This window comes from Vibrio sp. YT-19(2023), from assembly GCF_033337395.1.
In genome coordinates, this window is record NZ_JAWOQN010000009.1 from 115,344 (window position 1) to 173,014 (window position 57,671).

Consider the following 57,671-nt stretch of genomic DNA (forward strand, 5'->3'; position numbering starts at 1 on the left):
ACTGGTGGATGAGCGCATCATCTTGTCCCATGGCAGAGTGAAAGCCACAGGCCTGAATATACAAAGGTTGAGAAGAGCGAATAGGCATATTGTTATTCTAAATTGTTCTTAATTAATCTGATGTTGCAGTGTTTGAATAGAAATTGAAAACTGATGTTTGAGGTGATGAAAATCAATCTTACCCTCTAACTTGTTAGAAGAGCTGTATTGAATCTCAATGATCTTTTCACCGTCGCTATCAAAGATGGCGCGAGAATTATTTTTATCAATAATTCGCCACCTTACCTCATTTAACGATCCTTCCCAAGCGGAACTCGGCCAGAGCGTGATCATCAGGTTAAATAATACCTGTTCTGGCTGCGGTAGCGAACCTTGTAAACCGTTGAGCACTTCGGTTTGAATTTGTTCTCCATCGTAAGACAGTGAGAGTACTCTTGTCCCCCAGGATGAAAAGCCTGCCAACACCACTTCGTTGTTGGTCACTTGCAGTTGTACCGGAAGTTGCTCAGATTTGGTTTTACCATCTATTGCCCAAGAAGCCGTAATTAACTGACTGGCAGACAACTGATAGCCCAAGCTTGCGGGAGTGGGCAAGCTAACTTGGGTGTGCTCGTCAATGTCGACCTGAGGCGTCGATTGGTGAGGGACCAAGCTGCATGCACTTAAAAACAGGCTCAGTGTGATGAACGTCGCGTAGCGAAAGGCGTGATTGAAAATCATGACGTCGTTTCCTCTGTTTTAATTGCAATCGGAGAGAGCAACCAAGCGACAAAAATACCACTTAACACCGTAATGCCGAAACTGTGAATCGCGTGAGTTTGGCTGAGTGACAGCAACCCAAATGACAGCACAGTGGTTATTGCCGAAAGGGTGATCGCCAATAGTGTGCTCACACTGCGCGCTTTCTCGGCAAAGAACAGAGTGTAATCGATCCCTATACCAAGAATGAGCACCAAGCCAAGCAAGTTGAACAGGTTTAATGTTGTTCCCATCGCGACAGCAGTTGCCAGACCACACGCGCAAGCAATCAATGATGGCAGTAAAACTCGCCAACTGTGTTGCAGACCGTACCGCTTGATTAATACCAGAAAGATCACAGCACTGGCGGCTACCAATAGCTCCATGATTTTGATTCGGTATTCACCAAATAGGGCGGATATTTCTTCAGCTTTGTTTAGGTAAACAACATCAGACTGTGATTTGGCAAATGCCTTAACAACAGCGGAGTCTTGCAATTGGTTTAACACCACAACCGTTGCCGATCTTCCTTTAATTTTACCCAAATGAAGAAAACGTACAGGCGCTGATACCGGGTTTTGCAAGTACTGTTCAACCGTAACAGGGATAAAGTCGGCGTCCATTTTCGGCTTTTTATTTAAGCGCAGTCCGGATGCAAGTGGGCTGGATTGTGTTGCGTAAAGATCGCGAATCAATTGATAGTCTTGTTGCTGACGCTCCACTGAGCTCAAGTAGCGACTCAGACTCTGATAGCTTTCGATGGTGCTGTCCGCTTTCCACGCTTCTAATGTTGGCGTCAAAGACTCCAGCTTTTTCATTAGGTTTTCGTCATCGTCGGCGGTAACGACCAACATTTGCTGTGAAGATTGCATGCCACTAAGCGTCGTAATCAAGGTTTCTTGCTGCTTGAGATCGTTCGGCATCGTTTGCAGTAGACGAATGTCGTCATCGTAGTTCAATTGCAGCAAGAAAAAGCCACTCACAACCACACATAACATCGGCAATCCGACTTTAATTCGAGGTTGATTCCAAAGCGTTAGCCATTTCACCAACAATGATTGTCCTGGTAAGTTCGAAATGGATCGCGATGGGTTACGAGCTAGTATCGGATACCAAGCCACCACGGTGATGTAAGCGGCAATCAGACCAATGGATGAAAACAGCGCAAGCTGCTGCAAACCAGGAAACGGTGCCACCAACATGCCCAAATAGCCGATCAAACTGGTGATTAAGCCCAGTGTGATAGCTATGAAAATATGCTTTAACCCTTGCTCGCTATCCCATTCATTTCCCGCCGCAAGACGTTCCGTTAGGTAGTGGAATGCGTAGTCGATAGACACACCGATTAAACTTGCGCCAAACACTAAGCTGAACAGATGGACTTTTCCAAAAATCCACGTCGTAACGGACAACGCAACGAGCAAACCAATGGTGATGGAAAGCAGTGCCAGAGACAGTGGCATCACACTACGAAAGACCAATACGAACAATGCAATGATACCGAGTAGAGAGAATACACCGATGGTGCTGATCTCCGATTTTGCACTTTGCGTACCAAAGTCGGCGTAAAATAGAACGCCAGTATGTGCGACTTCAGCGCCATATTTCTGCACGACGTTTTGTTCTAGTGCTTGAATATCAGGGACTGCAAGCTGCCCAGTTAGGCTATACGGTGAGTCTTTTAGTTCGGCAGTAATAAGCAAGTATTGAGCACCGTCTTTTTCGACGGATAGATAGCCGTTATCCAATCGGAAAGAGGAAGATTGCTGGGTAACTTGGCTTAAATAATCACGAAATAGCAAGAAAGGGTCATTTTGTAACTCTTGCCCGGTCACTCCGGAAAACGGGTTGTACAGAGACTGAATCACATGCTGAACTTGCTGTTCTGGATTTTGGCTTAAACGCTCTCGTTGTTCAGGCGTCAGCAATTGGAAGCGGTGCTTAAAGTAGTAACTCGCCCAAGCTTGCTGCTCTTGAGGTGAGATTTTTCCCACCACATCGCGAAAATGATTACTTTGGCGTAACTCCTTATCAAACTCTGCAGCCGCTGCAAAAAGGGCGTTTTTGTCCGGCGCTGTGATCACGAAAATGACTTTGTCGCTCATACTTGCCGAGACCGACTCAAAGGCTTGCTCAGCCACCGGGTTTTGTTGGTTCTTAGGCAGCAGTTTTAAAATGTTGGTCTCAATCGGAGATTCTGCACTCCAAACCCATTGTTTGAGTAGCAACGCGCCCGCTAAAACAACGAGATTGAGCCAAACCAGAGCAAAGGTATGAGTGCCGAGACTGAGTTTAGAAACGGAATTGAGCGACTTCGGCATCCGTGAGTTCCTGAGGTAGAGAGGTCTGGTTCGTAAATGTAATTTCGGTTTTATCGCCACGCAGCTCTTGTAGGGTTAGGCGATCAATGTGCGTTTTACCTGAAAGGGTGATGGCTTTAAACACTGCATTTAATGGCGACTGTTTTGGCTCTAAAATGAGCTGCCACTGATTGTTCTCAACTGAAAAATCGAGTGTGAATTGTTCTTGCAGTGCAGAAGTATCCCCGTGGAACACGGATAAAAACACATGGCTAAAGTAGAACGCCATTGGGTTTTCTTCTGCAGAGATCGTTTTCGGAGCTTGGTCGGCAAAAGTCTGACGAAGTTTGTTTTCCGTCAATACCAAATTGACTGCGAAAGGTTCTGCTTGTTGCCACAACAAGCCATGTGTTTTGCTCAGTGTGAACTGACCTTTAGAGGTTAAAGGTTGACTGAACATTTCCAGATGACGCTGCTGCGTAAAATCTCCGCGCACGATTTCATGCTGAGACAACTGCTGCTGAAGCGATGCCAAATCCGTTACGTTTGCTGCCGGTGTGGCCAGTGCTGAAACAGACAATATCAGCAAAAAAGAGAGTAACCACTTTTGCATTAGTTCAGGCTCCCATGGTGATGCCATTGCTCTACTTTATCTAAAAAGATTGCTGGAGAAACAAAGCACATCTCTTGCTTTTCAATGGATACGGCGACTTGGGTCGTGTGCGCTTTGCACATACGTTGATTCGTTTCGGCGTCGTAAATCACGTAATCCACACGTAAGCGGTTTTCCCACTCAGTGAGTTGCGCGGTAATACGAATGGTGTGATTAAACGGAATCGCCTTCACGTATTTAACGCGCGTGTCGATGATCGGCCACATATACCCAGAGTCTTGCATATCGCGATAGCTGTATTGGATCTTCTCCATCAGCACACGACGCGCTTCTTCAAAATACCGAAAGAAGTTGCCGTGATAAATCACACCCATCGGGTCAGCATCTTGGAATGAGGTGACCATAGTCACCTCCGCTTCTAATGGGTAGAGAACCTGCTCTTGCATTATACCTCCGCGTAGAGTGGCCAATGACGTTGCTGAATGCGTTCAATGAAATGACGCAAATCTTGTTCCAATGGGCGATCTTCAATCACAAACTCAAACTCGCTCAGCACGGCGTCACGAATTACTCGCAAACTCTGACTCATGTGGTGTTCGTCCAATTCGTTATGACGGCGACGAATCTCAACCGCTTGAACGCTTGCTAGGAGTGAAGCCGCAGCAACTTGCTCTGTTAACTCAAGTACGCGTAAGCAATCACGAGCCGCAATGGTGCCCATGCTCACTTTGTCTTGGTTGTGACATTCGGTTGAGCGAGAAAAAACGCTCGCTGGCATGGTGTTTTTCAACGCTTCTGCCGTCCAAGCTGAGATACCAATCTGAACCGCTTTAAAGCCGTGGTTGATCGGTTTACGCTCGCCTTCTGCACCGGTTAAGTTAAACGGCAGGCCGTTATTGAACTTGTAATCCATCAGTTGCGCCATCTGACGGTCCAGCAAATCAGCTAAGTTGGCAATGTTCACTTTCAACGTATCCATCGCCATTGCGATATGACCACCGTAGAAGTGACCGCCGTGCAGAACGCGCTCGTTGTCGCCATCGATAATTGGATTGTCGTTGGCACTATTTAGTTCATTCTCAATCAATTGACGTAGCCAAGGCAGTGAGTCTTGCACCATGCCAATTACGTGTGGCGCACAACGCAGCGAGTAGCGATCTTGCAGTCGGTCGCTATTGCGTGGCGGACGCTCAGCATTGAGATCATCACGCAGCCAAGCCGCAACTTGCTGTTGACCAGGGTGAGGCTTTACCGCAAACAACGCTTCATCAAAGTGGAAGTCATTACCTTGCATACCCACAGAGACCATCGCGGTAATCTTGGTGCAAAGCTGAGCTAGGTATTCTGCGCGTTTGTAGGCAAGACAGGCGAGGGCAGTCATCACGGATGTACCGTTCATTAACGCCAAACCTTCTTTTGGTTTTAGGCGAATTGGCTCAATGCCCAGCTCTGCAAACACTTCTTGTGTTGGTCGCACATCGCCTTTGTAAAGCACTTCACGCTCGCCAATTAAGGTCGCCGCTAGGTAAGACAGAGGCGTTAAATCGCCACTTGCGCCCACCGAGCCTTCTTGTGGAATACGCGGCGCAATGTCGTGGTTGATAAGCGTAACGATTTGGTTCAACAGATCGTGAGACACGCCAGATACGCCTTGCGACAATGAACACAAACGGGTTGCCAGCACCGCGCGAGCTTGCTCATGAGAAAGGATTTGACCTAAGCCACAACCATGGAAGCGTGTAAGGTGCAACGGAAGTTCATCCACAAGAGCGGGTGGAATCGCCACAGTACATGAATCGCCGTAACCGGTAGTCACGCCGTAAATAACGCCTTCTTCTTTCAGTAATCGTTCCAGAAACGCCACGCCACGATCAATTTTCGCGGTAAATTCTGGCGAGGTGTTCATGTTTGCCTTTGCACCTTGAGCAATGGCAACGACATCTTCGATGGTTAAAGATTGGGCACCAAAAGTGATGTTGTGATTATTGTTGTTTGTCATGTGGCTGATTACTTAAAGTCCAGAAGTTAAAAAAGTTGTACCACTGTAACGGCGCTTGCAGTGTGTGGTGTTCTAATCTGTGGGCGTACTGTTGAACAACGTGTTCTAGTGCCTGCTGACGCTCCTTGCGCGGTAGCGTGATTTGGTCACTAAAGTGTTCAAAGTACACATTAAAATGCGGAGTGTTTGCTTCATCGTCGCGTAGGCCGAAGAGTAGATAAACCGGCGCTTTTAATACCGAGGCCAGCATGAATGGGCCTTGCGGAAATGGCGCTGGTTTACCAAGAAAATCTGCCCAAACGACACGATTTTCTTTGCTGGTAGAAGTGCGATCGCCAACGATCACCACCCATTCGCCTTGCTCGATTTTTTGTTGAAGCAGAATCGCGGTGTCTGGTCCCATTGAGCTGACTTGAATCAAATTCAGTTCCGAGTTTGGGTTTACCGCCTTCATTACCGCATTAAATTGTTCAGCGTGTTGGGTAAATACCAAGGCGTTGATTTTGACATGAGAGTGTCGACGACCAAGCGCGCGGCAGAGTTCGATATTGCCAAGGTGCGAGCCTAAAATGAGCACGCCTTGTTTTTTCTGCGCCATCTCTTCGAAATGATGCTGGCCGTGAATGGTTAGGTTATCGACGTTAAAGTCACCTTGCCAGGCAGCCAGTTTGTCGAGCATGGTACGCCCAAAAGAAAGCAGATGATGATAGCTGTCCAACTGTTTTGGCAGTGCGATGTTCTGCTGCGCTGCGTAGCGCTGCAAGTTTTGCAGGTAAATCTCAGACGCTTCACGGGCAGATTTACCCGTGAAGTGGTAGTAGCGCATGACTAGTTTTAAAATCAGGTCAAACGCTTTTCTGCCGAACAAGCGGTAAACCGCGAGCAAGGTTTTGATGCCTAAAATCGTGCCTTGTTCTTTTCGTTTCGACCAGTGGGCATTGCTGTCGTCTGTGTGACTGCGCTTTCTGGCGAGTAGCGAAGGAATGCGCGGCAACATGCCAAAAAATAGGCGAGTGTGCATCCAGCTTATCTTGATGTTGTCCCACAATGCGTCGAAGTGGGAAATGCCACCTTCAGGGTAGATCACGCGCGTTGGAACAAAATCAATGTCGACGCCTTCCCAATACATTCGCACTAGAATTTCGATATCAAAATCCATGCGTTTGCCGATGCTGTACTTGTTCAACACGGCGACCGTTTTCGCCACTGGGTAGGCGCGAAAACCGCACATGCTATCTTTGATAGACAGTGACAAGGTTTCTATCCACACCCAAACGTGTGTAGCGTAGCGACCATACAAACGGGATTTGGGTACGCTCTCGTCGTATATCGGTTGGCCCGAAATCAGGTTATCTGGTTTTGTTTCGCTGGCGCTGAGCAATTTCGGCAATGCTTCTAGGTCGTGCTGACCATCTGCGTCGATTTGAATGGTGTGCGTAAAACCAAGTTGGTGAGCTTGATGTAGGCCTGCCATCACCGCGCCACCTTTGCCTTGGTTTTCACTCAAACTAATCAGTTTTATCAGCCCTTGCTCACTCAACGCTGAAAGTGCTTGTTTGGTGTCTTCATTGCTGCCGTCGTCCACGACAAGCACTGGCAAATCGAAAGAGGATAACGACGCAACCACGTCTGCAATTGTGCTGCCGTGATTGTAGCAAGGAATTAAAAAGCAGGGACGGTAATCACTCACGTGACTCACCCAGTTTCATTTTGCCTGAAGAGTGAGTCACCAAGGTTTCACCGTTTTTCGATGTGTACTTAAAGGTCAATTTCTCGCGCTCATTGTCCCAAGATAGTGAGAGGCAAACGTCGGCGTTTGGCAGAATCGGCTCTTGAAATTTGATGACTTCCATTCCTTTAAATACCTTGGGAGTATTCAAATATTGAACGGCGTAGAACAGCGCCCAATCAATTTGAGTGACGCCGGGTAAAAGAGGGAAGTGATTGAAATGACCTTGGAAATCTAAGATGTCAGCATCCACTCGCAGCGACAGCTCCGCGGTATGGTCACTCACTTCAATATTCTGAATAGTTGGTTTTCTTTTTTCCATGTTACTAGCTTTATTGGAATAGTTTTTCAATTTCAGCAACTTGGCGTTTGCCTTGGCTGTTCAATGGAATTTCGTCGACCACTCGGAATTTTCTCGGGATAGCGATCGGTTCTAGCCAATTGCGCAGTGCCTTGCGAAGCTCAAGCCAAAATTTGCCTTTACCAAGTTCATTGAGCACATCGCTGCCTTGATCGTTAAGTACGATGATCGAGACTAACGTGAGGCGACCAGATTCTTCCATTGGGATCACCACGCTTTCTTGAACCCACGGCAATTGCTCTAAACGTTTTTCCACTTCGACAAGGGAAATACGCTTTTCTTCGACTTTGACGATTCGGTCAGTGCGTCCACGCAATTCAAAAGAAATACTATCATGGAAATAGCATTCATCCGCAGTTTGGTACCAAGTGTTTTCACCAATGTGTGGCGAGCGGAGCTTTAAACAATTTTCATGGTTAAGCTCGGCTTCAACACCAGGGAATAACGTCCAGGGAGTGCTAGCTACGTGCTGCTGACGGTAAGCGATGCCGCCGGTTTCTGTGCTGCCAAACACTTCAATAGGAAGTGACCCAAACAACTCCTGGCTGTGCTGCGCCGCTTGGTTTGGCAAGGGGCCACCAGAAGAAAATACACACCGAATCGCAACCGGATCGTGCTCTTCACTGAGTCGTTTTAGTAACGCAGGGCTGCTTACTAGCGTGGTGTCAGCATCAGCGTGATGGACAATTTGCTCTGGGAACTCAAGGTTGTGTGCTGAAAATGGACGTGCGGAGCACAAAGGCCACAATACGCGGAACAGCAAGCCGTAAATGTGTTGATGAGAAACGGTGCTTTCAACGCGTGTGCTGGCAACCGTGTCGCCCCATAGGTTATCTAGAATAGAAACTTCGATATCGAGCTGTTTCAGCGTTTTTGCAATGGCTTTTGGTGTGCCGCTTGAACCCGAAGTAAATAGCGTTACTGGTATTTCTGCCAGGTTTAATTCACGCCAAAAATAAGGTTGTTTGGCCTCTGGCTCGTTAATCACGGTGGTTTCTAGCAATGATTGAGCTTCGATCAAAAGCGAGCTCACCAATTCTGGAACCGAGACATCGGCATCATGCAGCAACAAATTGTAGTGCTCACTGAGTTCTTTGAGTGCTTCTAGTTGGTAATTACCAGGTAATACAATGGATTTTCCTGCATAACAACAAGCAAAAAAGCCAACGGCAAACAGGTAGCTGTTGCCAAAACACAACGCAATGTTTTGCGTTGGTTGGGTTTCTAACTGCTGAGCAAGTGTTGCGACGTCCTGCTGGAAATCACCCCACGTGATAACCGTGTCGCGCTCGTAAGAGACTGGGGATTGCTCAGACCTCTCTGCGATGAACAAGGTCGCTAGGGAGGTAAAGCTCGAATACGTTGTATTCATACGATTAGTGTTCCTTTCGAACAAATTGACGCACGATCCATTCTCCAGCGAACAAGCCACCAGCAAGTAAGTAGCTGATGAGGCCGTTATAAAGCGTCCATATTTTTACTGGTAGGAAACAGGTATAGAGTGCAACAGCAGCGTTGAGCGTAAAAAAGGCGCACCAAACCATCGTCACTTTGCGAGTGTAAGTCACGCCACTAGCCGGAAGGTCGGGTTCTTGCAAGCGAGCAAGCCTCTCTATGATAGATTGCGGCTGTTTTAAGCTCAGTCCAAATACACACAGCATACATAAATTGACAACGACAGGGTAAAACTGAAGCCACCCGTGTTGTTTAAACACCATGCCAAGTGTAATTAGAACAATGCCAACAGCGCCCGTAGCGAGCGCCAAGAATTTAAACTCTTTTAGTGGGGTCTTATTTGCGACGAAAACACGCAAAAGTAACGCAGCAATTAACAAGCCCCCAACTAAGTTCAAGCCATATTTATCTATACCGAAATAGACGGCGAAGGGGTAGGCAAGCAGTACAATTGCAGACAGACCAGTCAGCAATTGGTGCATTAACTTTCCTTCAATAACTCAGTAACAGCGTTAACCACATCGTCAACGGTTCTTACTGCACTAAACTCTGCTGGCTTGATTTTTTTGCCAGTGACATTCTGTAGGTGTACGACCAAATCAACGGCGTCAATGCTATCAAGATCGAGATCTTGGTATAAGTGCGCATCTGATTGAATGTCGGCTGCGTCAATTTCGAACAGCTCAACAAGCGCATCTTTAACTTGTTCAAATACTTGATCTTTATTTACATCAGTCATGAATATACCTACAACTTATTCATTAGTTTGAGAAGAAACGTATTTCGCTAGATTTGCTACAGACGCAAAGTGTTCGCGCGTATTTGAGTCGTCGGCATCAATAACGATGTTGTATTGTTTTTTTATTGCGAGTCCAAGCTCAAGCGCGTCGATAGAATCTAAGCCAAGTCCATCACCAAAAAGTGGTGCATCCGTTTCAATATCATCTACGGTTAAATCTTCAAGGTTTAAAGCATCAATAATAAGTTGCTTAATGTCGTTGTGTAACTGTTCCACTGGGACCTGCTTATTAATAAAAGTTTTCTGGAAAAATGTTTTCAGCTAGGTGCTGTTGTAAGCGTCGCGCCGCTATTGTCGGCGACGTAGTTTGCTTTATAAAGGGGGTAATCTCAACTTTATCCTTAACTTCAACCCTGAAAAAGGGCTTTGTTGCCGGTACTTGATACCATTTTTTCTCTTTTGTGAGGAAACTTGGCGTTACCGTAATATGGACAACTCTTAAATCTCGTTCTGTTCTTACCGCAATTTGTGCTGCACCGCGTTGTAATTTCGGCTCTACACCTGGTGTTGTTCTTGTTCCTTCAGGAAATATAAGCAACACGTTGCCTTTGTTAAATCGTTCATCACAAAGTGCTAATAAATCATCCGGTGCTTCATTGGGAATATATCCGGCTGCTTTTACGATGTGCTTCATAAAAGGATTCGACCATATTGCCGATTTTACTAAACAGTCGCAGCGATTTAATTGTGAAGCAATGAGAACGTAATCGATTAAACTAGGGTGGTTGGCAACAATTAAACAATTACGATCTTGTTGAAGAATATCGGCACCAATAATTTGATAATCGATTGCGCCACTCAACTTCATCAATTTACAAAATGTGTTGAATGAATATCGAATCGCACCTTGAACTTTATATTCGCGTTCCGTTTGGTCTGAAACAAAAATACGAATGGTCGGAATAACAATGAAGCTCAGTACTAAACCACCTAACCCAAATACTGAAAAACAAAAGCCTGTTGCTAGCACACGCCAATACTGATTTAAGCGAGTCATTGCTTGTGCCATTCCCAAATTTGTTTCGGAGCGTGAATAGTCCACTGATTTTCATCTAACAAGTAGTGTTGCAAAAACGCTAGGCCTTGTGGCAACGGATGGTTTGAGCATTTTGCACTGATGCCGCTTTGCACCGTGAAGCTATCTCCATGAGAAAGTATTAAGCCAAGTCCAAACCCTTGGTATTGTTGGTTTTCATATTCTAAATAAGAGTCAGGCATAGGCTCATCAAAATCAACAAGCAGTACTTTTTTGTCAGGATTGTCGGACAAAAACAGCCATGCTTCTAATATTGCGCTTTGGAATGTGTTTTCTGCCGCAGCGATAGAAGTTAGGGGAATGGGTTGTTTAGTTGCGATAGTGGCAAGCCCTGCGGCGGTATTGTGCACCGATTGAGAAAAAGCCATCGGAGACGCCTCTTCTCCATTAATTATATCTTCAACTAGTGCGACGCTGCGATGCAGTTCACCATGACGGCTTGAAAATACAAGGTAATCAACTTGATGTTGATTAAGCATTTCGATTGCAGTTTGTACCGCCAGTTTACTGAGTGGGCTCATTCTTCTGCGCATCATCGCAGGAATATTTGCAACATTGATTTTGCCATCTTCTGGCCATTTTATCTCTGTTGCCCATTGTTTCCATTCATTGGATTCGGATAAACCGAATGAATTCGCTGTCCACGCATCAATATTGAACGAAATGTTGATCTTCGAGTTTGGCATATTGGGTTAAATTGTTTATTTTACAGCTCGATACAAATTGGGGTTGACCCAAATTCACAATAAAAAGGAAATTATCATGTCGCGTTTTAAGCTGTATGTCTCGTTATTATTAACTTTGCTTCTTGTTGGTTGTGGACGAGTACAACCTGTAATGAATGTGGAGGATACTCCAGTTGCTTATGATCTTCAAAATAAACAAGTAAAAATGGCCATAGTGCAATCAGCAACTAACCGAGGCTGGACGATCGAAGAAGTAAGCCCTGGTGTTCTTATTGCAAAAATCCACGTTCGTAAACACTCTGCAGAAGTAAAAATCCCATACAATAATAAATATTACTCAATTATTTATCTCAACTCAGTAAATCTCAAAGCAAGTGATGGCAAAATCCACCGCAATTACAATCGTTGGGTAAACAACTTGAATGTTGATATTCAGCGAGCTATTGCATTGTTGGGCAATCAATCTCAACAATAAAACTATTAATTGCAGTTAGGTTTTTCCGTGTTAAATCAAAATAATGACCCTTTTAATGCTTTTGAAGCGAAGACAGAAGCTCAGAAGTTATCTTTTGCACCAATCGTGTTCCAGACCGCCAAAACGCTTCGAGATTTAGGTATTTTAGCCGCTTTAGACAGCGCTGGCGCTCAAGGCATGAGTGCCACAGATATTGCCGAGAAAACGGGAGTATCAGAATATGGTGTTAAAGTACTGTTGGATATGGCGATTAGTGCGCATATTGTTTTATGGGAACGACCTAACTATTCGCTTGCAAACCTTGGTTTTTACCTTCTTCATGATGGTATGACGAATGCAAACATGGATTTTACGGCAGATGTTTGTTACGCCGCGATGATGCATTTGACGGAAGCAATTCAAGAAGGTAAACCGTCAGGTTTGAAAGAGTTGGGCAATTGGGAGACCATTTATCAAGGTCTATCGACGTTACCAGAACAAGCCAAACAGAGCTGGTTTAAGTTCGATCATTTCTATTCGGATCGCTCGTTCCCACTTCTGCTTAAAGAAGTATTTGCAAGCAAGCCAAAGCATCTTGTGGATATTGGCGGAAATACGGGAAAATGGGCGATTCAGTGTTGTAAACATGACCCTGACGTTCAAGTGACGATTGTTGATTTACCACAGCAATTAGAAGTAGCGATGAAGAATGTTTCAGAAAATCAGTTCGTCGAGCGTGTACGTCCATACCCTGCAAACATGCTGGATAAAGCACAAACATTGCCTGGACACGCTGACGTATGGTGGATGAGCCAGTTCTTGGATTGCTTTTCCCCAATTGAGATCCTCAATATCCTTAAAAAAGTTAAAGCCCAGTTAACGAAGGGAGATACTATTTACGTATTGGAGCTGTTTTGGGATGCTCAAAAATACGCGGGAGCTTCCTATAGCCTTAATGCCACTTCTCTTTATTTTACCTGTTTAGCTAACGGTAATAGTCGCTTTTATCGCAGTGATGATTTCTTAGAAATTGTCGAAGCGGCAGGTTTATCTGTCGTTGAAAGAACCGACAATATTGGCCTTGGTCATACCTTATTAAAACTACAAGCAAACTAAATTCAGAATGAAAACAGAGCTCAAGCAAGTTGTTGTCGTAGGAGCGGGGCCATCAGGTTCAACCGTTTCTGCCTTATTAAAATCGCGTGGCATAGATGTTGTTGTCTTAGAAAAAGCGACTTTTCCACGTTTTTCCATAGGAGAAAGCCTACTCCCTGCATGTATGGAAGTTGTTGAACAAGCAGGAATGACCAATGCAGTAAAGCAGTTTGGCTTCCAGTATAAAGATGGTGCTGCATTTCGTCGTAATGGCGTATACACCCAGTTCGACTTTACAAACAAATACACGCCAGGACCGGGCACGACGTTTCAGGTTCAACGTGCCAGCTTTGATAAAGTATTGGCAGATAGCGCTGAAGAGCAAGGCGTAGAGATTCGCTATCAGCATGAACTGCTCAATCTAGTGTTTGAAGGGAAAAAGTCTCGATTAGAAGTGCTCGACTCAAATAAGAAGGCTTATCAAATCGAAGCAGATTTTGTGTTGGATGCCAGTGGCTTTGGGCGTGTTTTGCCACGCTTGTTGGAGCTAGAAGAACCTTCTTGTCTTCCGCCTAGAAAAGCGATCTTTACCCATATCGAAGATCATATCTCTCCCCAAGAGCCGGAATACGATCGCAACAAAATTTTAATTTCAGTTCATCCTGAAAATCACGACGTATGGTACTGGCTAATCCCATTCTCTAATGGTACTTGTTCGTTTGGTGTGGTGGGTGAGCCAGAATTTTTCGAACAATACCCAGAAGATAAGATTGCAGCGTTGCAGCAGTTAGCCAATGAAGAGCCGGGTTTGGTTTCTTTGTTGCGAAATGCGAATTACCCGAATCCAGCAGGCGAGTTGGGTGGCTATTCTGCTAACGTCAAACGTTTAGCGACAGAGCACTACGCGTTGCTTGGTAATGCAGGTGAGTTTCTTGATCCTGTATTTTCATCGGGTGTCACTATCGCCATGAAATCGGCAGAGTTTGCAGCGGACTGCGTGGTTCGTCAGCTGAATGGTGAAAAGGTTGGTTGGCAAGAAGAGTACTCGCAACGCTTAATGGTGGGAGTGAACACATTCCGCACTTATGTGGAAGGCTGGTACAACGGCACGTTGCAAGATGTGATTTTCTATCAAAACCCGAACCCACGTATTAAACAGATGATTAGTGCGATTTTGGCTGGATATGCTTGGGATACGAATAATCCTTACGTAAAACAAAGTGAGCAGCGTTTGTCGACGCTTGCAGAACTGGTTCGGGAAGCTGAACTGTAAGAATATACATTCGCTTATCCGAGAATCAGTAAACCTAGGTCTTACCAAAAAATTGGTAAGACCTTTTTAATGCCTCTTTACTTTTACTTCTAGCGTGTTGGAGACACATTGACCACTTACATCGGTGTGTATCGAATTTGAGAATTTTTATGGTGACATTGATCACATCTAGAATTCCTGTTGCTGATATTTATATTAAATTTGTAGGAAATGGATTACATTCTGGGAGTGTTCCCTACATCTGGCTTCGTTGTGAAAACGGTTTATAAGCAACTGTATAAGTTAGTAAAGTTCCAAAAACTACACCAAAAAAAAGACAAGTTTCTTACCAAATCAATTCGCTTGGTGAGTTCGAGCCATCGACTACGCCAAACGCTTCCTCTACTTTCTAAAATTGTCGAAGAACATGACGCATCAACGGTCTCTTCGATTGCAGATCCCGAGAACGCGGTAGCGTGGGGAGGTAAAGTTTCTCCAGAGTTCAAATCTAAAGTCATCCGTATTAGTAAAGAGCTAAAGATCAATCCTAATCATCTTATGGCGTGCATGGCATTTGAAACTGCTGAAACTTTCAGTCCAAGCATCAAAAATGGTTCCGGAAGCGGGGCTACAGGGTTAATTCAATTTATGCCCTCTACCGCAGAGTCATTAGGAGTGAACACAAAGACTCTTGCGAGAATGAGCGCGCTTGAACAACTTGACTATGTGAAAGCGTACTATTGGCCCTATCGAAATAAAATTAATAGCTTAGAAGATGCTTACATGGCCATTCTCTACCCTGCTGCGATTGGCAAACCGCCGTCTTTCGTTTTGTTCAGACAAGGCTCAATTGCCTATCGACAGAATGCAGGTATCGACCGCCACAACACGGGGAAAATCACGCTTAATGATGTTTCCTACAAAGTGAGGAAAAAATTAGAAAAAGGTTTGCAGCCCAATTTCATGGGCTAAGATTGTGTCATGTTCCTAGTTTTTCGCGCATGAATCCTTCTGTTACTTCACGGGGATTCTGATACACTACGCGCCCATTTCCTCTGTTGAGACTTTTCTATGCCATTTTCTAAGCTTGGTTTAAGCGCATCGATTGCTGATGCAGTAAAAGCGCTAGGTTATGAAAAACCCACTTCTATCCAACAAAAAGCCATTCCAATCGTATTGCGTGGCCGCAATTTAATTGCAGCAGCGCAAACGGGCACAGGTAAAACGGCCAGTTTTGTTCTGCCAATCTTAGAAAAGCTTAGTCGAGGCGAAACGCAACGTAAAAAACGCGCTCGTGCGATTATCCTAACGCCAACACGCGAACTTGCGCTTCAGGTTCATCAAAGTATTGAAGCTTATGGTAAAAACTTACCATTACGCTCAATGGCGATGTTTGGTGGTGTGGATTATGCACCACAAAAACAAGCCTTGATCGAGGGTGTCGATATTGTGGTAAGCACGCCTGGGCGCTTGATTGATCTGTACGGTCAACGCGCGATTCACTTTGATGAAGTGGAAACGCTAGTGCTTGATGAAGCCGACAAAATGTTGGATATGGGATTCATCGATGCGATCGACAAAATCGTCGACTGTATGCCAGAACATGTGCAAAGTTTGCTGTTCTCAGCGACGTTATCTAACCCTGTTCGTGACTTGGCGAAAAATGCGATTATTGATCCTGAAGAGATCACGATTGCAAAGCACAGTGCCTCAAAATCAAATATTAAACAGTGGATCACGACCGTCGATAAAGACATGAAGTCGTCGCTGTTAAGTCACTTGCTTAAAGAAAATGACTGGTCGCAAGTACTGGTATTTATTGAAACTAAACACGGCGCAGCCAAACTGGTAAGCCAACTTGAGAAACGTGGCATTGTGGCAGAAGCATTCCACAGTGGCCGTAATCAGCGTGTTCGCCAGGAATTAATAGAAAAGTTTAAAGCGGGTGAAATCCAGTACTTAGTCGCAACCGGCGTTGCTGCGCGCGGTATTGATATTGATAATCTGCCAGTTGTCATCAACTACGATTTACCTTACCCAGCGGATGAGTATGTACATCGTATTGGTCGTACAGGTCGTGCTGGCGCGAAAGGTGAGGCGATATCACTGGTTTCAAAAGACGACTTTAAGAACCTCTGCATGATTGAAAGTCGTTTAGGGCACTTGCTAGAGCGAGTGGAAATTGAAGGTTTTGCGCCAAGAAAGCCAGTACCAATTTCAATTTTAAATTACGTGCCTAAGAATAAACGTAAACCGCACGATAAGCGCGAATCAAAATAGCCAGTTTATCCCATGATCTAAAAGCCGCATTCTTGCGGCTTTTTGCGTTTTAAGGCATCCAATTATGTAGCCATCGCGACGGTTTCTATTCGGTAATGAGGAAAAAAGTTAATCAGTGTCATACGCTTAACACGTAAAGTGAATCAAGGTGCGTTAAGCTTTTGTCAATTATCTGTCCGCAGGTTTGCACAAGGTAAGGAATGGGCGCAAACTTTTTTGCTTGCTAATGAATGCATAAGATGGGGCACAAATGAAAACAGGTGATAAGCAATTCGCCGTTATTGGTCTTGGCCGATTTGGTTTGGCAGTGTGTAAAGAGTTACAAGATTCAGGCGCTCAAGTTTTAGCCGTTGACATCAACGAAGACAGAGTTAAAGAAGCCGCCAGTTTTGTTAGTCAGGCGGTTGTGGCTAACTGTACTCACGAAGAGACGGTTGCTGAGCTCAAACTTGATGATTACGACATGGTGATGATTGCCATCGGAGCGGATGTCAATGCCAGTATTCTTGCGACATTGATTGCTAAAGAGGCGGGAGTAAAGTCAGTATGGGTTAAAGCCAACGACCGCTTCCAAGCTCGTGTTCTGCAAAAAATTGGCGCAGACCACATTATCATGCCTGAGCGTGACATGGGGATACGTGTCGCGCGTAAAATGCTCGATAAACGGGTTCTTGAGTTCCACCCATTAGGCAGTGGCTTAGCTATGACGGAGTTTGTGATTGGCTCTCGTTGGATGGGTAAGACACTAAGTGATTTGGCTCTGTGCAAAGTCGATGGCGTGCAAGTGCTAGGGTTTAAACGGGGCCCAGAAATTACCAAGGCACCTGACCTTAATACCACACTAGAAATTGGTGACCTAATTATTGTGGTCGGCCCTCAAGATGCGCTCGCAAATAAATTAAAATCGCTATGACGTATTTTCATCAGAAAGGTGTTTTTTACGCACCAGATGGTAAACAAGAGAAAGCGAAAGGCAACGAACCGCGAATTATATTGCTCAGTTTTCTCGGTGTTTTACTGCCTTCTGCGGTATTGCTAACCTTGCCAGTTTTTTCTGTTACGGGACTGTCGATAACGGATGCTTTGTTTACCGCAACGTCCGCTATTAGTGTGACAGGGCTTGGTGTTGTCGATACTGGGCAACACTTTACGCTTGCGGGTAAAATCTTGCTGATGTTTTTAATGCAAATCGGTGGGTTGGGGCAGATGACTTTGTCGGCGGTCTTACTCTATATGTTCGGCGTGCGTTTGAGTTTGCGTCAACAAGCGCTGGCGAAAGAAGCATTAGGGCAAGATCGGCAAGTCAATCTAAACCGACTAGTAAAGCGGATTGTTGTTTTCGCGCTTGTTGCAGAAACGCTCGGGTTTATTTTTCTCTCTATCCGCTGGGTCCCTGAAATGGGCTGGAAGACTGGTATGTTTTACGCCTTGTTTCATGCAATTTCTGCATTTAACAACGCTGGGTTCGCGCTGTTTTCTGACAGTATGATGAGCTTTGTGAATGATCCGTTGGTTATCTTTACACTGGCGGGGCTATTCATTTTTGGCGGGCTTGGCTTTACTGTTGTGGGTGACATCTGGCTAAACTGGCGCAAAGGTTTCCACTTTTTGCATCTTCACACCAAAATCATGCTGATTGCGACACCGATATTGCTCTTAGTCGGAACGATGATGTTTTGGTTACTTGAGCGAAGCAACCCAAACACAATGGCGTCTTTACCTGCAACAGGGCAATGGTTGGCGGCATTCTTTCAATCTGCGAGTGCTCGAACGGCAGGGTTTAATAGTGTTGACTTGGCGTTGTTTACCCAGCCAGCCTTACTGGCCATGATTGTTCTAATGTTAATTGGAGCGGGTTCCACCTCAACGGGGGGCGGTATTAAAGTTTCCACATTTGCTGTTGCGTTTATGGCTACGTGGACCTTTTTACGCCAAAAGAAACATGTGGTTATGTTTAAGCGAACCATAAATTGGCAAACTGTGACTAAGTCATTGGCAATTATCGTTGTGAGCGGAGCCATCCTGACAAGCGCAATGTTTTTATTGATGCTTACCGAGAAGGCCAGCTTTGATAAGGTTATGTTTGAAACCATTTCCGCATTTGCCACAGTGGGGCTCACCGCCGGTTTGACTGCGGAACTTTCTGAACCTGGTAAATACATTATGATCGTGGTGATGATCATTGGTCGTATTGGGCCGCTCACGCTTGCCTACATGTTGGCACGTCCTGAACCTACCTTGGTCAAATACCCAGAAGACGCCGTTCTTACAGGTTAATATAGCGTTAAACAATGGCCGCGCGACCATTACGAGCATTGATTAATAGCAGTGCTCGTACATTTATAGAATATGTGGAATGTTGCCCAATTTCACCTACAAATTCGTAGAAGTTCATTTCTTCTTCCTTTCGTTTCGATACTATTCATTCACTCAATTTATATTCTCAGAAGCTACGCTCATAACAGCGTTTTGGAATCCGACGCTTTTGTAGTGTGACACCAAACTACGTCGTGTTATCTGAGCGAATTGATACCAGCCTTCGTCAATAGTCACTCAGTCTTACTCTATGCCCATAGGGTTACTTTGTGTTTGTTGTGCTTGGTATTAATTAACGAATCGAAAAGATGGAGTCGTACTTTGAAATTCAACACACTCGCCATGGCTATGTTAACTGCGCTTCTTGCAGGGAAGAGCATGGCAACTACTCCGCCATCACCGGTTTGGCATACTATTGCGTTGAGCGATGGTAGCTCCAGTGAGGCAATTCTACGTGGAACGGCAGATTTCCACTGGTTTGAAGATAAGCAGGGCAATGCCTTACTTCAGGAAGACGGCGTTTGGTTTTTCGCGCAGATTCAGCGCGAGTCAGACACGCCAATATTGATCTCGACAGGTGTGGTGAAAACGCAGTCGAGTGAGCCACCTGAGTCGGCGAGGTTTCGCCCGGATTTACAATTTAAACCGCAATTATCTTCTTTAAAAACCATTGAACCGATGGCACGAAAAAACCTACTGCGTTCGGCGCAAGGTTACCAGGCGATGAGCAGTTCAACGGTGAAGCAGCAGCCCCTATTGGTTGTGCAAGTTTCGTTTGATGACCAAGCAATGGTGCATGATTTTGAGCAACGCGTATTTAATACCAATGGTCAAAGCGTTGTGGATTACTTTGATAAAAACTCTCAAGGTAAATTCAAAGTTGTTCCTGCACTTGAGAGTTACGGCACCGCCAATGACGGTGTGATAGATGTGACTGTGGCACAAAGCCACCCTAACTGTCACTCTAGTTCGACTGATAAGACATGCACCGCCAAGTTGAATGCGGTTTTCACCGAGGCTTATCAAAAACTGGATCCATACTTTAATCTTTCGGCCTACGACAGCAATCAAAATGGTACCGTAGAACCGTCAGAACTCTCTGTCATGTTTATTTTTGCGGGGGGAGATCGTTCAACAGGGGTTCTCAACCGTCCTGCGATTTGGCCGCACAAATTCTCTCACGATGATGTCACACTAGATGGTAAAAAGATCACAGACTATTGTGTGTTCGCTGACTATCAAGTTGATCATCAAGCGACGTTGGGCGTGATCGTACACGAGCTTGGCCACTTAATGCTTGGCTTACCGGATTTGTACGCAAGGAACAGTGATGCCTCGATTGGCTCTTGGGGCGTGATGGGTGGCGGTTCATGGGCGCAGAAACCGGGAGATTCATACGCTGGTGACACTCCGGTTAACATGAGTGCATGGAGCAAACACGCTGCTGGTTTTGTTGTACCAACGGTAACTCATGAAAGTCCAGCGCCTATTTCTGTGAACAACGACGATGTCAAGCTGGTGTATCTCGACCCGTACTTGAAAGAGTTTGGTCCACGTGTTTACTTGGAAAATCGCACCTTTAGCGGTTACGACCGAGCATTGGCGGCTGAAGGTATCCTGGCGACGTCGGTCAATGTCCAGAACCGCTTTAATGATGTTGGCGCGATGCAGGTTCAAATCATGCAGGCTGATGGTCTGAATGAGTTAGAAAATGATGGTAGGAGTGACGCTGACGATTTGTACCCTAATGGTGGCGATGTCATTTCAGATACATCGACCCCGGGTCTGAGAGCGATCACAGGGTTTGATACTGGGGTTCGTATTTCCAACATTGCCAGCAACACCAACGGCGTTAGCTTTTCTCTTGAGCATACAAACGAACCAAATAAATCAGCATGGCTGAACTCTCTTCATCAAGGTTATGTGTACGCGAGTGGGAGTAACACTCTGGCGGTGCCACTGGACTTGAATAGTGATACAGAGCTTGATGGCCTTCAACTTTATGCGCAAAGAGATAGCGCTCAAAGTGACATGACTTATCGAGTTTGGCGATTCCCATTTTCTGGAAACATTGGCTATCGATTAATATTGAATCAAAACAACGCTGAGCTTTTACAGCAAGGTAACTTCCAAAAGTCATCTCGAATTTTATTCCCCCAATCAAGCCAATTGAGTGCGGGTCAGCACTTATTGGTCGTTGAATTGGAAGGCGGTCAATTTGATGCAAACTTTGACTTCGGCCGCTTGCTAAAAACTGAAAAAGCCTCCCTACCTGTAATGTGGACTGGTGATTACAGTGAGATTGGCACGTTTGGTCTAGAAAAAGCCGGGTTCTCTTATATTCCGTTTGCAGCATTATTAAATGTGGATGCGAGCAACTTGGTTGAAGCGAAATCTGATTTGTTACAAACCAATAAAAATACGCCAATCAAACTGAACCTGATGGACAATGATTTCATGGCGGTAGGGTATCAGTTCAATGTGGACATTGTGCAGAAGCCTGAGCACGGCACCATCTCTGGCAACCAGTACCAACCTGAAGCTAACTTCGTTGGTCTGGACACTTTCCAATATCGTTTGTTGTCGGTTGATGGTGCGTACTCATCTTCAATCGTGAATGTGCAGGTGGAAGTGCTTGGCAGCAACGAAGCGCCAGTGGCCGTGATTGATGTTGATAATAAAGACATGACGGTTGGGCAGCGAGTCACGTTGTCTGCGTTAAATAGTACGGATGCTGATGGTGATGTGTTGAGTTATAAATGGGAGCAGTTGGCTGGCACTTCAGTTTCTCTTGGCAATGCAACCAGTGTTAGCACAAGCTTTACGGTGCCTCAAGGTGCAAAAGCGGGTGAGGTTCTGACATTCCGTTTAACCGTGACTGATCCTAGTAATGAAACGTCCAGTGCTACCGTCGATTTAACCATGAAAAACGCAGTGCCACTTACGCTTGCAGATACGGCGACCGTTGCCGTTGGTGAAAGTATTCTGATTGATGCAGCGAGCAATGATTCGGATGTGAACGGCGATAAACTGGTTGTAGAAAGCGTACAGAACGTAACGGGTGTGGGAAGTGCGAGTGTAGAGAATGGCAAAATCCGTTTTCAAGCACCGGATAGCCCTACTGACGGCATCAAGCTGCAATATACGGTTTCAGACGGTCATGGTGCCACTGCTACGGGGGAAGTTATCGTGACGGTTGTTGCTTCTTTGAAGACAACGACATTCAAGAACTCTGAAGGTAGCGGCAGTGTTTCTTATTGGGCTTTGATGTTACTTGCAACATTAGGCTGGCGACGTCGCGTCTAAAACGGTATTGAATTGCGGTATAAGCCACTCACATTGAGTGGCTTATTTTTTATCTGATCTATTTTGGTTTCGTTCTCATTGTCTTATGAGATGTGTTTCTCATTATTTTTAAAGCGATTTTTCTACTCTGCGGTTACCCTAGGGGCCGATTTTTATGAACTAAGGATGTTATATGTCTACCGAGGGCTTTTCTGTTTCGGAAATATGCCGAGAAGCGGCAGTGATGGTCAGAAGGAATCTACTCGCAATTGTTATTGCTTGTATTCCGTTGATTATCGTGCACTCAATTTTTGCTTTTATGTATCCTGAAATGACGGGGCAAGATCAAGCGAACGTTCAAGAAGGCAATGTCGCAGGATTTTATTTCGTCACAATTATTTTGTACCCACTTGTTGCCGCTATGGCGGCTGTGCGTGTGCATCGAATTTATTTAGCCGGCGATTACATGCACTCTGCGTTGGATGTATTTCGTTTGTCAGCTCGAGAATTCCGTTTCATAGGCTGGTGGATACTGTTTGGACTGATGATGATGCTCGTTATTGGTATCCCGATCTTTGTGTTGTCGTTTATCTACATTGCAGAAAGTGGTGAAGCCGACTTTGTTGCTATGGTTATTATCACAACGATTGCAAGCATTCCTGGCTATTGGGTAATGGCGCGATGGTCATTTGTGTTGCCAGCGACAGCAATGGATCATCAGCCGCGCAGTTTGCGTCGTTCGTGGAACCAGAGCAGAGCATACAACAAACAAGTATTCATTTTGATGGGACTAATTCCATTGGGTGCGGGCTTGCTCAGTCAGCTGATCTTTAGCCACTTTACGAATCTCTTTATGTTGAGCCTCGTCGGTGTGGCCTATGGTATTTTTGGCGCGTACCAGCTGGCATTGTTATCGTTGAGCTATAAAACGGTAGTGGATATCGAACGCGCTCGTTTTGATACGCCATCACAGCCACCAAAAACGGGTGAAGAATTTTCCGCTTAACCCTTTGATCGTTTTTACATGCTACCTCCGTTTAGGAGACGGTCTGCGGCAGGTTGATACCTTCCTGCCGCCTTCGCGTTATTCACGCAAAATACCCATGCCCATTTCATGGCTGAATGACAGGGACATTCACACGTATACTCACAACAGTACTTCTTTTTATTAAGGAACCCTACATGTCCATTTGGCAACGGGTCAATTTCACCCATCGCTTTAGTCAATTACCGTCAGCGTTCTATACGTTGGTCGAGCCACAACCCTTGGACAACACTCGCTGGGTCGCTTGGAATGGTGAGTTTGCACAGCAGTTTGGTTTACCAGAAGAGCAAAACGATGAGTTATTGGCGGTTTTTTCTGGGCTAAGTGAATTCGAACAATTTCGTCCTCTTGCGATGAAATATGCAGGCCATCAGTTTGGCGTTTACAACCCAGATTTGGGCGATGGACGTGGATTACTGTTGGCAGAAATTGAGCATCAGGATGGTACTTGGTTTGATCTTCACCTCAAAGGTGCAGGGCTAACGCCTTACTCGCGAATGGGAGATGGGCGAGCGGTATTACGCTCAACTATCCGTGAGTACTTGTGCAGTGAAGCCATGGCGGGCCTTGGGGTTCCCACGACACGTGCTCTCGGTATGATGGTCAGTGATACACCTGTTTATCGAGAAAAAACGGAATCGGGCGCTTTGTTACTTCGAATGGCTGAAACCCACGTTCGATTCGGTCACTTTGAGCATTTCTTTTACACCAACCAGTTAGCAGAGCAGAAGCTGTTGGCGGATAAGGTGATTGAGTGGCACTTTGCTGATTGTGCATCGGCGGAGAAACCATATGCCGCGATGTTTGACGCCATCGTGACTAAAACAGCCGAGATGATCGCATATTGGCAAGCTTTTGGTTTTGCGCATGGTGTGATGAATACCGATAACATGTCAATTCTTGGGCAAACTTTTGATTATGGTCCGTTTGGCTTTCTTGATGATTATGAGCCGGGATACATTTGTAATCATTCAGACTACCAGGGTCGTTACGCATTTGATCAACAGCCTAGAATTGCGCTTTGGAACCTGTCAGCACTGGCGCATGCGCTATCGCCACTCGTTGAACGAGAAGATTTAGAATCGTCGTTGAGTCAATTTGAAGTTCATTTAAGCCAGCAGTTCAGCCGCCTCATGCGTGAGAAGTTGGGCTTAAAAACCAAGATAGCGGAAGACGGGCGTTTGTTTGAAGCTATGTTTGAGCTTCTTCACCAGAACAAAACGGACTACACTCGCTTCTTCAGAACACTTTCAAACCTTGATAATGCGCCTTCCCAAGCCGTAATCGATTTATTTCTCGACCGAGAAGCTGCGCGAGCTTGGCTTGATCTGTACTTAGCTCGGTGTGAGCTAGAGGTTGATGAACTAGGGGGCCTGATTTCAACCGAACAGCGTTGCAAACAGATGCGTCAAGCCAATCCCAAATACATCTTGCGTAACTACTTGGCTCAGTTGGCGATTGATAAAGCGGAAGAAGGGGACTTTAGCGAATTACACCGATTGGCCGAACTGTTAAAACGCCCATTTGATGAGCAACCCGAGTTTGATGATTACGCGAAATTGCCACCGGAATGGGGGAAGAAAATGGAGATAAGCTGTTCTTCATAAATGGGTCATTTTCCACCCATTTGTATCTTTTTCTTGGGTGGAATTCACTCGTTACACTTCGGATTCATGTTAATGGGCTATGTTAATTTATTGAAATAAATATAAATTTTAACATGGTCCATTAATTGCTCCTTATTGAACATCCGTACCCATCGCCTAACACCTAGTTACTCATGGACGGGATGGGATGTGATTCAACAAGGAGAATAATAATGTTTAAGCCTCTAACTCTACTATCTGTCTCTGCACTTGCTGTTACCAGTTTTAATGCTGCCGCAAATTGTGACCCGGGTGAAACGGTCATCAAGTTTAGCCATGTAACGAATGCGGACAAACACCCTAAAGGCATCGCGGCTTCGTTACTTGAAAAGCGCGTCAACGAAGAGATGAACGGTAAAGTCTGTATGCAGGTGTTTCCTAACTCAACACTTTATGATGATGACAAAGTGTTGGAAGCGCTACTGAATGGTGATGTTCAACTCGCTGCTCCTTCTCTTTCTAAGTTTGAGAAATTCACCAAGAAGTACCGCCTTTTCGATCTTCCTTTCTTGTTCGATGATGTCGACGCGGTTGACCGTTTCCAAAACTCGGAAGCGGGTGAAAAGCTGAAAAATTCAATGAAACGTCGTGGCCTACAAGGCATTGCGTTTTGGCATAACGGCATGAAGCAAATGTCAGCCAACAAGCCGCTCATTTCTCCAACTGATGCTGAAGGACTTAAGTTCCGTGTTCAAGCGTCTGATGTACTCGTTGCTCAGTTTGAGCAGCTAGGTGCTAACCCACAAAAAATGTCGTTCAAAGAAGTTTACGGCGGCTTGCAAACTAAGGTTATTGATGGTCAAGAAAATACTTGGTCAAACATTTACGGCAAAAAATTCTTCGAAGTTCAAGATGGCATTACGGAAACGAACCACGGAATTCTGGATTACTTAGTTGTGACGTCAAACGACTTCTGGAAAAACCTACCAGATGCTCAGCGCGAGCAGTTAAATACCATTATTCAAGAGGTAACTGCGCAGCGTAATGCTGAGTCAACCAAAGTAAACCTTGCGAATAAGAACAATATCATCGAAGCCGGTGGTGTGGTTCGTACTCTAACGCCAGAACAGCGTCAAGAATGGGTCACTGCACTTCAACCAGTATGGAAGAAGTTCGAAAAAGACATTGGTTCTGACCTAATCGAAGCCGCTTTGGCGTCTAACCAAAAATAATAACACCTAACACATTTAGCCCTCTCAAACTAAGGGGGCTCTTTCCCTCTACAGACGACGTGATGTAATTATGGAACAGACTTTTTTTGCCAAGGCTGGACGAATCACCGATGCCATTGAAGAGACTTTGATTGCTTTCTTCTTGGGTGCCATGACCTTGCTGACCTTTGCCAATGTCATCTTTCGTTATGTCTTTAACGACAATATTCTTTGGGCGCTTGAGCTCACCGTTTTCATGTTCGCATGGATGGTGTTGGTTGGCGCATCTTATGGTGTGAAAAAACACTTTCATATTGGTGTCGATGTCATTATTAACATCGTTCCGGAAGGTAAACGAAAAGCCCTGGCGCTTTTTGCAGCAATGTGTTGCTTAGCCTTCTCTATTTTGCTGTTAATTGGCGCTTGGAACTACTGGTATCCGTTCGCTACTGACCGAGCGTGGTATGAAACGGACGATATTCCAATGCCTGAAATGCTCCAGTTCATGGCCGACTGGTTAAATGAGGGAGAGCGTTATGAAAAGCTGCCACGTTTTATTCCTTACTTCGCTTTGCCACTTGGAATGGCGCTACTAACGTTTAGATTTGTTCAAGTCACGTGGCAAATCGCTACTGGTAAGCTCGATCGCTTGATTGCAGGACATGAAGCGGAGGAAGAGCTCGAATCTCTTAAAGCTGAGATGAGTGACGCTGAAGACGTAATGGCTCCAAAGGCCTCGCAAGACGCTAAAAACAAGGAGCAATAAGCCATGGATATCTTATTTCTATTTTTGATGGTAATTGGCTTTATGCTGGTTGGCGTGCCAATTGCTATTTCGCTGGGCCTTTCCAGTGTTCTTTTCCTTTTAATGCATTCGGATGCCTCTTTAGCATCAGTTGCTCAAACGCTGTTTAATGCATTCGCGGGCCACTACACGCTATTGGCTATTCCATTCTTTATATTGGCTTCAAGCTTTATGTCGACGGGTGGCGTAGCAAAGCGGATCATTCGTTTCGCCATTGCCATTGTAGGCTGGTTCCGCGGCGGTTTGGCGATGGCTTCGGTTGTCGCGTGTATGATGTTTGCCGCGTTGTCAGGTTCCTCACCTGCAACGGTTGTTGCCATAGGTAGTATTGTTATCGCAGGTATGATCAAAAACGGTTACTCAAAAGAGTTTGCCTCTGGGGTAATTTGTAACGCAGGTACGCTAGGGATTTTGATCCCACCTTCGATTGTGATGGTGGTGTATGCAGCCGCAACGGATGTGTCAGTTGGACGTATGTTCCTTGGTGGTGTGATTCCCGGTTTGCTGGCGGGTGTCATGTTGATGATCGCGATTTACATTGCCGCGAGAATCAAGAACCTTCCAAAACAACCTTTTGTCGGTTGGAAAGAAACCTTTGATGCCGCCAAGGATGCAAGCTGGGGCTTGTTGTTGGTCGTCATCATTCTTGGTGGTATCTATGGCGGTATCTTTACGCCGACAGAAGCCGCTGCGGTTGCTGCTGTGTACTCATTCTTTATTGCTAACTTTGTATACAAAGACATGGGGCCATTTGCAGACAAGAAAAACACTAAACCTGCGCTCGTTAAAATCTTCCAAACCTTTGTTCATAAAGACACGAAACACACCCTGTATGAAGCGGGCAAACTCACCATCATGCTGCTGTTCATCATTGCTAATGCCTTAATTTTGAAGCATGTTTTAACGGAAGAACGGATCCCGCAAATGATCACCGAGTCGATGCTCTCGGCTGGTCTCGGACCAATCACTTTTTTGATTGTGGTGAACGTCTTGTTGCTGATTGGTGGTCAGTTCATGGAGCCATCAGGCTTGTTGATCATTGTTGCGCCGCTCGTGTTCCCAATTGCGATTGCATTAGGTATAGACCCAATTCATTTGGGCATAATGATGGTGGTGAATATGGAGATAGGAATGATAACGCCGCCCGTGGGTCTTAACTTATTTGTGACCGCTGGTGTTGCCAAAATGTCGATGATGAACGTAGTGAAGGCAGCATTACCCTGGGTTGGAGTGATGTTCTTGTTCCTAATTATCGTCACATATGTACCATGGGTTTCGACTTGGTTGCCTACTACCTTGATGGGGCCGGAGATCATTACCAAGTAATGGAAGCCAGAAAGTAGAAAGAGGTGTGAGAATTCACACCTCTTCGTCTATTGACTTGTAACAAGTTTTGCGCGGGTCTGAATTAATTCGACGTTCATAGTGTCGCCACCTCTTTTTATTTTTACGACGCTCTTCACCGAATCTTCTCTCTTCTTGATAGCAACCGTCTACGAGCACGGTATCTGTAACAATCGGTATTCTCACTTTTTCGTTCATATCTGTAACAACCATGATAAACCTGTTGTTAAAAATTATGATTCAAGTTGAATATAATGCCAGCTATTTGAACGTGTTTTATTTGTAAAGGTCTTTATTTATTTGGTAGCGCTGCATCTTGTCGTAAAGGGTTTTTCTTGGCACATTCAATTGGCACATTGTCTGTTTAATACTACCGTTGTTTTCTAATAAAGCGCCTTCAATGGCTGCTCTCTCAAACTCCGCCACTTGCTCTGCAAGGCTTGAGGAAGACTTAGCAACTGGGTTCGATTCTCCCAACTGAATTAACTTACCCAATAGCACAAAACGCTCTGCAGCATTTCTGAGTTCTCGAACATTGCCAGGCCAGTCATGGCTCATCAGTTGCGCTAGATCTTGGGGTGACAAGCTAGGTGAGCTTTTGCCATAACGTGAAGCTGCTACCAACAGAAAGTGGTGAAAGAGGGCGGGAATGTCTTCTTTTCGTTCGCGTAGTGGCGGGAGATCCAGGGTCACGACATTGAGCCGATAATAGAGGTCCTGACGGAAAGTACCTTCTTCAGCTGCGTGTTTTAAATCGACCTTTGTTGCGGCAATCACTCGAATATCTAAAGGCAATAATTCATTTGAACCGACACGCTCAATCACGCGCTCTTGTAATACCCTCAATAAACGAATTTGGGCTTGGATAGGCATCGACTCGATCTCATCCAAGAAAAGTGTGCCGCCTTGTGCAAACTCAAATTTACCGATACGACGGCTTTCGGCGCCAGTGAATGCGCCTTTTTCATGGCCGTAGAGTTCACTCTCAATTAAGTTCTCTGGAACCGCTCCACAATTTACGGCGACAAAGTTTTGGTTTCGGCGAGAGCTTTGCTCATGTAAAGAACGAGCGATTAACTCTTTCCCTGTACCGGTTTCACCAAACAATAAAATATCGGCGTCGGTATCGGCGATTTGGGTGATGGTCTCTCGTAATATTTGGATGCTAGAGGTTTCACCAATAACTCGTGGGCCAAGGGTTTTACTGGCTTTAAGTGACAGGCGCAGTTTTTCATTTTCATTGGTTAGTTTGCGCTTCTCAATCGCCCGCTTAACCGTTTCAACCAAATGCTCTGGCGCAAAAGGTTTCTCAATAAAGTCGTAAGCGCCTTGATGAAGGGCTTGCACTGCCATGGAAATATCACCGTGTCCAGTGATCATGATGACGGGTAAGTTTGCATCGCGTTGAGTCAAAGTTGTCAGCATATCCATACCAGAAATGCCCGGCAAACAGATATCAGTGACCACGACGCCAGCTTCTTCTCCTTGCTGCATCGCTATTAAAGCCGATTCTGCATCCACAAAAAACTTGGCGTCGATATCCGCCAGTTCAAAGGTCTGTTCTATAGCGAGTCTGAGATCGGCCTCATCATCAATAAAAAACACCTGACACATGATCTTATCCTTTTGATGGTTCAGTGTTGTAAGAAGTGATAGGTAAACACAATGAGAATCGAGCGCCGCCTTGTTCTCGATTATGGGCACATAATTTTCCATTCATACTGGCTAAGATTTGTTGCGAGATAGAGAGACCCAAACCTAAACCGTTCAGTTTAGTGGTTAGAAACGGCTCACATAAATCAGAAAGTGAGAAAGAGCCAAGTCCTGGGCCATTATCATCAACATGAATCCAAACTAAATCAGTGTGCTCATCGTGTTCTACAGATAATTCTACCTGTTTGTCTTGTTGTTCTTTGAGTGCTTCTATCGCATTAGTCAGTAAATTGACCAACACTTGCTCCAGTTGAATAATATTGATCTGCACTTCAACATCATGCTCTGGCAAATTTGTTTCTAACGTGACGCGCCCTGATTTAAATGCGGGCTTCATCAGTTCTTTTACAGAGGCAATCACAGGGAACAGTCGAGATTGAGCCAACTCGTCACCACTGGTTTTTTTGGCGAAAGAGCGAAGTTGCTGACTGATATTTGCCATACGGTCAGTGAGAGCAGAAATGCGAGTGAGATTATCTTCCACTCGCTCATATTTTTCTTTTTTTAGAAACAGCTTGCCGTTCTCCGAAAAGCTACGAATTGCCGCAAGTGGATTATTCAGTTCATGGCTGATACTGGCCGACATTTGTCCTAACACCGCGAGTTTCGCTGCTTGCACCAATTCGTCTTGAGTAACGCGTAAAGTTTGCTCGGTATCGATACGCTGTGCGATCTCCGCTTGCAACTCGGCAGTCCGTGCCATGACTTGATATTCCAACTTTTGATTGGCTTCTTGTTGAATTCGTTCAAGTTGCAAGTGACGCTGTTGACGGTGATAGATAAGCTGACCAATTAAAAACAAAACCATGAATGCTAGAGTGAGTACAAAGATGTAACCCATGGTGAACCAAACGATCGACTGTTTAGGAGACAGCACACGAATAGTCAGTTTGAGTTCGGGAAGGGGCAGCGAAGAGACCACCAAGGTTCCTTTATTGTATGGGTAACCCTGTTTAAGCTCAGAATGCACCTCGTCCAAACTACCCACTAATCCAAGCGTTTCAATTGGCGCATCAAGATATTGTTGGCTTGCCCAAACTTGCTTTTTCTCTTTTTTTGTCAGTGGCTGTAAGCTTTTGAGTAGCCATTCACTTCGGCTACTCATAAAAACAATTCCGTATGGGTCGCTGGCGACAAAAACACTGTTAGGTTGCTGCCAGTTGTCCTCTATCTTACTTAGGTCCATCTTCACCACGACGACACCAAGTACACCGCCAGCGTATACGATGGGATAAGAATAGTAGTAGCCACGTTTACCAGATGTTGAGCCCAGTGCGTAGTATTGGCTTCTTTTGCCTACAATGGCTTGTTTGAAATAAGGGCGAAATGCAAAATTTCGCCCGATAAAGGAGCGCTCTTTACGCCAGTTGCTGGCGGCGATCGTTGTACCCCATTGATCGATTAAGTACGTATCCGCTGCTTCAATCACGCCATTAACGGATTCTAAATACCGATTAGTGATTTCCAGTTGCGCACTGTTGTTGGGGTGCAGAAGCGCTTGATAAAGTGGATCATCTTTAGCGAGAAGATTTGGGATATGGGCGTACTTATCGAGTTTATTTTTTATATGGCCAGAAAATTGCTCAAGCTGTGATTGGTGTTTATCAAGTAGAGATTGATAACTGGTCTGCCAAACCCAATGGCCACCGATAATTGCGCACAGGAAATAGAAAGCAAAAAATGTCAGCAGAATCCGTTTTTTTTGCGACATCCTTACACTCCTTGCAACTTCCTTTGGTCACGTAAGAAAATGTTAATAGTTTGTAGGAAGGATTAGGGATTTAGTTTTCAACTCTGTGGAGTAAAACAAGAGCAAGATCTCTTTTTAGGCTTTTCGATAAAAAAACCGGTCGATTCTCTTGAAAAAGTCGCTATTGTCCCCATTCTAGATATGCTGGCGATGCTTAGACGGTGTCTGAATCGCATTTTTGAAGAAAAAATGGGTCAGCATTCGAGAATTTAGCGCAGACAATGTCCACATAGTGGCTATTGGCTCGACAGGGTTGCGACAGATCGCTAGAATGTCGCGTCTAAAAATTCTGTCCTGAGGCTAATAGGAGATACCTTTGGTTATTTTATCGAAGATATCACTGATTAGTCCGGTACTGACAACCAGTATCGATACTCGATTTTAAATTAGGTGTTCGGACAGAACACTACACAAGGATGAAGCGTAAGCTCCTCTGAGTTTCGCTCATACGCTCGGAAAACCGAGCCACTTTAGAGGTTTATATATAATGCAAGTTACTGTTGAAACGCTAGAGGGCCTAGAGCGCCGTCTAAACATTACTGTTCCAGCTGCAAACATCGAAGACGCTGTAACAGCTGAACTACGCAACATCGCTAAAAACCGTCGTTTCGATGGTTTCCGTAAGGGTAAAGTGCCTCTAAAAATGGTTGCTAAGATGTACGGCAAAGCAGTACGTCAAGACGTTCTTGGTGAAGTAATGCAACGCCACTTCATCGAAGCTATCGTTAAAGAGAAAATCAACCCAGCTGGCGCTCCAACTTTCGCTCCTGTAGAGAACAAAGAAGGTTCAGACCTAGTTTTCACTGCAACTTTTGAAGTTTACCCAGAAGTTGAGCTTAAAGGCCTAGAGAGCATCACTGTTGAAAAACCACTAACAGAAGTTAAAGATGCAGACGTAGAAGAGATGATCGATACTCTACGTAAGCAACAAGCAACTTGGGTTGAAGTTGAAGAAGCAGCAGAAGATGGCAAACGCGTAAGCATCGACTTCGTTGGTTCTATCGACGGTGAAGAGTTCGAAGGCGGTAAAGCTGAGAACTTCCCTCTAGAAATGGGTGCTGGTCGCATGATCCCTGGTTTCGAAGACGGTATCGCAGGTAAAACTGCTGGTATGGAATTCGACATCGACGTGACTTTCCCAGAAGATTACCACGCTGAAAACCTAAAAGGTAAAGCAGCTAAGTTCGCAATCAAAGTGAACAAAGTTGAAGCTCGTGAACTTCCAGAACTAAACGACGAGTTCGTTGCTAAGTTCGGTGTTGTTGAAGGTGGTGTTGAAGCACTTAAAGCTGAAGTTCGTAAGAACATGGAACGCGAACTTAAGCAAGCTGTTAAGAACCGCATCAAAGAGCAAGCGATTGACGGTCTAGTTGAGCAAAACGACATCAACGTACCATCAGCGCTTATCGAGCAAGAAATCCAAGTTCTACGTCAACAAGCTGCACAACGCTTCGGTGGTAACCCAGAAGCTGCTGCTCAGCTTCCACGTGAACTGTTCGAAGAACAAGCTAAACGTCGCGTAGTTGTTGGTCTTCTACTAGGTGAAGTAATCAAATCTGAAGAGCTAAAAGCGGACGACGAGAAAGTTAAAGCTCTAATCGAAGAAATGGCTACTGCATACGAAGATCCATCAGAAGTTATTGCTTACTACGAGCAAAACGAAGAAATGATGAACAACATGCGCAACGTAGCTCTAGAAGAGCAAGCAATCGACGCGATCATCGCTAAAGCACAGGTTTCTGAGAAAGAAGTAGGCTTCAACGAGCTACTTAACCAACAACAACCTGCTGCTTAATAAGCAATATCTTGCGTAGAAGGTTGACTTAACGTTAACTATTCTGCTAACAATGGTCCGTATGATAGTCATCATCCGGGCCATTTATTTTAGGGACATAAGAATATGAGCTACCAAGAAAAAAATGCAATGTCGCCAATTATGGACGCGCTAGTACCAATGGTGGTTGAACAAACTTCCCGAGGCGAACGCTCTTACGACATCTACTCACGTCTGCTGAAAGAGCGCGTGATTTTTTTAACGGGTCAAGTGGAAGACCACATGGCAAACCTTGTCGTGGCTCAGCTACTTTTCCTAGAATCTGAAAATCCAGATAAAGATATTTTCCTATACATCAACTCGCCAGGCGGCAGCGTAACAGCTGGTATGTCTATTTACGATACTATGCAGTTCATTAAGCCAAATGTCAGCACTGTGTGTATGGGTCAAGCATGTTCAATGGGTGCCTTCCTGCTTGCAGGTGGTGCGCCAGGTAAGCGTTACGTACTGCCTAACTCTCGTGTAATGATCCACCAACCATTGGGTGGTTTCCAGGGTCAAGCTTCTGATATCCAAATCCATGCTCAGGAAATCCTGACGATTAAACAGAAGCTAAACAAGTTGTTAGCAGAACATACAGGCCAACCTCTTGAAGTCATTGAGCGCGATACTGATCGTGATAACTTCATGTCATCAGAGCAGGCTGTGGAATACGGTATCGTGGATGCAGTGTTAAGCCACCGTGGCGAGTAATTAGCCAGCGCATTTTGGCAAAAATTGATATACACTCATTCATGAAGAGTAAAGGCTAAGAGGTTAGCGAATGACAGATAAAAGCAAAGAAAGTGGCAGCGGTAAATTGCTGTACTGTTCTTTCTGCGGCAAAAGTCAGCACGAAGTTCGCAAGCTAATCGCAGGTCCGTCAGTGTACATTTGCGACGAGTGTGTCGACTTATGTAACGATATTATTCGCGAAGAAATCAAGGATGTTCTCCCTAAGAAAGAATCTGAAGCGTTACCAACGCCAAAACAGATCCGTGAACACCTTGATGACTATGTGATCGGGCAAGATTACGCGAAAAAAGTGCTCGCAGTTGCGGTATATAACCACTACAAGCGTTTACGCAATGGTGATACAACGAGCGAAGGTGTGGAGCTTGGTAAGAGTAACATCCTTCTAATTGGTCCTACAGGTAGCGGTAAAACACTACTTGCGGAGACATTAGCTCGATTCTTGGATGTGCCATTTACAATGGCAGACGCGACGACACTAACCGAAGCCGGTTACGTAGGTGAAGACGTTGAAAACATCATCCAAAAGCTTCTGCAAAAATGTGATTACGATGTAGCTAAAGCGGAACGCGGCATCGTTTACATTGATGAAATTGATAAGATTTCACGCAAAGCTGAAAACCCATCTATTACGCGTGACGTATCTGGTGAAGGTGTTCAGCAGGCGCTACTAAAACTTATCGAAGGTACGGTTGCATCGGTTCCACCTCAAGGTGGTCGTAAGCATCCTCAGCAAGAATTCCTACAAGTGGACACATCTAAGATCCTGTTCATCTGTGGTGGTGCTTTTGCTGGCTTAGACAAAGTGATTGAGCAGCGTGTTGCAACAGGTACAGGTATTGGCTTTGGTGCTGAAGTTCGTTCGAAGAATGAATCGAAGACAGTAGGTGAGCTATTTACTCAAGTTGAACCTGAAGACTTAGTGAAGTACGGCCTCATTCCAGAATTCATTGGTCGTCTACCTGTAACAACAACACTGACTGAGCTTGATGAAGAAGCATTGATTCAGATCCTATGTGAACCGAAGAACGCACTGACCAAGCAATATGCAGCATTGTTTGAGCTGGAAAACGCTGAACTTGAATTCCGTGAAGATGCGCTGCGCGCTATCGCGAAAAAAGCAATGGAGCGTAAAACAGGTGCTCGTGGCTTACGCTCGATTCTTGAAGGCGTGCTACTTGAAACCATGTACGAATTACCATCTGCAACAGACGTTAGTAAAGTCGTGATTGATGAGTCCGTCATTAATGGCGAGTCAGAGCCACTGCTTATTTACAGTAACGCAGACAATCAGGCAGCTGGAGCAGAGTAAATTCAGCCATAATGAAAAAGGAGGTAAGTAATTACCTCCTTTTTTTATTTCTCTTATTGAATCCAAACAATTAGCCCCCATATACTGCCTTAAGTAATACGTTAAACGTGAAAGCGGAAGAGAGAATTATATGAACTTGGAACGTTCCGAGCGTATCGAGATCCCGGTACTACCTCTACGTGACGTAGTGGTCTACCCACACATGGTTATTCCATTGTTTGTTGGTCGTGAGAAATCGATTAGCTGTCTAGAAACGGCGATGGAAACCAACAAACAAGTTCTTCTTGTGGCACAAAAGCAAGCGGATACTGACGAGCCTACGGTTGACGACCTATTTGACGTAGGTACGGTAGCCACCATTCTCCAGCTCTTGAAGCTTCCGGATGGCACAGTAAAAGTATTGGTCGAAGGCCAGCAGCGAGCAAAAATCAATCACTTTAAAGAGAGTGACTTCTTCCTAGCGGAAGCTGAATTTGTTGTTACGCCAGAATTGGATGAGCGTGAGCAAGAAGTGATTGTTCGCAGCGCGATTAATCAGTTTGAAGGGTTCATTAAGCTAAACAAGAAGATTCCACCAGAAGTGCTAACGTCACTTAATGGTATCGACGAAGCCGCACGCTTAGCGGATACCATTGCGGCTCATATGCCGTTGAAGTTGGTGGATAAGCAGCAAGTGCTTGAAATTTTTGACGTCACTGAGCGTCTGGAATTCCTGATGGGCCAGATGGAATCAGAGATCGACTTGCTGCAAGTTGAAAAACGAATTCGTGGTCGCGTTAAAAAGCAAATGGAAAAATCTCAGCGTGAGTACTATCTGAATGAGCAAATGAAAGCGATTCAGAAAGAACTTGGTGAGATGGAAGACGCACCAGACGAGTTCGAAACGCTACAGAAGAAGATTGACGAATCAAAAATGCCTCAAGAGGCACGTGAAAAGACAGAGCAAGAGCTGCAAAAGCTTAAGATGATGTCTCCAATGTCTGCTGAAGCAACAGTGGTTCGTAGCTACATCGATTGGATGGTCAGCGTTCCTTGGGCTAAGCGCTCAAAAGTTAAGAAAAACTTAGCGAAAGCAGAAGAGGTTCTTAATGAAGATCACTACGGTCTAGAACGCGTCAAAGAACGTATCCTTGAATACCTGGCGGTTCAAAACCGTATCAACAAGCTAAAAGGTCCTATCCTTTGTCTTGTTGGTCCTCCTGGTGTCGGTAAAACATCTCTTGGTCGTTCAATTGCTTCAGCTACAGGCCGTAAGTATGTTCGTATGGCGTTGGGTGGTGTGCGTGATGAAGCGGAAATTCGTGGTCACCGTCGTACTTATATCGGCTCATTACCAGGCAAATTGATCCAGAAGATGTCGAAGGTTGGTGTGAAGAACCCGCTGTTCTTATTGGACGAAATCGACAAAATGTCTTCCGATATGCGTGGTGATCCGGCATCGGCTCTACTAGAAGTACTTGATCCTGAACAGAATAACTCGTTCAACGATCACTACCTAGAAGTGGATTACGATCTCTCTGACGTTATGTTTGTTGCGACATCGAACTCGATGAACATCCCGGGTCCATTGTTAGACCGTATGGAAGTTATTCGTTTATCTGGTTACACCGAAGACGAGAAGCTGAACATTGCAAAACGTCACCTTGTTGATAAACAAGTGAAGCGTAATGGCTTGAAAGCGGATGAGATCGTCATTGAAGATTCTGCGATTATTGGCATCATTCGTTACTACACGCGTGAAGCGGGTGTCCGTAACTTAGAGCGTGAGATTTCTAAGATCTGCCGTAAAGCGGTGAAGAACATCTTGCTGGATAAGGACATCAAGTCAGTAACGGTAACGATGGACAACCTAAAAGAGTACTTAGGTGTTCAACGTTTCGATTACGGTAAAGCGGATGAAAGTAACCGAATTGGTCAAGTAACTGGCCTAGCTTGGACCGAAGTGGGTGGCGATCTATTAACGATTGAAACTCAATCAATGCCAGGTAAAGGTAAGCTGACACAAACGGGTTCTCTTGGTGATGTGATGCAAGAGTCTATCCAAGCAGCAATGACAGTGGTTCGCTCTCGTGCAGAAAAGCTAGGTATTAATACTGACTTCTACGAGAAGAAAGATATTCACGTACACGTCCCGGAAGGCGCGACACCAAAAGATGGCCCAAGTGCGGGTACAGCAATGTGTACAGCATTGGTTTCTTCTCTAACAGGCAACCCTGTGAAAGCAGAAGTAGCGATGACGGGTGAAATCACACTGCGTGGTGAGGTTCTACCTATCGGCGGCCTAAAAGAGAAGTTACTTGCGGCACACCGTGGTGGCATTAAGACAGTGCTAATTCCAAAAGATAACGAGCGTGATTTGGAAGAGATTCCTGATAATGTTATCGCGGATCTGGAAGTTATCCCTGTACAGTGGATTGATGAAGTACTGAAAGTCGCACTAGAGCGAGACCCGACGGGCGTTGAGTTTGAGTCTCAAAAATAGTGATGTGTAGCAAAAATAAGTAAAAGTTTACGCTGATAAGCCCAAAAAGGCTTGTCAGCGTTTTTTTTGGGCGCTAAGTTAGTTTCGATAGCTGCCAGCCCTTGATGAATAAGGGGTGGAGCATATTTTCTTAACAATGGAACGAAAGTCATCACAAAAATAATCACAGATGACACAAAGGGGAAATTACAGTGAATAAAACTCAGTTAGTAGAACAAATCGCAGAAAATGCAGATATTTCTAAAGCGTCAGCGGGTCGTGCTCTAGATGCATTCATCGAAGCAGTAAGCGGAACTCTTCAATCTGGTGATCAAGTCGCTCTAGTTGGCTTTGGTACATTCAGCGTTCGCACTCGTGCTGCACGTACTGGTCGTAACCCAAAAACTGGTGAAGAAATCCAAATCGCAGAAGCAAAAGTACCAGCTTTCAAAGCAGGTAAAGCACTGAAAGACGCTTGTAACTAATCACGGCGTTATTTCTGTAACCGGCCATTTGCTTAACTTTTGCTCAAACAATAAGTTTCGAACAAAAATTTACAAACTTCGAGCCGAACTTTCTTAAATTATGCGCATCATACTGATGCGCATTTCTTTTTCTGATATTATTGCGCCATTATTTCTATTAGATAGAAGCAGTAGGCTTCAATTGTGGAGAGCAGTTAAATTATGATGGATCGACTACGCGAAGGCGTGAATAGCATCGCGGTCAAAATTATCCTTGGACTTATCATCCTGTCTTTCGTATTTGCAGGTGTAGGTAGCTACATCGTTGGTGGTAGCAACAACTCTGCAGCGAAAGTCGGTAACACTGAGATTCCTCGTGGTGAGTTCGAGATGGCATACCAAAATGAGCGTAACCGTATGCAAGCTCAGTTGGGTGACTACTTCTCTCAAATGCTGGCTGACCCTGCATATGTTGAATCTTTCCGCAAATCCGTTTTAGATCGAATGATCAATGACGTGTTGCTTGACCAACAAGCTGAAGCTTTGGGTCTGCGAATCAGCGACACTCAAGTGCGTAGCATGATTCTAGACATGCCTCAGTTCCAATCTAATGGTCAGTTTGATCAAGAGATCTATCAAGCTTCTTTGCGTCGTGCAGGCTTTTCGCCAGACTCTTTTGCTGAGTACATGCGTCGTGAATTGGTTCGTGAGCAACTGCTGAATGCGCTACAAAACAGTGAATTTATTCTGCCGGGTGAAGTACAAGCAGAAGGCAAGCTGTTCACTCAAACTCGTGATATTCGCACGATTCAGATCGACTTAGCGGAGTTTGCGAAAAATATTGAATTGACCGACGAAGAAATTCAAGAGTACTACAAAGCAAACCCAGACAACTTTACACGCCCAGAGCAGGTTAAAGTCTCTTACATCGAACTGTCAGCTGAAGCGCTAAAGGAACAAGTTAATGTTTCTGATGCTGAGGTGAAAAAGTACTACGACGAGCACTTAAACAAATACTCTTCAGAAGAGCAACGACGTGTCGCTCACATTCTTGTAGAAGGGGACGATGAAGCAAAAGCGCAAGCTATCCTAGATGAGCTAAACGCGGGTGCAGATTTTGCGACGCTTGCTCAAGAGAAATCTGACGATTTTGGCAGCGCTGAAAACGGTGGTGACTTAGGTTGGATCGAGCGTGATGTGATGGACCCTGCTTTTGAAGAAGCGGCATTCGCACTGAAGAATCCTGGCGATACGTCGGGTCTAGTAAAGTCGGACTTTGGCTATCACATTATCAAGCTTGAAGAGCTAAAAGATTCTGTGGCGAAGCCATTTGAAGAAGTCGCTGCTGAAATCAAACAAGAGATGGTTGACCAACAAGCTATCGATCAATTCTACGAGTTGCAAAATGAGCTTGAGCGCGTAGCGTTTGAATACCCAGACTCATTGTATGATGCTTCTCAAGCGGTTAACCAAGAAGTGAAGACAACGGACTTTATTTCTCAGGTTGATGCACCTGAAGTGCTTCGTAGCCCTGCTGTAATGCAAGCTATCCTAAGCCCTGAAGTTAAAGAAGATGGCCTAAACTCTGAAGCTATCGAAGTTGCGCCTGAGCATATTATCGTTGTTCGTGTTGAAGATGCGCGTGACGAGACAGTTCTTCCACTAGAAGAAGTGAAAGATCAGGTTGTTGCAGAGCTATCTCGTGTTAAAGGTGAGCAAGAAGCGATGGAGCTTGGAACACAAGTCGTTGCGGCATTGAAAGAAGGTAAGACGAACGTGCTTGCTGAAAACAATCTTGCCTTTGGTGAACAAGAGACAGTAGATCGTCGTTCTCCGTTAGCAACAACGGTATTCGCGATGGCAAAACCAGTCGATGGTAAACCAGTATATGGTCAGTCTAAAGATCTTGAAGGTAACATCATTATCATCGAGCTTGATGCTGTAAACGCAGAGCTAGATAGCGAGTTAGAAGATCAAGTTGCGATGCAAATGCAGCGTGCATCTTCTCAGCAAGATTTATCATCTGTACTAGCCGTACTGCGTGCAAATACTGACATTGAGTACTTTGTTGTGAGCAACTAAGCACAATTAGTGTAATTTGTATGTTGAATAAAACGGACCGCACAAGCGGTCCGTTTTATTTTTGTCTTTATGAACTTCAATCATCAATAGGCATTACTTAAATTAGTGCGCGTTTAAGTGATAGCGGCCGTTGTGAATTCCGGGTCATATCAGTTTGTTAAATGCATAACCATATTGCTATCCATTGCAAACTTGATAGTGACTCGCTCTCGACGACTGTTTTTAGCCTACTATTTTGGAGATTGTATGTTCAATATGAAATGGATTTTGACATTGTGCTTATTTGTTTTTGCACCTTTTAGCATGGCTGCGGATTCAGCCACTGACAAATATGAAGGAATTGAAATTACTGTAAATATCAACACGGCCACTGCTGAAGAAATTGCGACCATGTTGAAAGGTATAGGTGAGAAGAAAGCGCAGAGTATAGTGGACTACCGCGAGGAACATGGCCCTTTTAAAACGGCAGCAGATTTGAAGAGCGTAAAAGGCATAGGTGAAGCGACAGTTAAGAAAAACGAAGACCGCATTTTACTGTAGCTTGATGTATTGCAGATATTGAGTCTGAATTCAGAACAATATCTGTTTCCCTATTACTGCTTTCCCGAACCAGCCCCTCTTTCGTGGTTCGGGATTTTTTATCCGAATAAACGACGGCGAAGGCCTTTTTCCATTAAAGCCATTACTAACCCACCGAGTGCGCCAAACATATGAGCATCAATAGCAACGTTTGCACCGATAAGCTCAGCAGTACTGCTGGATGGGCCATAGACCTGCTCCCATGCTACTTTGGCGATTAGTCCTCCAACTAACAACACACTGCTTCTTCTGCTTTCAAAGACTTCTCTGAGCGCCCAAAATCCAAACAATCCGTGTAATACGCCGGATAAACCCACGTATACCGACATGTTGGTAAACAAATTCAGCGCACCAACACATGCACATAAGATTGAAAAAACGATAAGGAAGTTACGAGTGCTTGGGCGAAAAATAAAAGTAATGATCCACAATCCGGCGAGGTTCATTCCTAAGTGCGCAAAGTTGGTATGTGTGAGATTTCCTGTTACGATTCGCCACCATTCACCATGGCGTATATTGTAGCTGTGCCACTCGGTTAGGCTTGCCATTGGTTCAAATTGAAGTATCAAACAGATCACGCTGATAATACTCAGCAAGGTATAAAGGTTCACTCTATGTCTCGTTATTGTTCTCGTTGTGGAAAATCGCAAAAAGCGTGTATTTGCCAATGGATTGTACCGCTGGCAAGCGAGGTAGAACTTATCATTCTTCAGCACACGAGTGAAGAACATCGTCCGCTTGGTACGGCACGGATTCTCAATTTGAGTTTAGATAACTGTATTTGTTTGATAGGAGAGGACTTTTCTTGTGATGATGCCTTAAATCACTTATTAGCGGATGAGTCATATCAACATTTTGTTCTTTACCCATCAGAAGAGTCACGATGCATTTCTGAAATCACTCAAGCGAGTCATAGTGTATCTAAGAAAATACGTTTGATTTTGCTCGATGGTACGTGGAAAAAAGCGTACAAAATGTGGCAACTCTCAAGCAACTTACATCCACTCCCAACCGTGCAGTTGCCTAAGCAACTACAAGGGCACTACACCATTCGTAAGGCGCCCTCTGAGAATAGCTTATCGACAGTCGAGGCTGGTTATCATTCGCTTCGCTTGCTTGAACCCGAGCGAGACTTTACACCGCTGATGCGTGCGTTTGAAAAGATGATCGAATTCCAAATCGCCCAGATGCCTCCGGGCGTTTTTGAAAAGAATTACTTGAAAGGTTGAGTGTTACTAAAGAACGATGGAAGAGAAAAGTTGGCGGTGTAGCTTTTGCGCGTGACCATCGGTCATTGCAGAAATATAATCGGCGATGACCCTCATTTTATTGCTCTCGCTCTTCGCCTGACACCACAGATCTCTTGTATGAACGGGTAGTAATCGCTCTGGGTCTGCTGTTAACGCTTCAAAAATATCCATAATAATTTGCTGACCCTTATACTCAACGATCTGGACCTGCGGGACTTGGATAACGAAGGTGCTGACAAAGTGCTTGAGTACGTCAAGTGCACGTGCCATCTGTGGTTCTAAACACGCATTCCAAGACAGTAACGGGTTATTAAACGGCTCATCCACCGTTTTGATTGAAATGCTGGTCAGTAGCGCGTTAACCATACCACCGATAGCATCTTTCCGCTCATGGTGCTTACCGCTAAATAGCATCTGTCCGATGGAATCGATATGAGCTTCAAACCACGGGTCGCCACAGTCCGCTAATTGACTTGCTGCGCCTTCTTGCCATTGCTGACGTGTCACCATACCAAGTACGATTGCATCTTCTAAATCATGAACACCGTAGGCGATATCATCTGCTAGCTCCATGATTGAGCAGTCGATTGATTTAAAACGCGTTTTACTGTGCTCAAACTCCGATTCTGGCGTTGAACGCATCAGACTAAGCAATGCCTTGTCGTTGTCAGAAAGCGGTGCAATTACCCAATCAAATAAGTCTTTATCACAATCATAAATGCCTTTAGCTGGGCTCCAATCTTTTGCTTTTAGTTTACGTTGATGCTCGGCTGGTTGAGGCAACTTGACGGAGCGTGTTTGACTAATGAGGGCAGGGTACTTAATCAAACCAAACAGCGTGCGGCGTGATAAATTCATTCCGAAATGCTCGGTATAAGGCTCTAACTTAGTGACGATACGAAAGGTTTGGGCGTTCCCCTCGAAGCCGCCATGTTCGCGCATTACGTAGTTTAGAGCGACTTCTCCCCCATGACCGTATGGAGGATGCCCGATGTCGTGAGCCAAACATAATGAATCAATTAAGCTGTCTGATGGTAATAGTTCACGGAACTCTGGTTGTTTTTTCTTTAACTGGGCGACGATACCGGTCCCGAGTTGCGACGCTTCTAAGGAGTGTGTTAACCGACTGCGGTGAAAGTCTTCCAAGCTATTGCCGTGTACTTGGGTTTTTGCTTGTAGGCGTCGAAATGCAGCCGAGTGAAGAATGCGTGCTCGGTCTCGTTGGTACGGGCTCCGATGGTCGTCTCGACGGATTTTATGCTCATCATCATGGCGCTCTTGCCATTGCGGGTGTAATTCAAACGACACGATTATCTCCGTAAGCTAACTGATTTCATCTAACGATAATTCGAAACTTGGGGCAAAGGTATTGAGAAAGTAATCCATTTCAGGCGTTTTGCGTTCTTGCAAAGTGACGTCTAAGCGTTTTTTTGCCAGAGCGAACTCATGGTTACCGGCGCTTAGTTCTTCAAGACATTTTAAATAGGCACAGATGGAATCGGCTTGCTTAACGATTTTTGCGTCCTCTTCGTGTGCAGAGTGAGAAAGAAGATAGGGGGCAAAATCATCTTGGAACTCTTCCGGTAACATGGAGAGTAATTTTTGTTCCGCTGCCGATTCTATCTTCTTATATTCTTTGGCAATTTCAGGATTGTAATACTTCACTGGAGTTGGAAGATCACCCGTTAATACTTCGCTGGAGTCATGGTACATGGCAAGAATAGCGATGCGTTCTGGATTAAGGTTGCCGCCGAACTTTTTGTTTTTAATGAGGGCAAGGGCATGAGCGACAAAAGCAACTTGTAAGCTATGCTCTGAAACGTTTTCTGGTGAGACGGACCGCATTAAAGGCCAGCGTTGGATCAGCTTCATTCGAGCCAGGTGGGCGAAAAAATGGCTTTCTTTCATGGCTTTCTCCGTTTCTGGTGTAAAAAAGGAACTCACTAGGAGTTCCTCTAAGCATATGAGAGATCAGCACTAATTACTACCAGTGATTCATTACTGGCTGTAGGTTGATAGGAATCTTTCAAAACGTCCAATGGCGATTTCTAGATCTTCAACGTGCGGTAGTGTCACGATGCGGAAGTGGTCTGGTTTTGGCCAGTTAAAACCGGAACCTTGCACCAGTAAGACCTTCTCTTGTTTTAAGAAATCTAAAACCATCTGCTGATCGTTCTTGATGTTGTACATTTTAGTGTCGATTTTCGGGAAGAGGTACATCGCACCCTTAGGTTTGACACAAGAAACACCAGGAATCTGATTGATCAATTCATACGCTCGGTTGCGCTGCTCTAATAAGCGTCCGCCTGGTAAAATCAGTTCATTGATACTCTGGTATCCACCTAACGCGGTTTGAATGGCATGTTGCATTGGTACGTTTGCACATAAACGCATCGATGAAAGCAGCTCCAAGCCATTCACGTACCCTTGAGCCAGATGTTTAGGCCCCGTTAGGAACATCCAGCCACCACGGAAACCACAAACACGGTAGGCTTTTGAAAGGCCATTGAATGTCATGACTAGCACGTCTTCAGTGAGTGTGGCGACTGAGGTATGTGTTGCACCGTCGTACAACACTTTGTCGTAGATCTCATCTGCGAAAATGATCAGTTTGTGCTTGCGTGCTATCTCAATCACTTCAAGTAGGAAGTCACGGCTGTATACCGCACCTGTCGGGTTGTTCGGGTTGATCAGAACAATGCCACGTGTCTTTGGTGTGATTTTCTTTTTGATGTCTTCAAGGTCTGGGTACCAGTCAGCTTCTTCATCACATAGATAATGAACCGGCTTACCACCAGATAGTGCAACTGAAGCTGTCCATAACGGATAGTCTGGTGCTGGGATCAGCATTTCGTCGCCATTGTTTAATAGCGCTTGCATGGCCATTACGATCAACTCAGACACGCCGTTACCTACATACACATCTTCGACATCTAGCGAGCGTATACCTTTACGCTGATAGTGTTGGACCACAGCTTTACGAGCAGAGTAAATGCCTTTGGAATCACAATAGCCTTGAGAAGTCGGCAGATTACGAATCACGTCGACTAAAATCTCATCAGGGGCGTCAAAACCAAATGGGGCAGGGTTACCAATGTTTAGCTTTAGGATTTTATGCCCTTCTTCCTCCATGCGCTTAGCATGTTTGAGTACAGGGCCCCTAATGTCGTAGCAGACATTGTCGAGTTTTGACGACATCCCGATATTTTGCATTGTTTAATTCCTAAAAATTCGTTAATTTCTTTATTAAAGTACAATAATTTGTTTTTTATTAGAATATATATCTGTAAATAATCTGTCTGCTGGTTAAGTTTTGCTCGCTTGCTATCACAGGATTTCGCAAAAGATCGCATACGACCTTGATTTGCTTTGGGTCTAAACTTAGAGTAGCCGTCAGTTACCATTTATCCTCACATACAACGAGGTTGATTTGTCACAGTTCCATCAAGCCGTAAAGAGAATTATCGAGCGAGTTCAGCAATCGGAAGGCAATCAAACACGTCTGGTCGAGCCCCTTAGCGAGAAACCTAATTTCTCATTTATTGATTGGCTTGATGCACAACCACTTTTCCCTAAGTTTTATTGGCAGTCCCGCGATACACGTGAAGAGGTCGTTGCACTAGGGCAATTGCACGCTTTTGTTGAGCCAGGTCCTGCTTATACCATTCTAGGTGAAGGGCAAAGAGTCTGGGGCGGGCGCTCTTTTGATGGACAGCATGAGAAGAATCGTCGCTGTATGCCTTCTTTTTTCTTTTTGCCTCAAATTGAGTTAATTCGTTTTGACCAACAGTGGTCTCTCGCAGTTAATATTTCAGAAGACAAAGCGCGAACTCTAGCTGGGTTGAATAAACTGGTTTGTGAGGTCGCGGCCTTAGCTCCAATTTCGTCTCACATCCGCTCTATTGTTCACACGCCAAGTCAGCCTCAATGGAATGAGTTAGTTCATAAGGTTCTGACTGGTATAGAGAATGATGATTTTAAGAAAGTGGTTTTAGCGCGTCGCTCTACCGTGCAGCTTGATAACACATTAAGTGCTGCACAGCTACTTAAAGCAAGTTACTTAAATAACCATCATAGCTTCCATTTCATGCTGAGCTTAGACAGTAAGCACAGTTTTATGGGGTCTACGCCAGAACGTTTGTATTCTCGCGTAGGGCATGAGCTACATACCGAAGCGTTAGCAGGTACGATTGGTCGGGGAAACAATGCCACTCAAGATATGGAGTTGGCGAATTGGTTATCCCAAGACCAAAAGAACCTCAACGAAAACCAGTATGTGGTGGACGACATCATTGATCGTCTATTACCGCATTCTGAAATGGTTGAAGTGGAAGCTGAACCGAGTTTGGTCAGACTACGAAAAGTGCAGCACCTTAAGCGAAATATTCACGCTAGTCTAAGAGCGGGGATAAATGGTGTTCAGTTGTTATCGGCGCTTCAGCCAACAGCGGCGGTTGCTGGCTTACCCCGACAAGAGTCCATGCAGTTTATTCTTGATAATGAGCCCTTTGCACGCGGCTGGTACGCGGGGTCAATGGGTTATATAAGCCATGAACGAGCAGAGTTTTGTGTCGCAATCAGAAGCGCGCTTGTGCTCGGTGATCAAGTACAACTGTTTGCGGGCGCAGGGATTGTGCCTGGTTCTGTGGCAGAACATGAGTGGGCAGAACTTGATAAGAAAATGTCGACGTTACTTACGCTGATTTCTGATCATCCGCCATTGGGAGTCGCATCATGAGTCATGACCAAGCGGTGCTCAATCGAGTTTGGTCAGAAACCATATTGATTGAGCTTCAGCGATTTGGCGTTAAGCATGTTTGTATCGCTCCCGGATCTCGTTCTACTCCTTTAACTTTAGAAGCGGCAGAACAGTCCGACTTTTCCATTCATACTCATTTTGATGAGCGTGGACTGGGCTTTATGGCTCTTGGTTTAGCGAAAGCTACTCAGGAGCCAGTGGCAATTATCGTTACCTCTGGTACGGCAGTGGCGAACCTATTACCGTCGGTTGCCGAAGCCAAACTTACTGGTGAAAAACTGGTGCTGCTGACAGCAGATCGTCCAGTAGAACTTGTCGGCTGTGGTGCAAACCAAGCGATAAATCAATTGGGTATTTTTTCACATCATGTTTCGGCCAGTTTGAATTTACCAAGCCCAAATTTAGCAACGTCGCTTAACTGGTTGCTGACCTCTGTTGACGAAGTTATGTTTACTCAGCAATTGCAGGGTAGTGCTGTTCATATTAATTGTGCATTTCCAGAGCCTTTGTATTCCAACGGCGCAAAAGCGGATTATCAAACCTACTTAGATTCGGTCGCCGGATGGCGAAAAGGAAGCGGCACTTATACTCAGCGTTTTAGCCATTTGTCACAGGCGAACATCCCGCCTTTTTCGGACAAAAAAGGCTTGGTTGTGATTGGCAGCTTACCGCTTGAACAAGCGCGTTCGGCGCAGGCGTTTGCACAAAAAATGGGATGGCCGGTACTTGCAGACCCGCAAAGTGGTTTGAGTTCGGATTGGGCGCATTACGATGTATGGCTTCAACTTCCCGAGTTTGCAAACGAGCTTGAATCTTGTGAACTTATTATCCAATTTGGTAGCCGAATCATCTCCAAACGTTTGAACCAATGGATTGATAAACAAGTTTCGCAGAGTCAACAAGATAAAGACGTTCAATACTGGTATATCTCGCCGCGTATGGACCGGAATAACCAAAATCATCTGGCGCAAATGCACTGGGTTGAGCCTCCTAAAACGTGGGTTTCTCGCATTAGTTTTGAGAAGTCAATATTTGCTGGGTGGGCTGATAGGTTAGTGAATGACGTTAAGCGAGTTCATCAACGTATCGAAGAAGCCTTCCTATCTGATTCAGCGTCTGCCATTGACGAAATTGCGTTGGCAGCAGACATCAACGAGCGCACAAAGAACGTAGATGTTTTCTTGGGTAATAGCTTGTTTGTTCGGCTTGTTGATATGTACGGAAAATTGGATGGTGTAGAGGTTTTCACTAATCGAGGCGCGTCAGGGATTGACGGTTTGTTTGCTGCAGCATCAGGCGTGCAACGGGCAAGAGGTAATCCGTTACTAATGTATATCGGTGACACAGCAGCACTTTATGATCTCAATTCTCTGGCGCTATTTTCTCACAATAAACTGCCGGCGGTACTTGTTGTTACTAATAATGACGGCGGTGCGATTTTTGATATGTTGCCAGTACCACCAGAGCGCAGGACGACATATTATCAAATGCCTCATGGTTATCAGTTTGAACACGCGGCAAAGCAGTTTGGTTTGGCGTATTTGCATGTTTCTACACTGGAGCAATTCCAATCATCTGTAAAAGAGCATTTATGTCACCGCCAAGGCACGTTGCTGGTCGAGGTTCAAACCCCACCTAATCAAGCTGCTGAGACACTCAAGGCATTTAATAAGAGTCTGAATGCTTTACTTTGAACGTTTCCCTGTATTAGAAAAACACCAAAGTAGAACGTTGCCCACTTTGGTGTTTTTGCATGGCTTACTCGGTAGTGGTGCCGATTGGCTCGCGTGTTTAAATGCATTACCCGAATATGAACGTGTTACGGTTGACCTTCCTGGTCACGGACGCAGCCAATCTATTTTTTGCTGCGATTTAAATGATTGCTGCAAACTTCTTGGTTCCACACTATCTTTATTATTTCCCTCACAACAACCACTTATTTTGATTGGATACTCTATGGGCGGCCGCATTGCGATGCATGGTATTGCCCATCAATGCTTTCCAGAGCTCAATATTGCAGGCGCGATTATTGAAGGGGGAAACTTCGGGCTTCAAACTGAGTCAGAGAAACAGGTGAGATTAGAGAATGATGCTCGCTGGGCAATGCGTTTCAAAACTGAACCACTTGAACGTGTTTTGAACGATTGGTACCAACAAGCGGTGTTTTCTTCACTAAACCATGAGCAAAGACAAACATTCATTGCGAAGCGAAGTGATAATCTTGGCTCAGCGGTGGCGAATATGTTGATGTCGACATCGTTAGCCAAACAGGCATATTTGTTGCCCTCACTGCAAAAGCAGAACATACCAGTGTATTACTTGTGTGGTGAGAAAGACCAAAAATTTAGCCAACTGGCACAACGTAGCGGGTTGGCGTATCGACAAGTTGAAGGCGCTGGTCATAACGTCCATCAAGAGCAGCCCAAACAGTTTGCGATACATACCAAGCAAATAATTCAGTCTCACTTTGGTGAGAGTAACGAGAACAATGGGAATCACCATGGCTAAAACAGTAGGCATTTCTGAAGAAGAACTTTACGCTCCGGTTCAATGGAAAGATTGCGGCGAGAAATACGAGGACATTCATTACCATAAGTCTGAAGATGGTATCGCGAAAATCACCATTGCGCGTCCTCAAGTGCGTAACGCGTTTCGTCCTCAAACGGTAAAAGAGATGATTGATGCGTTGGCAGATGCGCGTTACGACTCTGGTGTTGGCGTGATCATTCTGACAGGTCTAGGTGAAGACGCATTCTGTTCTGGCGGCGACCAGAAGATCCGTGGCGACTACGGCGGCTATAAAGACGACCAAGGTACACACCACCTAAACGTATTGGACTTCCAGCGCGATATTCGTACTTGTCCAAAACCAGTTATCGCATCGGTAGCGGGTTGGGCTGTTGGCGGTGGTCACGTTCTGCACATGATGTGTGACCTAACGATTGCAGCTGACAACGCTCAATTTGGTCAAACAGGCCCTAAAGTGGGTTCATTTGATGGCGGTTGGGGTGCATCTTACATGGCTCGCATCGTAGGCCAAAAGAAAGCTCGCGAAATTTGGTTCCTATGTCGTTTCTACAATGCTCAAGAAGCGGTAGACATGGGCCTAGTAAACACAGTTGTACCACTAGCGGATCTAGAGAAAGAAACCGTTCGTTGGTGTCGTGAAGTACTACAGCACAGCCCAATGGCATTGCGCTGCCTGAAAGCTGCATTAAACGCAGATTGTGATGGTCAAGCGGGTCTGCAAGAGCTAGCGGGTAACGCAACGATGATGTTCTACATGACTGATGAAGGCCAAGAAGGTCGTAATGCCTTTAACGAGAAGCGTCGCCCAGACTTCGATAAATTCCCTCGCAACCCATAATCCGTCTAAATGAGGAGCGTGTTAGCTCCTCTGTTCCTTTTTTCCTGAGCGCCTCGCCCTCTGGGAGGCTGGTGGGATTGCTCGTCAGAACGCTCAAATATACGGCATTACATAGGACTTGAATTATGCGTGAAGCGAAAATTTATCGTTATAGCTTGCCCATGGATAGTGGTGTCATCCTACGTAACAACAAGCTAACCGAACGTGTTGGTTATGTTGTTGCGCTTTCCGAAGATGGTAAAACAGGGCTTGGAGAAGTCGCTCCTCTTCCTGGTTTTAGCTTAGAGAGCGCCGAAGATGCGGGTGTTCAGCTACAAGAACAGGCGGAGCGTTGGGTTGCAGAGTTGGATGTGGATTATGCCAATATGTACCCGTCGGTTGCGTTTGGTTTATCGATGGCACAGCTTGAATTAGCTGGTGGCTTACCACAACAAGGTAAATACCAAACAGCGCCACTATGCACTGGCGACCCAGATGAGCTCATTCCAAAGCTGAACGAAATGGAAGGTGAGAAAGTCGCTAAGGTGAAAGTTGGACTTTATGAGCCAATTCGCGATGGCATGCTTGTGAACCTTTTTCTTGAATCAATCCCTCAATTAACGCTTCGACTCGATGCCAATCGCGCTTGGACACCAGAAAAAGCGCAGCAGTTCGCTAAGTACATTGCCCCGTCTCTGCGTCAACGAATCACGTTTCTAGAAGAGCCGTGCCGCTCTCCTGGCGATAGTCTCTCTTTTGCGATTAATACTGGTATTGCTATCGCTTGGGATGAAACATTGCAAGATGCGGTTCGTCGTGAAGATTTCCGTCTTGAAGATCTAACTGGTGTGAAAACGATCATCATCAAACCCACACTCATTGGTTCGGTGGATTTTTGTATTACACTGATAGAGAAAGCGAAGTCACTGGGGATGAAAGCAGTGATTAGCTCGAGCATTGAATCCAGTCTCGGTTTAACTCAATTAGCGCGCTTTGCCCAATGGCAGCTGCCTGATGAAGTTCCAGGCTTGGATACGATTGGCTTATTCAAAGCTCAGCTAGAGCAGGGCTGGCCTAAGTGTGAACTTCCCGTTCTTCCTCTAAAAGACCAGGAGATTGTGTGGCATTCTGCGTAGACAATATTGCGAAGGCGCCATGGAAATATTGGGCTCAAACGAGCCCTTTTTCTATTGCACTCAAGACATCAACAGAAGTATTAAACTGGCAACAACTCTCGAAGCGTATTGACCAATACACTCACTATTTGAATGACTTGGGTGTAACTCGGGGGGATGTGCTGACTTTGGTTGGCAAGAACCAAGTAGAAACACTGTTGTTTTATCTTGCCTCCAAACAGTTAGGCGCGCTCGCTGCGCTGACCATGGAACAACCACTAGATAAGTTGCAGGGTAAGCTTGCTACACTTTACAGGCCTGATCAAACTCGGTTTATCTGGTTTTCTCAGGAGTGCGCTTCGACCTTTTCTGAACATGATATACAAAAACTCAAGGCAACATTGCTTTCACCGCCTGTAGTATCACAGCAAGAGAGTGATTCGTTGACTGAAGATAGCTATCATCATGACCGGCTCGCTTCAGTAGTATTTACTTCTGGCTCTACAGGGGAGCCTAAAGCTGTGGTTCATACACATCGACAGCATCTTGCGTCTGCAGAGGGCTTGTTGCAGGAGTTCATTTTCACTCAGCAAGATGCTTGGCTATTATCGCTTCCGCTGTATCACGTCTCTGGATTGGCGATTGTCTATCGTTGGCTATATGTCGGAGCAACACTAAAAGTCGGTTCAGGGAAACTTGTTGATGATATTCAGGGCGTATCACACGCTTCTTTGGTTGCGACTCAGCTCAAACGGTTATTGGATGATGATGCACATTTGTCATTGACACATGTGCTACTGGGCGGCAGCCACGTTGATCACGAGTTGGCACTACGAGCAACAGGGCAAGGCATTGAGACATGGTTAGGTTATGGGATGACGGAGGCGGCCTCTACCGTTACCGCAAAGAGAATTGACAGTACCAGTAATGCTGGGCATGTATTGGAGCACCGTAAGATAAAATTAGTTGACCAACGCATTTTTGTTGGCGGTAAGACATTAGCGGCAGGGTATTTCCATCAAGGACATGTTACCCCATTTCTGGATGAGAAAGGCTGGTTTGACAGCAAGGATCTTGGCGAGTGGCAAGGTGATGAATTAAAGATAATCGGCCGTGCCGACAATCAGTTTATCTCTGGTGGTGAGAATATCCATTGTGAAGAGATTGAAGCCGCTTTGAACCAAATTGATGGTGTAGTGCAGAGTATAGTGGTTCCAGTCGAAGACGCGGAGTTTGGTCATAGACCAGTAGCTGTGATTCAGACCAATGGATTGCGCAGCAAGTCGGAGTATGACCAGCACTTGCAATCAAAGTTAGAGAAGTTTAAATGGCCAGTGGGATACCATGTAATGCCAGAAACTCTACTAGAAGGTGGGATCAAAATTTCACGTAAGGCCGTGAAAGAGTGGCTGTTGTCATCACTTCAGCATTAGTCAATTTTGCTATGTATTAGTCATAAAGAGAATTTCGTATCCTTATAACTCTGAATCATAATTATGCTTCTTCGTGGAGAGAAAATGCATAAGGTTCAGGATGGCAAAGCTAGTTTTAATTGCGGCAGTAGCACTACAAATTGGTATCGCGATAAGTAGTGAAGGGCTAGCCCGCTCTCTTGCAGAGCTAACGGCATTTTTGATCGCTATTGCGTTGGTCGTTATATACAAAAATAGCAAACGGGAAATGCCGTCCCCTCAACGCGATAAGCAGACCACCAATATCTAAAACAGTAACCAACTTAGAGAAGTGGTCGAAATTAACACCCACAGAGTCACACCAAACAACAGTGGCTTAGCTCCAGCAGACTTTAGTTTTGAAATTGAAATGCTACAACCTATCAAGAACAGACATACAACCAACGCTTGCTTTGCTCCAATGAAAATGCCGTGATAGACCATTTCAAATTGAGGAAATAAGTCGCTAAACGCGATAGCTGCACAGTACCAAAAAATGAAATAAGGGATAGCTAGTTTTTTCTTTCCATTCTCTTTTTGGCCTCTTGAAAAGATGACGGCACTGATCAAAGCAACAGGAATGATCCATAAAGCGCGCGCGAGTTTCAATGTTGTTGCCGTCGTTAGTGCTTCTTCCCCATAGGCCGAGGCAGCCCCGACAACAGAAGATGTGTCATGAATGGAAATCGCAGCCCATGTGCCAAACGTGTGTTGATCTAGCCCTAAAGCATGTCCAATCACAGGAAACACAAAGAGTGCAATGGAGTTCAGGACAAATACCGTTGCCAGTGCTAATCCAATCTGCTCGTCTTTCGCTTTAATGGCCGGTGCCACAGCAGCAATTGCGCTACCACCACAAATTGCAGTACCTGATGAGATTAAGTAAGCGGTTACTCGCTCCAATTTAATTACCCTGGCAATGAGAGTGCCCATGATCAGTGTGCCTGTAATAGTGGCGATGATCAGGCCGATACCATCCGATGTGACTGCAAGTGCTTGCTCAAAGTTGATGCCAAAGCCTAAGCCAATAATCGAGTAAGACAGCAGCTTTTTAGTAAAAGAAGCGATGGGCAGCTCGGAAGGCACAAAACCAAAACTTGCGAGTAGAAAACCGATAACTAGAGCAATGGGAGAGGAGGCAAGAGGGGTTAGACAAAAAAGTAACGCCAATCCAAACAGGAGGTAGTTTCTATTCAAGGTTTTTATTCGCTGTTGTGAATGAAAGGGAGAGTATATCGCACTGGGTGTGGTCAGTTTGTCTTAATGATTTGAACACATGTTCAGTTATCCTAAACATGTGTTCAAGTGTATTTATCGCCAGTCGCCTCTAAGTTGATGCACTTTATCGAACATTGTTTTTGCCGTTGCTTCATTTGGTGGCACCGGTTGTCCTGCCTCAATTTCTAGCTTTGACCAAAATCGAGTCGGTAAGCCACAGCATGCGCGACCTTTTGCGCGGCTGAAATAGCTTCCCCATAAGCCTTTAAGTGCAACAGGTATGACGGGTACTGGGCTACGACGTAGAATGATATCAATACCGCGCATGAATTCATTCATTTCACCATCTGAAGTTAATCTTCCTTCAGGGAAAATACAGACGATATGACCTTCGCTTAGCGCAGCTTCCACATCGTTAAATGCACGTCTGATAGAGCTTCTGTTACTCGCTGAAATTGGAATTACCCCAGTTCGACGTAAAAAGCGCCTTAATGGAGGTAGGTTGGCGTAATCTTCCTCCATCACAAAACGAATCAACCTTGGGCATACGGCACTAAGTAGCAATGCATCCATGTAGCTTACATGATTACATACAATCAATGCCCCACCATGCTCGGGTAGGTTGTGTAGATTCTTATGCTTAACTCGATAGATGGTGTGCGTAAGCATCCACATGACAAAGCGAACTACAAAAATAGGAATTTGCAAAAAGATGTAAGCGGCGACTAAGAAATTTAAAACGGCTAACAATGCAAACAGCTGAGGAATTGTCATCTTGATTACACTTAGGCACACAATACCTAAGACAGCGCTGCCGACCATAAACAGAGAGTTAAAAATGTTGAGCCCTGCGATGACTTGAGCACGTTCGGTTTCCTTTGCTCGATGCTGCATTAATGCGTAAAGAGGCACGATAAACAAACCGCCCGAAGCGCCAATCATCAATAGGTAGAAAAATAATGGCCAAAAAGGCTCATATCTAAAGAAGTCTACAAAGTTATGGAAAGTAGGTAGATCATTGGGAATGGAAGTGGCCATTAGGTACCCAAATACCGTAATGCCAAAGGCACCAATTGGCACAATACCGACTTCGATACTATGGTTTGAGATCCAATTGCAAAGTAGCGACCCTAGCGCGATACCAATGGAAAATAGAGCGAGCAAGAAAGACACCGCACTCTCGGTGCCATTTAGGTAAATCTTAGTGAAATTCGGAAATTGTGTTAGGTATGCGGCGCCTAAAAACCAAAACCAGCTTATTGCCATTATGCATTGAAAAACAACTCGATCGGATTTGGCGATAGAGAGCGTGTGTTTGGTTTGCTTGTATGGTTGCCAACGAAAAGAGAGATTGGGCGCGCTGGCTGCAGCAAAGGGGATTGAGCGGCTCGACAAGTAGCCTAACAATGCGAAGATCACGACACAAAATGCGGCAAGGTATTTTGCGTTGTCTGCAGAGGCTATAATCCCAGCGCCTAAGGTGCCAATAAGGATGGCGATAAAGGTACCTGCTTCAACAAGAGCGTTGCCGGGCACTAACTCTTTAGCATTTAACTTTTGAGGCAAAAGGGCATATTTAACTGGGCCAAAAAATGCTGACTGTGTGCCCATTAAAAACAGTAGCAATAAAAGCACACCATAACTTTCGGTTATGAATCCGATGGCACCCAAGAGCATGATGGCTATTTCAAATAGTTTAACCTTACGAATAAACCATGACTTTTCATATTTGTCGGCTAATACGCCAGCGGAAGCAGAGAACAGAAAGAACGGTAGAATGAACAAGCCTGCCGCAAGGTTGATGAACAAATTGCTCGAAATAGGTAGTGCACTGGAGCCAGCGAATGCGACAAACAACAGCAAAACGTTTTTAAAAATATTGTCGTTGAAAGCGCCAAAAAACTGAGTAATGAAATAGGGCAGGAACTTTCTCTGCGTAAGTAAGGACGGCTGTCTGTCGGATGACATGGATAATCCTTTGTTACCAGTTCGTGAGGTAGTTGGAAAGAAGATTACTGATCAATTCTTTGCCATCAATTGGTTCACTAGAGAAAAACTTATCATCAACACTGAGTAAAGTAATGCCATGTACGCCAGACCAAAGGACTCGACTCGCTTGAATCACTTCGGATTCAGTACGATGTGGTGCGATTTGAGCCAATAGTGACTCTAGCATTCCCGTCATACCATCGATACGTTTGGCATGCCATTCCGGAAGTTCTGCTCCATTCATGTTGTGTTCGAACACTAACTGCCAACGGTATGGGTGTTTTTGAGCAAAATCGTGGTAGCAATAAGCGAGTTCAAAAAGCGCTTGATGGGAGTCTTTGCTGTCATTAGTCGCTTTGCGTGCTTCTTGAGATAACTCATCTAAAGTTTGAGCGACAACATGAAGCAACAACAAATTATAATTACCAAAAACATTTACCAATGTGCTTGGCACGTAACCAATCATGTTAGCGATTTTACGAAGACTGAGTTCGTGGTAAGAATTCTCATCTAAAAAGTTTTTGACCGTTGTTAACGTCAAATTCACTAACTCTTCTCGGGTGTGATCGTTTCTGCGTGCCATATTCTCAAACTACTTTATTGAACATCGTTCAATATGATAGTCAGCTACCTATTAACCGTCAACAAGGCAATGTGTCCAAGTGCCCTCAAGGTGTAGGATTCTGAGCTGTGTCACTGATTCTAATTCAAGTAAAACAATCTGGAGTATTAGTGAACTTATTCCATACTTTTTTTACATTGATCAAGCGCCTTCAGCTGAATTGTAAGCAGTGTGAGCAGTCTGCATTTTTGGCAATATTCTGATACATGTCAGCTTCTATAAGCTATTTTCATCAATCGGTATACAGAGTATGATGACTTAAAAATCATCTTTGGCGTGCTACTGTTTGAAACAACGATTGTTTCGTCTTGAAAATGGGGCACTATCTTAGATAGCTAACTTTAAGGATAACGATGAAACGTTTATTTTCTATTGTTGCTTTGTTGATGTTTACTGTTGCTGTAACGCCTATCGCGGAAGCGAAGAAGTTTGGTGGCAGTAAGTCTTTCGGTAAGAGCTACAAAACCGCACCAGCACCGAAACAACAGCAACAAAACACCAATACGGTCGGTAAAGATCAGACGACAAAGTCTTCAAGTAAGAAAGGCCTTATGGGTGGTCTGCTAGGCGGACTTCTTGCTGGTGGTCTACTTGCTGCATTCTTT

Annotated in this window: 53 protein-coding genes (2 of these 53 cut by a window edge); 29 read left to right on the forward strand and 24 right to left on the reverse strand. The window is 45.0% G+C overall.

The features are described 5' to 3' along the window. The 14 genes in view from R7E78_RS08965 to R7E78_RS09030 are tightly spaced (at most 20 nt apart) and all read right to left on the reverse strand, a layout consistent with a single transcriptional unit that may run on beyond the window. Positions 1-88: the start of a beta-ketoacyl-[acyl-carrier-protein] synthase family protein gene (locus tag R7E78_RS08965; protein WP_054578011.1), read on the reverse strand. Its footprint begins 1,100 nt before the window's first position; 88 of the gene's 1,188 nt are visible here — the first part of the coding sequence; its start codon is at positions 86-88; the stop codon falls past the left edge of the window. 20 nt (positions 89-108) lie between these two features. Further along, a complete protein-coding gene (locus tag R7E78_RS08970) occupies positions 109-720 on the reverse strand; it encodes a DUF3261 domain-containing protein (RefSeq protein WP_318057861.1) in 612 nt (203 codons plus the stop codon). Next, positions 717-3,059, reverse strand: coding sequence for an MMPL family transporter (locus tag R7E78_RS08975; protein WP_318057862.1), 2,343 nt, complete (start codon positions 3,057-3,059; stop codon positions 717-719). Before R7E78_RS08975 ends, R7E78_RS08970 begins: the two co-directional genes overlap by 4 nt. Beyond that, on the reverse strand, positions 3,031-3,651 hold the full coding sequence (locus R7E78_RS08980) for a LolA family protein (RefSeq protein ID WP_243327088.1): 621 nt from the start codon (positions 3,649-3,651) through the stop codon (positions 3,031-3,033). Before R7E78_RS08980 ends, R7E78_RS08975 begins: the two co-directional genes overlap by 29 nt. Then, complete coding sequence (locus R7E78_RS08985) at positions 3,651-4,097, reverse strand: acyl-CoA thioesterase (RefSeq protein WP_152812733.1); 447 nt, start codon at positions 4,095-4,097, stop codon at positions 3,651-3,653. Before R7E78_RS08985 ends, R7E78_RS08980 begins: the two co-directional genes overlap by 1 nt. Continuing rightward, positions 4,097-5,650, reverse strand: a complete 1,554-nt coding sequence (gene hutH, locus R7E78_RS08990) for a histidine ammonia-lyase (protein WP_017448720.1) — start codon at positions 5,648-5,650, stop codon at positions 4,097-4,099. The genes R7E78_RS08985 and hutH overlap by 1 nt, the downstream gene beginning before the upstream one ends. Continuing rightward, a complete protein-coding gene (locus tag R7E78_RS08995) occupies positions 5,634-7,340 on the reverse strand; it encodes a glycosyltransferase family 2 protein (RefSeq protein WP_258461293.1) in 1,707 nt (568 codons plus the stop codon). The genes hutH and R7E78_RS08995 overlap by 17 nt, the downstream gene beginning before the upstream one ends. Then, positions 7,333-7,701 (reverse strand): 3-hydroxyacyl-ACP dehydratase, encoded by a 369-nt coding sequence (locus R7E78_RS09000; protein WP_047102874.1) that lies wholly within the window; start codon positions 7,699-7,701, stop codon positions 7,333-7,335. The genes R7E78_RS08995 and R7E78_RS09000 overlap by 8 nt, the downstream gene beginning before the upstream one ends. 10 nt (positions 7,702-7,711) lie before the next feature. Next, positions 7,712-9,112 carry an AMP-binding protein gene (locus R7E78_RS09005; protein ID WP_318057863.1) on the reverse strand — a complete coding sequence of 467 codons (1,401 nt, stop codon included), beginning with the start codon at positions 9,110-9,112 and terminating at the stop codon, positions 7,712-7,714. Between the two features lie 4 nt (positions 9,113-9,116). Then, positions 9,117-9,677, reverse strand: coding sequence for a hypothetical protein (locus R7E78_RS09010; RefSeq protein ID WP_047102872.1), 561 nt, complete (start codon positions 9,675-9,677; stop codon positions 9,117-9,119). Further along, the gene (locus R7E78_RS09015; protein ID WP_005382279.1) at positions 9,677-9,934 is read right to left on the reverse strand and encodes an acyl carrier protein; all 258 of its coding nucleotides are present in this window, start codon (positions 9,932-9,934) and stop codon (positions 9,677-9,679) included. The genes R7E78_RS09010 and R7E78_RS09015 overlap by 1 nt, the downstream gene beginning before the upstream one ends. A 15-nt stretch (positions 9,935-9,949) precedes the next feature. Further along, positions 9,950-10,210 carry a phosphopantetheine-binding protein gene (locus R7E78_RS09020; protein ID WP_005382278.1) on the reverse strand — a complete coding sequence of 87 codons (261 nt, stop codon included), beginning with the start codon at positions 10,208-10,210 and terminating at the stop codon, positions 9,950-9,952. Positions 10,211-10,223: 13 nt separating this feature from the next. Further along, positions 10,224-10,991, reverse strand: a complete 768-nt coding sequence (locus R7E78_RS09025) for a lysophospholipid acyltransferase family protein (RefSeq protein WP_005388305.1) — start codon at positions 10,989-10,991, stop codon at positions 10,224-10,226. Further along, the gene (locus tag R7E78_RS09030; protein ID WP_047102870.1) at positions 10,988-11,716 is read right to left on the reverse strand and encodes a beta-ketoacyl synthase chain length factor; all 729 of its coding nucleotides are present in this window, start codon (positions 11,714-11,716) and stop codon (positions 10,988-10,990) included. The genes R7E78_RS09025 and R7E78_RS09030 overlap by 4 nt, the downstream gene beginning before the upstream one ends. Positions 11,717-11,792: 76 nt before the next feature. Between R7E78_RS09030 and R7E78_RS09035 the strand changes: the two genes are divergently transcribed. The 13 genes from R7E78_RS09035 to R7E78_RS09095 all read left to right on the forward strand — a co-directional run bounded on the left by R7E78_RS09035 (position 11,793) and on the right by R7E78_RS09095 (position 28,371). Beyond that, positions 11,793-12,191 (forward strand): hypothetical protein, encoded by a 399-nt coding sequence (locus R7E78_RS09035; protein ID WP_005382272.1) that lies wholly within the window; start codon positions 11,793-11,795, stop codon positions 12,189-12,191. A gap of 27 nt (positions 12,192-12,218) precedes the next feature. Then, positions 12,219-13,286 carry a class I SAM-dependent methyltransferase gene (locus tag R7E78_RS09040; protein ID WP_005388297.1) on the forward strand — a complete coding sequence of 356 codons (1,068 nt, stop codon included), beginning with the start codon at positions 12,219-12,221 and terminating at the stop codon, positions 13,284-13,286. 7 nt (positions 13,287-13,293) lie between these two features. Next, a complete protein-coding gene (locus R7E78_RS09045) occupies positions 13,294-14,538 on the forward strand; it encodes an NAD(P)/FAD-dependent oxidoreductase (protein ID WP_318057864.1) in 1,245 nt (414 codons plus the stop codon). A 210-nt stretch (positions 14,539-14,748) separates the two neighbouring features. Then, complete coding sequence (locus R7E78_RS09050; RefSeq protein WP_081008346.1) at positions 14,749-15,489, forward strand: transglycosylase SLT domain-containing protein; 741 nt, start codon at positions 14,749-14,751, stop codon at positions 15,487-15,489. 99 nt (positions 15,490-15,588) lie between these two features. Continuing rightward, positions 15,589-16,797: a DEAD/DEAH box helicase gene (locus R7E78_RS09055; protein ID WP_033906892.1), complete on the forward strand. Its 1,209-nt coding sequence runs from the start codon at positions 15,589-15,591 to the stop codon at positions 16,795-16,797. Positions 16,798-17,047: 250 nt separating this feature from the next. Beyond that, positions 17,048-17,710 (forward strand): potassium channel family protein, encoded by a 663-nt coding sequence (locus R7E78_RS09060; RefSeq protein WP_005388291.1) that lies wholly within the window; start codon positions 17,048-17,050, stop codon positions 17,708-17,710. After that, entirely contained in the window at positions 17,707-19,074 is a 1,368-nt protein-coding gene (locus tag R7E78_RS09065) for a TrkH family potassium uptake protein (protein ID WP_234499131.1), read from the forward strand. Before R7E78_RS09060 ends, R7E78_RS09065 begins: the two co-directional genes overlap by 4 nt. A 360-nt stretch (positions 19,075-19,434) precedes the next feature. Next, positions 19,435-22,419: a M6 family metalloprotease domain-containing protein gene (locus R7E78_RS09070; protein ID WP_318057865.1), complete on the forward strand. Its 2,985-nt coding sequence runs from the start codon at positions 19,435-19,437 to the stop codon at positions 22,417-22,419. A gap of 172 nt (positions 22,420-22,591) precedes the next feature. Then, on the forward strand, positions 22,592-23,404 hold the full coding sequence (locus R7E78_RS09075; RefSeq protein ID WP_047102868.1) for a hypothetical protein: 813 nt from the start codon (positions 22,592-22,594) through the stop codon (positions 23,402-23,404). 176 nt (positions 23,405-23,580) lie between these two features. After that, positions 23,581-25,050: a protein adenylyltransferase SelO gene (locus R7E78_RS09080; protein ID WP_053303268.1), complete on the forward strand. Its 1,470-nt coding sequence runs from the start codon at positions 23,581-23,583 to the stop codon at positions 25,048-25,050. Between the two features lie 212 nt (positions 25,051-25,262). Next, entirely contained in the window at positions 25,263-26,261 is a 999-nt protein-coding gene (locus tag R7E78_RS09085) for a TRAP transporter substrate-binding protein (protein ID WP_047102866.1), read from the forward strand. A 70-nt stretch (positions 26,262-26,331) separates the two neighbouring features. Further along, complete coding sequence (locus R7E78_RS09090; protein WP_005382256.1) at positions 26,332-27,006, forward strand: TRAP transporter small permease; 675 nt, start codon at positions 26,332-26,334, stop codon at positions 27,004-27,006. Between the two features lie 3 nt (positions 27,007-27,009). After that, entirely contained in the window at positions 27,010-28,371 is a 1,362-nt protein-coding gene (locus R7E78_RS09095) for a TRAP transporter large permease (protein WP_005382255.1), read from the forward strand. 33 nt (positions 28,372-28,404) lie between these two features. Here the strand turns inward: R7E78_RS09095 and R7E78_RS09100 are convergent, their stop codons facing one another. The 3 genes from R7E78_RS09100 to R7E78_RS09110 all read right to left on the reverse strand — a co-directional run bounded on the left by R7E78_RS09100 (position 28,405) and on the right by R7E78_RS09110 (position 31,813). Continuing rightward, a complete protein-coding gene (locus tag R7E78_RS09100; RefSeq protein ID WP_021034161.1) occupies positions 28,405-28,587 on the reverse strand; it encodes a hypothetical protein in 183 nt (60 codons plus the stop codon). A 78-nt stretch (positions 28,588-28,665) separates the two neighbouring features. Further along, positions 28,666-30,003 (reverse strand): sigma-54-dependent transcriptional regulator, encoded by a 1,338-nt coding sequence (locus R7E78_RS09105; protein ID WP_017819922.1) that lies wholly within the window; start codon positions 30,001-30,003, stop codon positions 28,666-28,668. A gap of 4 nt (positions 30,004-30,007) precedes the next feature. Beyond that, positions 30,008-31,813: an ATP-binding protein gene (locus R7E78_RS09110; protein WP_047102865.1), complete on the reverse strand. Its 1,806-nt coding sequence runs from the start codon at positions 31,811-31,813 to the stop codon at positions 30,008-30,010. Between the two features lie 526 nt (positions 31,814-32,339). Here R7E78_RS09110 and tig point away from each other — a divergent pair. The 7 genes from tig (at position 32,340) to R7E78_RS09145 (ending at position 41,277) form a co-directional block, all read left to right on the forward strand. Beyond that, complete coding sequence (gene tig, locus R7E78_RS09115; RefSeq protein WP_005382251.1) at positions 32,340-33,647, forward strand: trigger factor; 1,308 nt, start codon at positions 32,340-32,342, stop codon at positions 33,645-33,647. A gap of 105 nt (positions 33,648-33,752) precedes the next feature. Next, positions 33,753-34,379, forward strand: coding sequence for an ATP-dependent Clp endopeptidase proteolytic subunit ClpP (gene clpP, locus R7E78_RS09120; protein ID WP_005382347.1), 627 nt, complete (start codon positions 33,753-33,755; stop codon positions 34,377-34,379). Positions 34,380-34,449: 70 nt separating this feature from the next. After that, positions 34,450-35,730, forward strand: a complete 1,281-nt coding sequence (gene clpX / locus R7E78_RS09125) for an ATP-dependent protease ATP-binding subunit ClpX (RefSeq protein WP_005382345.1) — start codon at positions 34,450-34,452, stop codon at positions 35,728-35,730. Positions 35,731-35,860: 130 nt separating this feature from the next. Continuing rightward, positions 35,861-38,212, forward strand: coding sequence for an endopeptidase La (lon, locus tag R7E78_RS09130; RefSeq protein ID WP_047102864.1), 2,352 nt, complete (start codon positions 35,861-35,863; stop codon positions 38,210-38,212). 191 nt (positions 38,213-38,403) lie between these two features. Further along, positions 38,404-38,676, forward strand: coding sequence for an HU family DNA-binding protein (locus R7E78_RS09135; protein WP_005382341.1), 273 nt, complete (start codon positions 38,404-38,406; stop codon positions 38,674-38,676). Positions 38,677-38,877: 201 nt separating this feature from the next. Beyond that, on the forward strand, positions 38,878-40,737 hold the full coding sequence (gene ppiD / locus R7E78_RS09140; RefSeq protein WP_005382334.1) for a peptidylprolyl isomerase: 1,860 nt from the start codon (positions 38,878-38,880) through the stop codon (positions 40,735-40,737). A gap of 255 nt (positions 40,738-40,992) precedes the next feature. Continuing rightward, entirely contained in the window at positions 40,993-41,277 is a 285-nt protein-coding gene (locus tag R7E78_RS09145; RefSeq protein ID WP_031777211.1) for a ComEA family DNA-binding protein, read from the forward strand. A gap of 98 nt (positions 41,278-41,375) precedes the next feature. Here the strand turns inward: R7E78_RS09145 and rrtA are convergent, their stop codons facing one another. After that, a complete protein-coding gene (rrtA, locus tag R7E78_RS09150; RefSeq protein ID WP_165401728.1) occupies positions 41,376-41,927 on the reverse strand; it encodes a rhombosortase in 552 nt (183 codons plus the stop codon). 3 nt (positions 41,928-41,930) lie between these two features. Here rrtA and R7E78_RS09155 point away from each other — a divergent pair, with 3 nt between their 5' ends. Then, on the forward strand, positions 41,931-42,545 hold the full coding sequence (locus R7E78_RS09155) for a tRNA-uridine aminocarboxypropyltransferase (protein WP_025766956.1): 615 nt from the start codon (positions 41,931-41,933) through the stop codon (positions 42,543-42,545). A gap of 6 nt (positions 42,546-42,551) precedes the next feature. Here the strand turns inward: R7E78_RS09155 and R7E78_RS09160 are convergent, their stop codons facing one another. From R7E78_RS09160 to R7E78_RS09170, 3 genes are all read right to left on the reverse strand, one after another. Beyond that, positions 42,552-43,874, reverse strand: coding sequence for an anti-phage deoxyguanosine triphosphatase (locus R7E78_RS09160; protein ID WP_085569942.1), 1,323 nt, complete (start codon positions 43,872-43,874; stop codon positions 42,552-42,554). A gap of 15 nt (positions 43,875-43,889) precedes the next feature. Further along, entirely contained in the window at positions 43,890-44,474 is a 585-nt protein-coding gene (yfbR, locus tag R7E78_RS09165) for a 5'-deoxynucleotidase (RefSeq protein ID WP_062730721.1), read from the reverse strand. 90 nt (positions 44,475-44,564) lie between these two features. Then, the gene (locus tag R7E78_RS09170; protein ID WP_053303263.1) at positions 44,565-45,779 is read right to left on the reverse strand and encodes a pyridoxal phosphate-dependent aminotransferase; all 1,215 of its coding nucleotides are present in this window, start codon (positions 45,777-45,779) and stop codon (positions 44,565-44,567) included. A 217-nt stretch (positions 45,780-45,996) separates the two neighbouring features. On the opposite strand from R7E78_RS09170, the gene R7E78_RS09175 reads away from it, so the two are divergent. The 7 genes from R7E78_RS09175 to R7E78_RS09205 all read left to right on the forward strand — a co-directional run bounded on the left by R7E78_RS09175 (position 45,997) and on the right by R7E78_RS09205 (position 53,508). Beyond that, a complete protein-coding gene (locus tag R7E78_RS09175; RefSeq protein WP_318057866.1) occupies positions 45,997-47,304 on the forward strand; it encodes an isochorismate synthase in 1,308 nt (435 codons plus the stop codon). Next, positions 47,301-49,019, forward strand: coding sequence for a 2-succinyl-5-enolpyruvyl-6-hydroxy-3-cyclohexene-1-carboxylic-acid synthase (gene menD / locus R7E78_RS09180; protein ID WP_065274279.1), 1,719 nt, complete (start codon positions 47,301-47,303; stop codon positions 49,017-49,019). Before R7E78_RS09175 ends, menD begins: the two co-directional genes overlap by 4 nt. Continuing rightward, on the forward strand, positions 49,006-49,833 hold the full coding sequence (gene menH, locus R7E78_RS09185; RefSeq protein ID WP_256913581.1) for a 2-succinyl-6-hydroxy-2,4-cyclohexadiene-1-carboxylate synthase: 828 nt from the start codon (positions 49,006-49,008) through the stop codon (positions 49,831-49,833). The genes menD and menH overlap by 14 nt, the downstream gene beginning before the upstream one ends. Then, positions 49,826-50,692 (forward strand): 1,4-dihydroxy-2-naphthoyl-CoA synthase, encoded by an 867-nt coding sequence (gene menB / locus R7E78_RS09190; RefSeq protein ID WP_005382318.1) that lies wholly within the window; start codon positions 49,826-49,828, stop codon positions 50,690-50,692. The genes menH and menB overlap by 8 nt, the downstream gene beginning before the upstream one ends. A gap of 125 nt (positions 50,693-50,817) precedes the next feature. Further along, positions 50,818-51,807, forward strand: a complete 990-nt coding sequence (menC, locus tag R7E78_RS09195) for an o-succinylbenzoate synthase (protein WP_258644954.1) — start codon at positions 50,818-50,820, stop codon at positions 51,805-51,807. After that, positions 51,792-53,219, forward strand: coding sequence for an o-succinylbenzoate--CoA ligase (gene menE, locus R7E78_RS09200; RefSeq protein ID WP_262662559.1), 1,428 nt, complete (start codon positions 51,792-51,794; stop codon positions 53,217-53,219). The genes menC and menE overlap by 16 nt, the downstream gene beginning before the upstream one ends. Before the next feature lie 100 nt (positions 53,220-53,319). Further along, positions 53,320-53,508, forward strand: a complete 189-nt coding sequence (locus tag R7E78_RS09205; protein ID WP_005382314.1) for a hypothetical protein — start codon at positions 53,320-53,322, stop codon at positions 53,506-53,508. On the opposite strand, the gene R7E78_RS09210 is transcribed toward R7E78_RS09205, so the two are convergent. From R7E78_RS09210 to R7E78_RS09220, 3 genes are all read right to left on the reverse strand, one after another. Next, positions 53,505-54,434, reverse strand: a complete 930-nt coding sequence (locus R7E78_RS09210) for a YeiH family protein (protein WP_114139466.1) — start codon at positions 54,432-54,434, stop codon at positions 53,505-53,507. The genes R7E78_RS09205 and R7E78_RS09210 overlap by 4 nt on opposite strands. A 114-nt stretch (positions 54,435-54,548) precedes the next feature. After that, positions 54,549-56,423, reverse strand: a complete 1,875-nt coding sequence (locus R7E78_RS09215; RefSeq protein WP_318057867.1) for an MFS transporter — start codon at positions 56,421-56,423, stop codon at positions 54,549-54,551. A gap of 13 nt (positions 56,424-56,436) precedes the next feature. Beyond that, the gene (locus R7E78_RS09220) at positions 56,437-57,027 is read right to left on the reverse strand and encodes a TetR/AcrR family transcriptional regulator (RefSeq protein ID WP_005382308.1); all 591 of its coding nucleotides are present in this window, start codon (positions 57,025-57,027) and stop codon (positions 56,437-56,439) included. 392 nt (positions 57,028-57,419) lie between these two features. Here R7E78_RS09220 and R7E78_RS09225 point away from each other — a divergent pair, with 392 nt between their 5' ends. Beyond that, positions 57,420-57,671: the 5' portion of a Tim44 domain-containing protein gene (locus R7E78_RS09225; protein WP_262662557.1), read on the forward strand. 621 nt of this gene lie beyond the right edge of the window; 252 of the gene's 873 nt are visible here — the first part of the coding sequence; the start codon lies at positions 57,420-57,422; the stop codon falls past the right edge of the window.

What these genes read in the sequence shown, in the direction of transcription:
- R7E78_RS09060 (WP_005388291.1), top strand. Translation starts at nt 17,048, where the DNA reads ATGAAAACAGGTGATAAGCAATTCGCCGTTATTGGTCTTGGCCGATTT.
- R7E78_RS09205 (WP_005382314.1), top strand. Translation starts at nt 53,320, where the DNA reads ATGGCAAAGCTAGTTTTAATTGCGGCAGTAGCACTACAAATTGGTATC.
- R7E78_RS09080 (WP_053303268.1), top strand. Translation starts at nt 23,581, where the DNA reads ATGTCCATTTGGCAACGGGTCAATTTCACCCATCGCTTTAGTCAATTA.
- tig (WP_005382251.1), top strand. Translation starts at nt 32,340, where the DNA reads ATGCAAGTTACTGTTGAAACGCTAGAGGGCCTAGAGCGCCGTCTAAAC.
- R7E78_RS09000 (WP_047102874.1), bottom strand. Translation starts at nt 7,701, where the DNA reads ATGGAAAAAAGAAAACCAACTATTCAGAATATTGAAGTGAGTGACCAT.
- R7E78_RS08975 (WP_318057862.1), bottom strand. Translation starts at nt 3,059, where the DNA reads ATGCCGAAGTCGCTCAATTCCGTTTCTAAACTCAGTCTCGGCACTCAT.
- R7E78_RS09100 (WP_021034161.1), bottom strand. Translation starts at nt 28,587, where the DNA reads ATGAACGAAAAAGTGAGAATACCGATTGTTACAGATACCGTGCTCGTA.
- hutH (WP_017448720.1), bottom strand. Translation starts at nt 5,650, where the DNA reads ATGACAAACAACAATAATCACAACATCACTTTTGGTGCCCAATCTTTA.
- R7E78_RS09085 (WP_047102866.1), top strand. Translation starts at nt 25,263, where the DNA reads ATGTTTAAGCCTCTAACTCTACTATCTGTCTCTGCACTTGCTGTTACC.
- R7E78_RS09170 (WP_053303263.1), bottom strand. Translation starts at nt 45,779, where the DNA reads ATGCAAAATATCGGGATGTCGTCAAAACTCGACAATGTCTGCTACGAC.
- R7E78_RS09035 (WP_005382272.1), top strand. Translation starts at nt 11,793, where the DNA reads ATGTCGCGTTTTAAGCTGTATGTCTCGTTATTATTAACTTTGCTTCTT.
- clpX (WP_005382345.1), top strand. Translation starts at nt 34,450, where the DNA reads ATGACAGATAAAAGCAAAGAAAGTGGCAGCGGTAAATTGCTGTACTGT.
- clpP (WP_005382347.1), top strand. Translation starts at nt 33,753, where the DNA reads ATGAGCTACCAAGAAAAAAATGCAATGTCGCCAATTATGGACGCGCTA.
- R7E78_RS09090 (WP_005382256.1), top strand. Translation starts at nt 26,332, where the DNA reads ATGGAACAGACTTTTTTTGCCAAGGCTGGACGAATCACCGATGCCATT.
- R7E78_RS09075 (WP_047102868.1), top strand. Translation starts at nt 22,592, where the DNA reads ATGTCTACCGAGGGCTTTTCTGTTTCGGAAATATGCCGAGAAGCGGCA.
- R7E78_RS09110 (WP_047102865.1), bottom strand. Translation starts at nt 31,813, where the DNA reads ATGTCGCAAAAAAAACGGATTCTGCTGACATTTTTTGCTTTCTATTTC.
- R7E78_RS09095 (WP_005382255.1), top strand. Translation starts at nt 27,010, where the DNA reads ATGGATATCTTATTTCTATTTTTGATGGTAATTGGCTTTATGCTGGTT.
- R7E78_RS09025 (WP_005388305.1), bottom strand. Translation starts at nt 10,991, where the DNA reads ATGACTCGCTTAAATCAGTATTGGCGTGTGCTAGCAACAGGCTTTTGT.
- R7E78_RS08970 (WP_318057861.1), bottom strand. Translation starts at nt 720, where the DNA reads ATGATTTTCAATCACGCCTTTCGCTACGCGACGTTCATCACACTGAGC.
- R7E78_RS09215 (WP_318057867.1), bottom strand. Translation starts at nt 56,423, where the DNA reads ATGTCATCCGACAGACAGCCGTCCTTACTTACGCAGAGAAAGTTCCTG.
- R7E78_RS08985 (WP_152812733.1), bottom strand. Translation starts at nt 4,097, where the DNA reads ATGCAAGAGCAGGTTCTCTACCCATTAGAAGCGGAGGTGACTATGGTC.
- R7E78_RS09015 (WP_005382279.1), bottom strand. Translation starts at nt 9,934, where the DNA reads ATGACTGATGTAAATAAAGATCAAGTATTTGAACAAGTTAAAGATGCG.
- R7E78_RS09050 (WP_081008346.1), top strand. Translation starts at nt 14,749, where the DNA reads ATGGATTACATTCTGGGAGTGTTCCCTACATCTGGCTTCGTTGTGAAA.
- R7E78_RS09220 (WP_005382308.1), bottom strand. Translation starts at nt 57,027, where the DNA reads ATGGCACGCAGAAACGATCACACCCGAGAAGAGTTAGTGAATTTGACG.
- menC (WP_258644954.1), top strand. Translation starts at nt 50,818, where the DNA reads ATGCGTGAAGCGAAAATTTATCGTTATAGCTTGCCCATGGATAGTGGT.
- R7E78_RS09105 (WP_017819922.1), bottom strand. Translation starts at nt 30,003, where the DNA reads ATGTGTCAGGTGTTTTTTATTGATGATGAGGCCGATCTCAGACTCGCT.
- lon (WP_047102864.1), top strand. Translation starts at nt 35,861, where the DNA reads ATGAACTTGGAACGTTCCGAGCGTATCGAGATCCCGGTACTACCTCTA.
- R7E78_RS09030 (WP_047102870.1), bottom strand. Translation starts at nt 11,716, where the DNA reads ATGCCAAACTCGAAGATCAACATTTCGTTCAATATTGATGCGTGGACA.
- R7E78_RS09005 (WP_318057863.1), bottom strand. Translation starts at nt 9,112, where the DNA reads ATGAATACAACGTATTCGAGCTTTACCTCCCTAGCGACCTTGTTCATC.
- yfbR (WP_062730721.1), bottom strand. Translation starts at nt 44,474, where the DNA reads ATGAAAGAAAGCCATTTTTTCGCCCACCTGGCTCGAATGAAGCTGATC.
- R7E78_RS09065 (WP_234499131.1), top strand. Translation starts at nt 17,707, where the DNA reads ATGACGTATTTTCATCAGAAAGGTGTTTTTTACGCACCAGATGGTAAA.
- R7E78_RS09145 (WP_031777211.1), top strand. Translation starts at nt 40,993, where the DNA reads ATGAAATGGATTTTGACATTGTGCTTATTTGTTTTTGCACCTTTTAGC.
- R7E78_RS08980 (WP_243327088.1), bottom strand. Translation starts at nt 3,651, where the DNA reads ATGCAAAAGTGGTTACTCTCTTTTTTGCTGATATTGTCTGTTTCAGCA.
- ppiD (WP_005382334.1), top strand. Translation starts at nt 38,878, where the DNA reads ATGATGGATCGACTACGCGAAGGCGTGAATAGCATCGCGGTCAAAATT.
- R7E78_RS09055 (WP_033906892.1), top strand. Translation starts at nt 15,589, where the DNA reads ATGCCATTTTCTAAGCTTGGTTTAAGCGCATCGATTGCTGATGCAGTA.
- R7E78_RS09155 (WP_025766956.1), top strand. Translation starts at nt 41,931, where the DNA reads ATGTCTCGTTATTGTTCTCGTTGTGGAAAATCGCAAAAAGCGTGTATT.
- menD (WP_065274279.1), top strand. Translation starts at nt 47,301, where the DNA reads ATGAGTCATGACCAAGCGGTGCTCAATCGAGTTTGGTCAGAAACCATA.
- menB (WP_005382318.1), top strand. Translation starts at nt 49,826, where the DNA reads ATGGCTAAAACAGTAGGCATTTCTGAAGAAGAACTTTACGCTCCGGTT.
- menH (WP_256913581.1), top strand. Translation starts at nt 49,006, where the DNA reads ATGCTTTACTTTGAACGTTTCCCTGTATTAGAAAAACACCAAAGTAGA.
- R7E78_RS09010 (WP_047102872.1), bottom strand. Translation starts at nt 9,677, where the DNA reads ATGCACCAATTGCTGACTGGTCTGTCTGCAATTGTACTGCTTGCCTAC.
- R7E78_RS09045 (WP_318057864.1), top strand. Translation starts at nt 13,294, where the DNA reads ATGAAAACAGAGCTCAAGCAAGTTGTTGTCGTAGGAGCGGGGCCATCA.